49 protein-coding genes and 1 tRNA gene (2 of these 50 only partly in view) are annotated in these 57,311 nt (G+C 61.7%); 24 read left to right on the top strand and 26 right to left on the bottom strand.

The features are described 5' to 3' along the window. On the top strand, positions 1-1,803 hold the 3' portion of the coding sequence (locus tag KKQ10_RS21705) for a mechanosensitive ion channel family protein (RefSeq protein WP_215502248.1). Its footprint begins 297 nt before the window's first position; only the last 1,803 of its 2,100 coding nucleotides appear in the window; the start codon falls outside the window, past its left edge; its stop codon occupies positions 1,801-1,803. 116 nt (positions 1,804-1,919) lie between these two features. Here the strand turns inward: KKQ10_RS21705 and KKQ10_RS21700 are convergent, their stop codons facing one another. After that, the gene (locus KKQ10_RS21700; protein ID WP_215502247.1) at positions 1,920-6,221 is read right to left on the bottom strand and encodes a DEAD/DEAH box helicase; all 4,302 of its coding nucleotides are present in this window, start codon (positions 6,219-6,221) and stop codon (positions 1,920-1,922) included. Between the two features lie 326 nt (positions 6,222-6,547). Here KKQ10_RS21700 and KKQ10_RS21695 point away from each other — a divergent pair, with 326 nt between their 5' ends. Together KKQ10_RS21695 and pgnE are read left to right on the top strand one after the other, a co-directional pair. After that, positions 6,548-7,432, top strand: coding sequence for a sugar nucleotide-binding protein (locus tag KKQ10_RS21695; RefSeq protein WP_127651251.1), 885 nt, complete (start codon positions 6,548-6,550; stop codon positions 7,430-7,432). Then, a complete protein-coding gene (pgnE, locus tag KKQ10_RS21690; protein WP_215502246.1) occupies positions 7,425-8,354 on the top strand; it encodes a UDP-N-acetylglucosamine epimerase PgnE in 930 nt (309 codons plus the stop codon). Before KKQ10_RS21695 ends, pgnE begins: the two co-directional genes overlap by 8 nt. Before the next feature lie 190 nt (positions 8,355-8,544). Here pgnE and KKQ10_RS21685 read toward each other — a convergent pair whose 3' ends face one another. From KKQ10_RS21685 to KKQ10_RS21665, 5 genes are all read right to left on the bottom strand, one after another. Then, entirely contained in the window at positions 8,545-9,243 is a 699-nt protein-coding gene (locus tag KKQ10_RS21685) for an OmpW/AlkL family protein (protein WP_127651249.1), read from the bottom strand. Between the two features lie 197 nt (positions 9,244-9,440). Continuing rightward, positions 9,441-9,959: a DUF3299 domain-containing protein gene (locus tag KKQ10_RS21680; protein ID WP_215502245.1), complete on the bottom strand. Its 519-nt coding sequence runs from the start codon at positions 9,957-9,959 to the stop codon at positions 9,441-9,443. Between the two features lie 11 nt (positions 9,960-9,970). Next, complete coding sequence (locus KKQ10_RS21675; RefSeq protein WP_215502244.1) at positions 9,971-11,236, bottom strand: ABC transporter permease; 1,266 nt, start codon at positions 11,234-11,236, stop codon at positions 9,971-9,973. Between the two features lies 1 nt (position 11,237). Next, a complete protein-coding gene (locus KKQ10_RS21670; protein WP_127651247.1) occupies positions 11,238-11,948 on the bottom strand; it encodes an ABC transporter ATP-binding protein in 711 nt (236 codons plus the stop codon). Positions 11,949-12,084: 136 nt separating this feature from the next. After that, entirely contained in the window at positions 12,085-12,687 is a 603-nt protein-coding gene (locus KKQ10_RS21665; protein ID WP_215502243.1) for a DUF2796 domain-containing protein, read from the bottom strand. Positions 12,688-12,822: 135 nt separating this feature from the next. Here KKQ10_RS21665 and KKQ10_RS21660 point away from each other — a divergent pair, with 135 nt between their 5' ends. Further along, positions 12,823-13,182 (top strand): hypothetical protein, encoded by a 360-nt coding sequence (locus KKQ10_RS21660; protein WP_215502242.1) that lies wholly within the window; start codon positions 12,823-12,825, stop codon positions 13,180-13,182. A gap of 110 nt (positions 13,183-13,292) precedes the next feature. Here the strand turns inward: KKQ10_RS21660 and trxA are convergent, their stop codons facing one another. From trxA to KKQ10_RS21645, 3 genes are all read right to left on the bottom strand, one after another. Further along, entirely contained in the window at positions 13,293-14,165 is an 873-nt protein-coding gene (gene trxA, locus KKQ10_RS21655) for a thioredoxin (RefSeq protein ID WP_215502241.1), read from the bottom strand. 102 nt (positions 14,166-14,267) lie between these two features. Further along, entirely contained in the window at positions 14,268-14,924 is a 657-nt protein-coding gene (locus KKQ10_RS21650) for a class I SAM-dependent methyltransferase (protein WP_215502240.1), read from the bottom strand. Then, positions 14,921-15,385 carry a YbaY family lipoprotein gene (locus tag KKQ10_RS21645; protein ID WP_127651242.1) on the bottom strand — a complete coding sequence of 155 codons (465 nt, stop codon included), beginning with the start codon at positions 15,383-15,385 and terminating at the stop codon, positions 14,921-14,923. Before KKQ10_RS21645 ends, KKQ10_RS21650 begins: the two co-directional genes overlap by 4 nt. A 127-nt stretch (positions 15,386-15,512) precedes the next feature. Between KKQ10_RS21645 and nrdR the strand changes: the two genes are divergently transcribed. The 12 genes from nrdR (at position 15,513) to KKQ10_RS21585 (ending at position 24,486) form a co-directional block, all read left to right on the top strand. After that, complete coding sequence (gene nrdR / locus KKQ10_RS21640; RefSeq protein WP_007910946.1) at positions 15,513-15,977, top strand: transcriptional regulator NrdR; 465 nt, start codon at positions 15,513-15,515, stop codon at positions 15,975-15,977. After that, on the top strand, positions 15,974-17,107 hold the full coding sequence (ribD, locus tag KKQ10_RS21635; RefSeq protein WP_215502239.1) for a bifunctional diaminohydroxyphosphoribosylaminopyrimidine deaminase/5-amino-6-(5-phosphoribosylamino)uracil reductase RibD: 1,134 nt from the start codon (positions 15,974-15,976) through the stop codon (positions 17,105-17,107). The genes nrdR and ribD overlap by 4 nt, the downstream gene beginning before the upstream one ends. Positions 17,108-17,154: 47 nt before the next feature. Then, positions 17,155-17,820, top strand: coding sequence for a riboflavin synthase (locus tag KKQ10_RS21630; RefSeq protein ID WP_127651240.1), 666 nt, complete (start codon positions 17,155-17,157; stop codon positions 17,818-17,820). A gap of 31 nt (positions 17,821-17,851) precedes the next feature. Next, positions 17,852-18,943, top strand: a complete 1,092-nt coding sequence (gene ribBA / locus KKQ10_RS21625; RefSeq protein ID WP_007966103.1) for a bifunctional 3,4-dihydroxy-2-butanone-4-phosphate synthase/GTP cyclohydrolase II — start codon at positions 17,852-17,854, stop codon at positions 18,941-18,943. Between the two features lie 234 nt (positions 18,944-19,177). Further along, a complete protein-coding gene (gene ribH / locus KKQ10_RS21620; protein ID WP_003228649.1) occupies positions 19,178-19,654 on the top strand; it encodes a 6,7-dimethyl-8-ribityllumazine synthase in 477 nt (158 codons plus the stop codon). After that, positions 19,651-20,151 carry a transcription antitermination factor NusB gene (nusB, locus tag KKQ10_RS21615; RefSeq protein WP_102354581.1) on the top strand — a complete coding sequence of 167 codons (501 nt, stop codon included), beginning with the start codon at positions 19,651-19,653 and terminating at the stop codon, positions 20,149-20,151. The genes ribH and nusB overlap by 4 nt, the downstream gene beginning before the upstream one ends. Positions 20,152-20,177: 26 nt before the next feature. Beyond that, the gene (thiL, locus tag KKQ10_RS21610; protein WP_215502238.1) at positions 20,178-21,143 is read left to right on the top strand and encodes a thiamine-phosphate kinase; all 966 of its coding nucleotides are present in this window, start codon (positions 20,178-20,180) and stop codon (positions 21,141-21,143) included. After that, a complete protein-coding gene (locus KKQ10_RS21605) occupies positions 21,140-21,643 on the top strand; it encodes a phosphatidylglycerophosphatase A family protein (RefSeq protein ID WP_003228639.1) in 504 nt (167 codons plus the stop codon). Before thiL ends, KKQ10_RS21605 begins: the two co-directional genes overlap by 4 nt. Before the next feature lie 34 nt (positions 21,644-21,677). Then, positions 21,678-22,430, top strand: coding sequence for a substrate-binding periplasmic protein (locus KKQ10_RS21600; protein ID WP_215502237.1), 753 nt, complete (start codon positions 21,678-21,680; stop codon positions 22,428-22,430). 222 nt (positions 22,431-22,652) lie between these two features. Next, the gene (gene ribA, locus KKQ10_RS21595) at positions 22,653-23,270 is read left to right on the top strand and encodes a GTP cyclohydrolase II (protein WP_127651236.1); all 618 of its coding nucleotides are present in this window, start codon (positions 22,653-22,655) and stop codon (positions 23,268-23,270) included. Then, positions 23,267-23,686, top strand: coding sequence for an MFS transporter (locus KKQ10_RS21590; protein ID WP_127651235.1), 420 nt, complete (start codon positions 23,267-23,269; stop codon positions 23,684-23,686). The genes ribA and KKQ10_RS21590 overlap by 4 nt, the downstream gene beginning before the upstream one ends. After that, positions 23,686-24,486 (top strand): cobalamin-binding protein, encoded by an 801-nt coding sequence (locus KKQ10_RS21585; protein WP_215502236.1) that lies wholly within the window; start codon positions 23,686-23,688, stop codon positions 24,484-24,486. The genes KKQ10_RS21590 and KKQ10_RS21585 overlap by 1 nt, the downstream gene beginning before the upstream one ends. A 114-nt stretch (positions 24,487-24,600) precedes the next feature. On the opposite strand, the gene KKQ10_RS21580 is transcribed toward KKQ10_RS21585, so the two are convergent. The 5 genes from KKQ10_RS21580 to KKQ10_RS21560 form a co-directional block, all read right to left on the bottom strand. Further along, on the bottom strand, positions 24,601-26,487 hold the full coding sequence (locus tag KKQ10_RS21580; RefSeq protein WP_215502235.1) for a TonB-dependent receptor domain-containing protein: 1,887 nt from the start codon (positions 26,485-26,487) through the stop codon (positions 24,601-24,603). 142 nt (positions 26,488-26,629) lie between these two features. Further along, complete coding sequence (dxs, locus tag KKQ10_RS21575; protein WP_215502234.1) at positions 26,630-28,528, bottom strand: 1-deoxy-D-xylulose-5-phosphate synthase; 1,899 nt, start codon at positions 28,526-28,528, stop codon at positions 26,630-26,632. A 91-nt stretch (positions 28,529-28,619) separates the two neighbouring features. Next, positions 28,620-29,507 carry a (2E,6E)-farnesyl diphosphate synthase gene (ispA, locus tag KKQ10_RS21570; RefSeq protein WP_215502233.1) on the bottom strand — a complete coding sequence of 296 codons (888 nt, stop codon included), beginning with the start codon at positions 29,505-29,507 and terminating at the stop codon, positions 28,620-28,622. Beyond that, a complete protein-coding gene (locus KKQ10_RS21565) occupies positions 29,504-29,746 on the bottom strand; it encodes an exodeoxyribonuclease VII small subunit (RefSeq protein WP_003228627.1) in 243 nt (80 codons plus the stop codon). Before KKQ10_RS21565 ends, ispA begins: the two co-directional genes overlap by 4 nt. A 112-nt stretch (positions 29,747-29,858) precedes the next feature. Beyond that, the gene (locus tag KKQ10_RS21560; protein ID WP_215502232.1) at positions 29,859-31,004 is read right to left on the bottom strand and encodes a Fic family protein; all 1,146 of its coding nucleotides are present in this window, start codon (positions 31,002-31,004) and stop codon (positions 29,859-29,861) included. Between the two features lie 278 nt (positions 31,005-31,282). Here KKQ10_RS21560 and KKQ10_RS21555 point away from each other — a divergent pair, with 278 nt between their 5' ends. Then, positions 31,283-32,074, top strand: a complete 792-nt coding sequence (locus tag KKQ10_RS21555; protein WP_215502231.1) for a YfaP family protein — start codon at positions 31,283-31,285, stop codon at positions 32,072-32,074. A 188-nt stretch (positions 32,075-32,262) separates the two neighbouring features. On the opposite strand, the gene KKQ10_RS21550 is transcribed toward KKQ10_RS21555, so the two are convergent. Next, positions 32,263-32,460, bottom strand: coding sequence for a hypothetical protein (locus tag KKQ10_RS21550; protein WP_215502230.1), 198 nt, complete (start codon positions 32,458-32,460; stop codon positions 32,263-32,265). 151 nt (positions 32,461-32,611) lie between these two features. Continuing rightward, positions 32,612-32,700, bottom strand: a tRNA-OTHER gene (locus KKQ10_RS21545). Between KKQ10_RS21545 and KKQ10_RS21540 the strand changes: the two genes are divergently transcribed. Genes KKQ10_RS21540 through KKQ10_RS21520 form a run of 5 tightly spaced genes read left to right on the top strand, consistent with a single transcriptional unit; the run spans position 32,671 to position 41,468 of the window. Further along, the gene (locus KKQ10_RS21540; RefSeq protein WP_215502229.1) at positions 32,671-33,825 is read left to right on the top strand and encodes a DUF2138 family protein; all 1,155 of its coding nucleotides are present in this window, start codon (positions 32,671-32,673) and stop codon (positions 33,823-33,825) included. The two genes, KKQ10_RS21545 and KKQ10_RS21540, sit on opposite strands and share 30 nt — an antisense overlap. Beyond that, complete coding sequence (locus KKQ10_RS21535) at positions 33,810-34,460, top strand: DUF1175 domain-containing protein (protein ID WP_095122135.1); 651 nt, start codon at positions 33,810-33,812, stop codon at positions 34,458-34,460. The genes KKQ10_RS21540 and KKQ10_RS21535 overlap by 16 nt, the downstream gene beginning before the upstream one ends. Beyond that, positions 34,457-39,031, top strand: coding sequence for an alpha-2-macroglobulin family protein (locus KKQ10_RS21530; RefSeq protein WP_215502228.1), 4,575 nt, complete (start codon positions 34,457-34,459; stop codon positions 39,029-39,031). The genes KKQ10_RS21535 and KKQ10_RS21530 overlap by 4 nt, the downstream gene beginning before the upstream one ends. Position 39,032: 1 nt before the next feature. Beyond that, a complete protein-coding gene (locus KKQ10_RS21525; protein WP_215502227.1) occupies positions 39,033-40,652 on the top strand; it encodes a DUF2300 domain-containing protein in 1,620 nt (539 codons plus the stop codon). Positions 40,653-40,655: 3 nt separating this feature from the next. Further along, on the top strand, positions 40,656-41,468 hold the full coding sequence (locus tag KKQ10_RS21520; RefSeq protein WP_215502226.1) for a YfaP family protein: 813 nt from the start codon (positions 40,656-40,658) through the stop codon (positions 41,466-41,468). Positions 41,469-41,528: 60 nt separating this feature from the next. Here KKQ10_RS21520 and KKQ10_RS21515 read toward each other — a convergent pair whose 3' ends face one another. The 10 genes from KKQ10_RS21515 to exaC form a co-directional block, all read right to left on the bottom strand. Further along, a complete protein-coding gene (locus KKQ10_RS21515; RefSeq protein WP_215502225.1) occupies positions 41,529-43,085 on the bottom strand; it encodes a methyl-accepting chemotaxis protein in 1,557 nt (518 codons plus the stop codon). Between the two features lie 1,250 nt (positions 43,086-44,335). Next, positions 44,336-45,082, bottom strand: a complete 747-nt coding sequence (locus KKQ10_RS21510) for a S24 family peptidase (protein ID WP_127651222.1) — start codon at positions 45,080-45,082, stop codon at positions 44,336-44,338. A 219-nt stretch (positions 45,083-45,301) separates the two neighbouring features. After that, the gene (gene ppa, locus KKQ10_RS21505; protein WP_008052339.1) at positions 45,302-45,829 is read right to left on the bottom strand and encodes an inorganic diphosphatase; all 528 of its coding nucleotides are present in this window, start codon (positions 45,827-45,829) and stop codon (positions 45,302-45,304) included. 112 nt (positions 45,830-45,941) lie between these two features. After that, a complete protein-coding gene (locus tag KKQ10_RS21500; RefSeq protein WP_215502224.1) occupies positions 45,942-46,754 on the bottom strand; it encodes a M90 family metallopeptidase in 813 nt (270 codons plus the stop codon). A gap of 4 nt (positions 46,755-46,758) precedes the next feature. Continuing rightward, on the bottom strand, positions 46,759-47,409 hold the full coding sequence (locus KKQ10_RS21495; protein ID WP_215502223.1) for a DedA family protein: 651 nt from the start codon (positions 47,407-47,409) through the stop codon (positions 46,759-46,761). Positions 47,410-47,720: 311 nt separating this feature from the next. Then, the gene (locus KKQ10_RS21490; RefSeq protein ID WP_127651220.1) at positions 47,721-48,182 is read right to left on the bottom strand and encodes a GNAT family N-acetyltransferase; all 462 of its coding nucleotides are present in this window, start codon (positions 48,180-48,182) and stop codon (positions 47,721-47,723) included. 115 nt (positions 48,183-48,297) lie between these two features. Continuing rightward, complete coding sequence (eutC, locus tag KKQ10_RS21485) at positions 48,298-49,131, bottom strand: ethanolamine ammonia-lyase subunit EutC (protein ID WP_414892360.1); 834 nt, start codon at positions 49,129-49,131, stop codon at positions 48,298-48,300. Further along, positions 49,128-50,522: an ethanolamine ammonia-lyase subunit EutB gene (locus KKQ10_RS21480; RefSeq protein WP_096796313.1), complete on the bottom strand. Its 1,395-nt coding sequence runs from the start codon at positions 50,520-50,522 to the stop codon at positions 49,128-49,130. Before KKQ10_RS21480 ends, eutC begins: the two co-directional genes overlap by 4 nt. A gap of 177 nt (positions 50,523-50,699) precedes the next feature. Continuing rightward, the gene (gene eat, locus KKQ10_RS21475; RefSeq protein ID WP_127651217.1) at positions 50,700-52,070 is read right to left on the bottom strand and encodes an ethanolamine permease; all 1,371 of its coding nucleotides are present in this window, start codon (positions 52,068-52,070) and stop codon (positions 50,700-50,702) included. Between the two features lie 278 nt (positions 52,071-52,348). Continuing rightward, positions 52,349-53,869 (bottom strand): acetaldehyde dehydrogenase ExaC, encoded by a 1,521-nt coding sequence (exaC, locus tag KKQ10_RS21470; RefSeq protein WP_123448265.1) that lies wholly within the window; start codon positions 53,867-53,869, stop codon positions 52,349-52,351. Between the two features lie 391 nt (positions 53,870-54,260). Here exaC and KKQ10_RS21465 point away from each other — a divergent pair, with 391 nt between their 5' ends. After that, positions 54,261-56,171, top strand: a complete 1,911-nt coding sequence (locus tag KKQ10_RS21465; RefSeq protein ID WP_215502222.1) for a sigma-54-dependent Fis family transcriptional regulator — start codon at positions 54,261-54,263, stop codon at positions 56,169-56,171. 195 nt (positions 56,172-56,366) lie between these two features. After that, a protein-coding gene (gene mpl / locus KKQ10_RS21460; RefSeq protein WP_127651215.1) for a UDP-N-acetylmuramate:L-alanyl-gamma-D-glutamyl-meso-diaminopimelate ligase crosses the window boundary here: on the top strand, positions 56,367-57,311 show its 5' portion. Its footprint extends 405 nt past the window's final position; the window shows 945 of its 1,350 coding nt (coding positions 1-945); the start codon lies at positions 56,367-56,369; its stop codon lies beyond the right edge, outside the window.

Raw genomic sequence — 57,311 nt, 5'->3', positions numbered from 1 at the left:
GGGGATTTCCTGATGTTGTCGGGGGTGTGGCTTGGCGCCTTTGCGCTGCTCACGGTACTCGGTAGCCTGCTGGCCAAGCGTCTGAGTCAGGGCCGTTGGCTGCGTACCCGCCAGCGCAGCCAGGACCTGCTCGGCTACCTGTTGCCGTACACGCTGCCGGCGCTGATCTGTCTGCCGCTGACGCTGTACGTCAGCCACTTTCTGCAAGCCTCGGTGGGCCGGGCGCTGGCGCTGTGTCTGGCGTATGCCACCAGCAGCGGCATTTTCTCCACCTCGATGTTGTTGTGCGTGGTGGTGATGTTCAACGTCGGGCACAAACGGCCTGCCGCGCGGATCATCCGCGACTATTGTCCGAAACCGCTGTTCCTGATCGGTTTCCTCGCCGCCTTGAGTGACGCGTTGACCAGCCCGCAGATCGCCCGTCAGTTAGGCGGCAACATCACCAGCAGTGTCGCGGTGTTCACCGGGCTGATCGCCTCGATCATTTTCGGCCTGCTGGTGATTCGCCTGCGCCGGCCGGTGGCGCACCTGATCCGTAACCGGCCACTGGCGCAGCGCCTGAAACAACCGTCGCTGCAGGAGTCGCTGCGGATTTTTTCCGGGCTCTGGTACTGGCCGATCGTGCTGATGGTGCTGGTCTCGGCGGTCAACCTGATCGGCATCGGCGAGGACAACCAGAAGGCGCTGCGTTGCGCGTTGTTCACCACGGTGCTGCTGATTGGCACGGTGTTCCTGAGCACCATCCTCCAGCACGTGTTCAAGTCGCGAAAGGCCGAAGCGATCCAGCGCAGCAGCGCCTATAAGGAACGCTTCCTCAGCCTGTTGCACGCCTTGCTGCGGATCGTCATCGCGATTGCCTTCATCGATATTCTCGGGCGGATCTGGGGCGTTTCTCTGCTCGATTTCGCCCAGAGCAGCACGGTCGGCCGGGCGATCAGCAACGCCCTGAGCAGCATCGGCCTGATCTTTCTGGTGACGTGGCTGTTGTGGGTGGTGCTCGACACGGCGATTCAGGAAGCGCTGAAACCACCGGTCAGCAAACGCTCGTCACGTCAGCCCAGCACCCGGGTGAAAACCATCCTGCCGCTGCTGCGCAACGCGATCAAAATCATCCTCGTGGTGATCTGCGCGATCACCACCATGGCCAACCTGGGGATCAACGTCGCGCCACTGCTGGCCGGTGCCGGGGTAGTCGGTCTGGCGATCGGTTTCGGTTCGCAGCAACTGGTGCAGGACGTGATCACCGGGCTGTTCATCATCATCGAAGACACCTTGTCGATCGGCGACTGGGTGGTGCTCGATTCCGGGCACGCCGGCACGGTCGAAGGCCTGACCATTCGCACCCTGCGTCTGCGTGACGGCAAGGGTTTTGTGCACTCGGTGCCGTTCGGCCAGATCAAAGCGGTCACCAATCAGTCGCGGCAGTTTGCCTATGCGTTTTTCTCGGTGCAGTTCACTTACGACACCGATGTCGACAAGGCCATCGAACTGATCCGCGAGACTGGCGATTCGATCCGCGAAGACCCGTTTCTCAAGTACAACCTGCAAGGGCCGCTGGATGTCTTCGGGGTGGACAAGATGGACTTGAACGGCGTGGTGCTGACGGCGCAATTCCGCACCGTGTCGGGCGGGCAATATGCGGTGAACCGGGCGTTCAACCAGCGTTTGAAAAAGCTTGTGGATAACAGCCCGGTGGTGCATTTCGCGCAGACTTATCCCCAGCAGGTTTTGTTGCCCAAGCGGCAGGAAGAAACACCTGTGGAGCATTCGGCGGTGGTGTTGCCGCAGGAGTCGCGGACCTAGCGCGCGATGGTGTATCGGGAGTACCGGCCTCATCGCGAGCAGGCTCACTCCTACATTTGGAATGCGTTTCCCCTGTAGGAGTGAGCCTGCTCGCGATAGCGCCAGTCCAGACGACATCAATGCCGGATCAGCTTGCCGCGCACCTGTTCCATGGATACTTGGTCCAGCTCCAGCCAGATCTGCTGTTTGCCGGCAATCTCGGCCGCCGCCGGAAGACCATCGCGATACACCAGCCGATTGCTCGCCAGTGCCGGCACTTTCACCCCCGGCAACAACGTCCCGGCCAGATTCAGCGGATCCACCCCGCACACCGCGATCAAACTGCCGTCATGCGGCCGCCGCCGTACTTCACGCAGCAATGGAATCGCCTCCGGCAAGGCAAATTGTTCACCCGCCAGACCGCTGACAAAGCGCCCGCCGCGAATCTCGCCACGGGCCTCCAGTCGATGAAACGTGCGCAGCAATTCACGCCAGCTCGGCAGCCAATCCGCCTCGCGTTCCAGCAGGCGCCAGAACACCACGCCGTAGCGCCGCAGCAAGGTCATGGCGACGTGCTCGAGGGTTTCCGGCGAAACGCTCTGGCGGTTCTCCACCAGTGGCCCTCGACGCAACAACGCCCAGCGTCCGGCATCGTCCATACCGCCGACGAACGCGCCGCGCCCGCGACGACTGCTGCGTTGCTGGCGCTTGCTCGCCGGGGTGATCAGCGCGCGCAGGCCGGCGAAGCTGTCGGCGTTCACCAGGCCGGCACCGACCAGTTCCTGCAAGGCGATTTCCAGCTCGGTGCGCAACAGGTGTGCTTCGTGGATCAACTCATCGAAAAACAGCGCGCCATGCTGACTCAGTGCCTCGTGGACCTTCCGGGTTTTCGGCGACAGTTCACTGACCGGCGTTTGCTCGGCCAGCGCACTCCACAATCCGACCTGGCTACGTGGCAGCAGCACAATCGGTGTACTGCGCAGGGCCGTACCGCTGACTTTCTGCCGGGCACTGAGCCGCGTCCACACCAGTTTGCCGTTGCGGCACAGGTCATCCAGCCAGCTCGGTGAATAGTCCTTGAGCCGCGCCGGGAGAATGTCGCTGTCCCACGCGGAGGCCGCCGCCGGATAGCCTTCGAACTGGCCGACAATCGCTGGCAACACCGCGCTGCCCTGACCGCGCGTGGCGTTGGACAGGTGCTGCCAATCGAACAGAAAACGCATGAAATCCTGCAACGCCACCGGCTCGATTTCCCGGCGCAAACGCTTGACCGTGTAGCGATGGATGCGCGCCAGCAGATGCCGTTCGCACCATTCTTCAACCGCCACGCCCGGGGTGAAATGCCCACGCAGCACGTAGCCTTCGCGCTCCAGTTGCGCGAGGGCTTGTGCGACTTGCGCGGTGGGCAGCGCCAGCGGCTCGGCAATCGCCGGTAACGGCAGCGGGCCAAACGCGCCGAGCCGCGCGCGGATCACTTCGACCAGGGCCTCATCGAACGTCCAGGGTTCATTGAAACCGGGTAAGGCCTCCTGCTGCGGTTGCAGCGTGGCCTGTGGATAAAGGGCCAACAGGCAGGTCAGGCGTTCTCGCGCCAGCCACAGGCAACGTTGTGGATTGATCATCAGACAGCAGGCGCGGCCACCGCCAGTCAGTGTGTTCAGCCACTCGCGCCAAGGCTGGTTGGCCTGCACTTCGGCCTCGCTGACGCACGCCAGACTCATCAGCGCCTCGTGCATCTCATCGACATTGGCCGGCGTCGGCCACGCCTCTTCACGCACGGCGTCGATGGCATCGGCATCCAGTGCACCGAGGTCATCGGTGGATTGCGGATCGCTCCAGCGCCGGTTGATCACCGCTTGAGTCCGGCGCTCCTCCAGCGGTGCGTCGTCGAGAAAGGTGTACGGCCGCGCACTGAGAATTTCTGCCGCCAGCGGTGACGGCGCCGGCAGATCGCGGCTGAGCAAACGCACTTCGCCACGCTCCATGCGCCGCAGCAACTGCAGCCAGCCTTCGCTGTCCATGGCCTCGTGCAGGCAGTCGTCGAGGGTCTGTTCCACCAGCGGGTGTTCAGGGATTTCCCGTTCGCCGGCGAGGTTTTCCAGGCAGGCGATCTGGTCCGGAAACACGCTGGCGATCAGGTCTTCGCTTTTCATCCGCTGCAACTGCGGCGCGACTTTGCGCCCGCCGGTAAAACGCGGCAACGCCAGCGCCACCCCGGCATTCCAGCGCCAGCGCACGCCGAACAATGGCGCGTCCAGAATCGCTTGAATCAGGATGTGCTCGGCGCTGTTGCTGTGCAGGTAACGCCAGACGTCATCAAGTTCGAAACTGTGGCTGGTGGACAGCGACAGGACGATCGCATCTTCACTGGCGGCGGCTTGCAATTCGAAGTTGAAGGTGCGGCAGAAACGCTTGCGCAGCGCCAGGCCCCAGGCGCGGTTGATGCGGCTGCCGAACGGTGAATGGATGATCAGCTGGGTGCCACCGGACTCGTCGAAAAACCGCTCCATCAGCAGCGTGTCCTGTGAGGGCAGGGCGCCGAGGGTCAGGCGTGCGCGGGACAGATACTCCACCAGTTGTTCGGCGCTGGCGCGGTTCAGGCCGAGGGTTGCGGTCAGCCAGTCGAGCGCCGGTTGCAGATCGCCGGGGCGGCTGCTGAGCAATTCGTCGAGGGTTGCTTGCAGGCGCGCCACCGCCGAAGACAACTCATCGCTGCGCCCCGGGGCTTCGCCGAGCCAGAACGGAATGGTCGGCGGCTGGCCTTGGGCATCCTCGACCCGCACCTTGCCGGTTTCCACCCGCAGGATGCGATAGGAGGTGTTGCCGAGTTGAAACACGTCGCCAGCAATGCTTTCCACGGCGAAGTCTTCGTTGACGCTGCCAATGTTCAGGCCCTGCGGTTCCAGCAGCACGCTGTAGTCGGCGTTGTCCGGGATGGTGCCGCCGCTGGTCACGGCAGTCAGTTGCGCACCACGGCGGCCGCGCAGGGTGCGGCTGACGGCGTCGCGATGCAGGTAAGCGCTGCGGATGCCCTGGCGACCGTTGTAGCCTTCGGCGAGCATGGTCAGCAGCGCCTGATAGTGTTTTTCGTCGAGTTCGCGATAGGGCGAGGCTCTGCGGAAGGTCGTCAGCAGCGCGTCTTCCGCCCATTCCTGGCAACTGACTTCGGCGATGATCTGCTGCGCCAGTACATCCAGCGGCGCTTCAGGAATGTGCAGGGTGTCGAGTTCGCCACGGCGCACGCAGTCGAGCAGGGCGGCGCATTCGATCAGGTCGTCGCGGGTGGTGGCGAACAAGCGACCTTTGGGCGTGCCACCGACCTGGTGTCCGGAACGCCCCACTCTTTGCAGAAACCCGGCAATCGATCGCGGCGAGGCGATCTGACAGACCAGATCGACTTCGCCGATATCGATGCCCAATTCCAGCGAGGCGGTGGCGATCAGCACTTGCAGTTCGCCACGCTTGAGCCGCTGTTCGGCGTCGAGGCGAAACTCCTTGGCCAGACTGCCGTGGTGCGCGGCGACTGCGTGTTTGCCCAGGCGTTCGCTGAGGTGGCGGCTCAAGCGTTCGGCCAGACGCCGGGTGTTGACGAAAATCAGCGTGGTGCGGTGTTCGCGGGCAAACTCGGCGAGGCGATCGTAGACCAGTTCCCAGACGTCGTTGGCCATCACTGCTGACAACGGCACCGGCGGCACTTCAATGCCCAGGTCCCGCGGGCGGGCGTGGCCGATGTCGATGATCTCGCAGGGCCGATCGGTGCCGACCAGAAACCGCGCCACGGCGTCGATGGGTTTTTGCGTGGCGGACAAACCGATGCGGGTCAGCGGTTCGGCGCACAGGGCCTGCAAGCGTTCGAGGCTCAGCGCCAGGTGGCTGCCGCGCTTGCTGGCGGCGATCGCATGGATTTCGTCGACGATCACCGTGCGTGTGGTGCCGAGCATTTTGCGTCCGGACTCGGAGCCGAGCAGCACGTACAGCGATTCCGGGGTGGTCACCAGAATGTGCGGCGCGCTTTTGCGCATGGCGACGCGCTCTTTTTGCGGGGTGTCGCCGGTGCGCACGGCCGTGGTGATCTGCAATTCGGGCTGGCCCATCTGGCGCAACTGCTCGGTGATCCCCGCCAGCGGGTTCTGCAGGTTGATGCGGATGTCGTTGGACAACGCCTTGAGCGGCGAAACGTAGACCACCAGGGTCTCGTCTGGCAGGCCGTCGGGGTTTTCCAGGCCACGGTGGACGAGGTCGTCGAGCACGGCGAGGAACGCGGTAAGGGTTTTGCCGGAACCGGTGGGCGCGGCGATCAGCGTCGAGCGGCGCTGGCGGATCAACGGCCACGCGCGGGCCTGAGCGGCGGTGACCGTCGGGAAGGTGCTGCTGAACCAGGCGCTGACGGCGGGGTGGAAGCCTGCCAGGGCGGCGTCCTTGGGGATGGGCAGATTCATGCTTAAGTTATGCGGGTGGTCATCCGAAGATGCAAGTTTTCCAGACCGGCTGATAACCCTGTGGCGAGGGGGCTTGCCCCCGTCGGGGCGCGAAGCGGCCCCGCTTTTCGACCCTTTCGCCTATCAATGTTTACGACGGCTTCACAGCCGGACGGGGGCAAGCCCCTCGCCACAGGAAACCGGGTGAATCCCGGCGATCTACACTTTACGGGTGACGGTTGCGCACTAAACCCGCAAAATGCAACGATTCCGGCAATTATCGACGACGGCGCCATACCGGCCGTCGCTAAAGCCATCGTTCCAATCAGACTGGGCCTGCTGACTCTATGCGAATGCGCCTTATGTTACTGGGCGGCGGAAATGCCCTTGGGCAGGCGCTGATTCGCCTCGGTGCAGAGGAAGACATCGGTTTCCTCGCCCCCCGCCCGCCAGAAGACGGCTGGGACGCCGCGAGCCTGACGCAACTGCTCGACGACACCCGTCCGGATGCGTTGATCAACCTCGCCTACTATTTCGACTGGTTTCAGGCCGAAACCGTCAGCGAAAGCCGTCTGGCCGGCCAGGAACGCGCCATCGAGCGGCTGGCCGAGCTGTGCCAGCACCACAACATCATCCTCGTGCAGCCGTCCAGTTACCGAGTGTTCGACGGTTCGCGGGCAACCGCCTACAGCGAAAAAGACGAGCCGGTGCCGCTGGGCCTGCGCGGTCAGGCGCTGTGGCGCATCGAACAAAGTGTTCGGGCCACTTGCCCGCAGCACGTGCTGTTGCGTTTCGGCTGGCTGCTCGATGACAGCCCTGACGGCACTCTCGGGCGCTTCCTCGCCCGCGCCGAACAGCCGGACGAGTTGCTGATGGCCGATGATCGCCGGGGCAACCCGACCCCGGTGGATGATGCCGCGCGAGTGATCATTTCGGTGCTCAAGCAACTCGATTGCGCGGCGCCGCTGTGGGGCACGTACCATTACGCCGGCCACGAGGCGACCACGCCGTTGGCCCTCGGTCAGGCGATTCTGAGCGAAGCGCGCAACCTGCATCCGCTGGCGATCGAAGCACCCACCGCCCAGGCGCATGCCGCACGGCCAGACGCCGCCGAGGAGCCGCAGCACGCGGTGCTCGCCTGCAAGAAAATTCTGCACACTTTCGGGATCAAGCCCCGCGCCTGGCGCGCTGCGCTCCCGGCTTTACTGGATAGGTTTTATCGTCATGGCTGAAGGCCCTGTTTTAATCACCGGCGGCGCCGGTTTCATCGGCTCGCACCTGACGGATGCGTTGCTCGCCGCGGGTCACTCGGTGCGGATTCTCGATGATCTGTCGACCGGCAAACGCGCCAACCTGCCACTGGACAACCCGAAGGTCGAGCTGATCGTCGGTGACGTCGCCGACGCCGCGCTGGTCGCGCAGGCGATGCAAGGCTGCAGCGCGGTGGCGCATCTGGCGGCAGTGGCTTCGGTTCAGGCTTCGGTGGATGACCCGGTGAAGACTCACCAGAGCAATTTCATCGGCACCTTGAATGTCTGCGAAGCCATGCGCCAGGTCGGGGTCAAGCGCGTGCTCTACGCATCGAGCGCGGCTGTATACGGCAACAACGGCGAAGGCGAGTCCATTGACGAGGACACGCCAAAGGCCCCGCTGACCCCGTATGCCTCAGACAAGCTGGCCGGCGAACATTATTTCGATTTCTACCGTCGCCAGCATGGTCTGGAACCGGTGATCTTCCGTTTCTTCAACATCTTCGGCCCGCGCCAGGATCCATCCTCGCCGTACTCCGGGGTCATCAGCATCTTCAGCGAGCGGGCGCAGAAAGGCCTGCCGATCACCGTCTTCGGCGACGGCGAGCAGACGCGTGATTTCCTCTACGTCGAGGATCTGGTCGATGTGCTGGTGCAGGCGATCGAAAAGCCTGAAGTGGAGGTCGGCGCGATGAACGTCGGCTGGAATCAGGCGATGAACCTCAAGCAGATGCTGCAAGCGCTGCAGGAAGTGGTCGGCGAACTGCCCCCGATCAGCTACGGCCCGGCGCGCTCCGGTGACATCCGTCATTCGCGGGCGAACAACGCTCGTTTGCTCGAGCGCTTCAAGCTGCCAGAGCCGACGCCGATGCGCGTGGGGCTGGCGCGATTGCTGGGACGCTAAGTTCCTATTGCCACAAAAAAAGGCGTCCAGAGCGGACGCCTTTTTTTGTGGCCGGAAATCGCTCTGATGGCGACATACTTCCTGCAGACAAGAGACTTGTGGCGAGGGGGCAAGCCCTCTCACCACAGTTATTTACTCTCACTGCAATAGCCAGGTTCACCACCACGTGAACGTTCTTTGTCGATCTGCCTTAGAACTTGTAGCCCAGACCCACCATGTACACAAATGGATCGACATCAACATTCACTTTGGCACGGGTGCCCGGAGCCACGGCGTTGTTCTCGACGGTGGCGCGGGTGTCGATGTCGATGTAGCGCACTTGGGCGTTGAGCATGATGTTGTCGGTCAGCATGTAGTCGGCACCAACCTGCCAGGCCAGGCCCCAGGAGTTTTTCGCCTTGAAGTTGCTGAAGCCGTTGGACTGGGCTTCGCTGCCGACGTGTTCGTCGTAGATCCAGGTGTAGTTGATGCCGCCGCCGATGTACGGCTGGAATGGCGACTTCGCATCCAGCGGGTAGTACACGACGCTGAGGGTTGGCGGCAGGTGTTTCAGGGTGCCGAGTTTGCCGTTGGCGGCTGGCAGTGCGGTGCCTTTGAGTTTGACGTCATGCTCGAACGGGGAAGCTGCCAGCAACTCGATACCGATGTTGTTGGTCAGCATGTAAGCGAAGTTCAGACCCAGTTGGGTGTCGCTGCTCATGGTCGCCTTGCCGCCCAGGTTGGTGCCACTCAACGGACCCTGATCGACCTTGACGCTGGAGCTGTCGGCCTTCGGGTTGACGGTGATCGCACCGGCGCGAACGATGATGTCGCCGGCTTCGTGGGCGTGGGCGAGCGGGGCTGCGAGCGCGAATGCAAACAGCGAAGCGCTGAGCAAGGACTTGTTCATGGGAGCTCCAGAAGGACGTTAAAGATGTCTGATGTCCTATGGTACGAAGCCGACTGATACGGTCTGTTGACTCAGCTCAATGAAACAGTGATGGCCCCAAAAGATCGCAGCCTTCGGCAGCGCCTACAGTTGAAATGCGATCCCCCTGTAGGCGCTGCCGAAGGCTGCGATCTTTTGACTTTAAAAACTGCCGGGAATTATTCCGGCAGCTCATACACATAGATCTTGTCCGCCGCCATCTGATACCCGGCATCGGCCAGTTCGCTGGTGGACGCCTTGACCTGTAACGGTCCCTCGACCCAGTACGGCTGATACAGCTCGTCGAGCTTCACGCCCAGCTCGCTTTTCACATGCACGATCTGGTTCGACGGCGGTGGCGGTACGTGGATGCAGGCGCCGAAGTACGGCACCAGCAGGAAGTCCGTGGTGCGCCCCTCTTCGTTGACTTCCAGCGGCACGATGTACCCCGGCAGGCGAATGTTCTGGCCGTCGAGGCTCTGCACCACCGGCGCGTTGGGCATGTCCTGCTTGGCGGCCGGCGCGGACTCGGCCGAGAGCGTATCGCCCATCTTCGACAGGTCGTGCAACGGCGTCATGTTCGGCACTTCCGGCGCGGCGTCCGGCGGGATCATCTCCGACCAGGTCAGGTCTTTCGGCGCCGCTGCCCACACAGGCAGGGCAACCAGCAACAGCAGCGCAAGCACGGCGCGGGGCATGGTGAACATCCTCATAAACGGATCGACAGGCCATCGGCCAATGATTGGCGATACGCGCGCCAGGCCGGCACGCTGCCCATCAGCAGCGCGGCTGCCAGAATGCCACCGAGCAGCGTCCATTCATACTCGCTCGGCCATGCCAGCGGCAGATACAGCCCGTAATTGGCTTGCACATAACCCTGCGCGGCGGCGATGCCGATGTACAGCAACGCCAGCCCGGCGATCACCCCGGTCAACGCCAGGGCGAAGGCTTCCAGCACCAGCAGGCTTGCGATGTGCCACGGCCGCGCACCGACCGAGCGCAGAATTGCCATCTCCCGGCGACGCTCGTTGAGGCTGGTGAGAATCGCCGTGAGCATGCCGATCAACCCGGTCAGCACCACGAACAGAGAGACCACGAACAGCGCTTTTTCAGCGGTGCTCATCAGGCTCCACAACTCTTGCAAGGCCACGCCCGGGAGGATTGCCAGCATCGGTTCGCCACGGTATTCGTTGATTTCGCGTTGCAGGGCGAAGGTGGAAATCTTGCTGTTGAGGCCGAGCATGAACGCGGTGATCGCCTGTGGCGTCAGGTCCATGTTGCGCGCCTGATCGGCACTGATCCGCCCATTGCCCCGGGCCGGCACGCCGTTGTGCCAGTCGATGTGAATCGCTTCCATGCCGCCGAGGCTGATGTGCAGCGTGCGGTCTACCGGCGTACCGGTGCGCTTGAGAATGCCGACCACGGTGAACGGTTTGTCATCGTGTTTGACCAGACTGATCGCCGCCACGCCATGGGCCAGCACCAGTTTGTCGCCGAGCTTGTAGTGCAGCGCATCGGCCACTTCGGCGCCGAGCACCACTTCGAACGGGTCGGTGGCAAACGCCCGGCCATCGGCCAGTTCCAGATGCTGCTGGCGGCCGTACTGGTAATGCTCGAAATACGCCTCGGTGGTGCCCATCACCCGGTAGCCGCGATGCGAGTCGCCGAGGGACATCGGGATCGCCCACTTCACTTTCGGGTTGCTGGCGAAGTGTTCGAAGCTGTCCCAGCGGATGTTGTTGGTCGCGTTGCCGATGCGGAACACCGAGTACAGCAGCAGGTTCACCGAACCGGAGCGGGCGCCGACGATCAGGTCGGTGCCGCTGATGGTGCTGGCGAAACTGGCTTTGGCCTCGGTGCGTACGCGCTCGACGGCGAGCAGCAGGCACACCGACAGGGCAATGGCGAACGCGGTGAGCAGGGCGGTGAAACGGCGGTTGGCCAGGCTGGCCATGGCCAGACGAAACAGATACATCTCAGACCTCGGCAGACGTGGCGGCGCGATTGAGCTCGGCCAGGGACAGATGACGGTCGAACAGCGGCGCAAGGCTCTGGTCGTGGCTGACGAACAACAGGCTCGATCCGGCCTCGCGGCATTCGGCGAACAACAGGCGAATGAAGTTTTCCCGGGCGTCGTAATCCAGCGCCGAGGTCGGCTCGTCGGCGATCACCAGTTCCGGTTGGCCGATCAAGGCGCGGGCGGCAGCAACACGCTGTTGCTGGCCGATCGACAACGAATCTGCGCGACGGCTGAGGATGCTTTCATCCTTCAAACCCAAGTGCGCGAGGAGGGTGGCGGCGGCTTGATCAACGCTGCCGTGGCGCTGTTTCGCCCGTTCGGCACGCAGTTTGGAGAAGTGGCAGGGCAACTCGACGTTCTCGCGTACCGAGAGAAACGGCAGCAGGTTGAACTGCTGAAAGATGTAGCCGGTGTGATCGACACGAAAGCGGTCGCGGGCGCCGGCACCCAGTTCGGTCAGTTCCTGGCCGAGCAGGCGAATGCTGCCGCGTCCGGGTTTCTGCACGCCGCCGAGCAGGCCGAGCAGGGTGGTCTTGCCACTGCCGCTGGGGCCTTTGAGGAACAGGGTTTCGCCCGGCTCCAGGCGAAACGCCGGGATGTCCAGCAGCGGCGGGTGACCGGGCCAGTTAAAGCCCAGGTCGGACAGTTCGATGAGTGCTTGGGTCATGGCACCAGTTTCATGGTTGTACACAGAACCCCTGTAGGAGCTGCCGAAGGCTGCGATCTTTTGATCTTGCTTCTAAAAAGATCAGGATCAAAAGATCGCAGCCTTCGGCAGCTCCTACAGGAGATTTTTCAGACAATCAGAATTTCAGGGCAGCGGCCTTGGCCGTCACTTCGGTACCTTGCTGGCCACTGGCGCTGATCAGTTGTACCTGAATTTTCTGGGTCGCCGGGAAGGTCTTGAAAATGTTCGCGAGGTCGAGGGTCTTCAGCGCACCCGGGGTCGCGCAGCTGAATTGATAGTGCGCGTGGATTTCGCTGTGATCGTGGTGATGCGCTTCACCGCCCTTGGCATCTTCGTCGTGATCATCATCGTCATGCTCGTCAGCATCCGGCTTGTCGCCGAACAGCGGGCTTTCCAGTTCCTGGCTGGCCACTTTGCAACCGGCTGCGGCCGGCAGGTTGAACAGTGCCAGCGGGTTTTCCAGTTTCGTGCGAGCGGCCACGACCTTGGCCTTGTCGGCGTCGGTGGTGGCAGCGTGTTCGAAGCCGACCAGGTTCATCGCCGGGCTTTCCAGTTCCAGCTCCAGAGTCTGGCCGTCGAGTGCGGCGTTCAGGCGACCGACACCATGTTCATGGGCGCCGAGGCTGCCGTGCTCGTGGTCATGATCGTGTTCATCGGCGGCGTGGGCGATGGCCAGCGGCAACAGGGCAAACGGCAAAGCGAGCAGCAGACGACGCATGGCGGTCTCCGGAAAGTAAAGTGAAGAGTTTGTTATGTAATCTTATAACGAAAGTGCGCAGAGTTTGCCCGCCTGCTTGGCGTTGCACAAGTCCCGTGGGAGCATGCAGGTCAGAAAAGTGCAGGAGCAAAGCAGATGTTGCGGATACGCGGAACCGTTGGCGCGATGCCGGTGGATTTGACGGTGGAGCTGGATGACAGCGATTGGGCGAAGCTCGGCGCAGCGCTGGGGGCGCAGTCGCAGAGCGAGCAGTCGCCAGCGGCATCGCTGACGCCAACAGCGAAACCGCAGAATCAGGACGATGCAGTGTGGCAAGTCGCGCAGGACCTGTTGCGCAAGGCCGGAAAGCTCAGCGGGCCGGACCTGCTGGAGCAGCTTGAGGGTTTGACCGGCAGCGCGGCGGCGGGCAAACGGCTGCTGGTGCGCTTGCGCCACAGTTCGCAGGTGAAAGTGGTGAGCAGCGGGGATACGCCGCTCTACAGCTGGGTCGAGTGAGCCGCAAAAGATCGCAGCCTGCGGCAGCTCCTATATGAGTCGATGCGTCACCCGTTTTACGGATGAACACTGAACCTGTAGGAGCTGCCGCAGGCTGCGATCTTTTGATCTTAATAAAGCGCGGCGAACACCTTACGGCGGTAAGCGGTTACCAACGGGTGATCGTTGCCCAGCAGTTCGAACACTTGCAGCAGGGTCTTGTGCGGCAGACCTTCGCCGTAGCTGCGATTGCGGATGAACAGCTTGAGCAAGGCCTCCAGCGCCGCCTCGTATTGCTGACGCGCCAGTTGCTGGATCGCCAGTTGATACACCGCCTCGTCGTCCTGTGGATTCTGTGCAAGACGCGCCTTGAGGTCGGCAGCATCCGGCAAGTCACGGGCCAGACCGAGGAACTTGATCTGCGCCTTGGCCCCGGCCAATGCAGCCTTGTGCTCATCGCTCTTGACCGCGTCGAGTACGGTTTGCGCTTCGCCCAACTCGCCGCGCTCGGTCAGGCAGCGGGCGTAGAGAATCAGCGCCTTGGCGTTGCTGTTGTCTTCGGTGAGCATCACCACCAGAGCCGCTTCGGCATCGGCGAAACGCCCTTCATCGAACAGCGCCTGAGCCTGTTCGAACGGATCGGAGGCGGCTGGCGGCGGCATCTGCACATGCGGTTCGAGCAGGGCACGCACGGCGGATTCCGGCTGCGCACCGGCAAAACCGTCGACCGGTTGACCGTCCTTGAACAGCACTACGGTCGGCAGGCTGCGAATGCCGAAGCGGGCAACGATGTCCTGCTCGATGTCGCAGTTGACCTTGGCCAGCAGCAGTTCGCCCTGATAGCTCTCGGCAATGCCCTGCAGCATCGGCATCAGCGCCTTGCACGGTGCACACCACTCGGCCCAGAAATCCACCAGCACCGGTTTGTTGAAGGAAGCCTCGATCACCGACTGGTCGAAATCGGCAGTCGTGGCGTCGAAGATGTACGGCGTTTGCTGACTCATGGGGGATCTCTTTTAAGCGTCAATGAACGCACTATAAGGGGTGGCGCAAAAGATCGCATTCCCACTGTAGGAGCTGCCGAAGGCTGCGATCTTTTAAGCATTTCAATTACGCCGCGCGTGATACAGGCTCACATGCCGAAACTCTTCCGGCTCCGCCAGATCCGGCAAGGTCATCGCCTCGAGCATTTCGATCCGCTCGTACAATGGATGACGAAAATCCCGAACCCGCGAATCCGCCACCAGCGCTTCACGGCCACGGCTGAGGAACGCATCGAGCAGCGGCAGGTTCTCGCGGTCGTACAGCACGTCCGCCACCAGGATCAGATCGAAGCGATCGGCCTCGGCGAAGAAGTCCGTCGAATAACTCATTTGCACCTTGTTGAGCCGGGCATTGGCCTGGCACGCGGCAATCGCCAGTGGATCGAGATCACAGGCCACCACCTCCAGCGCACCAGCCTTCACCGCGGCAATCCCGGCAATGCCTGAACCCGCGCCGAAATCCAGCACCCGCTTGCCGCGCACCCATTCCGGGAATTCGGCCAGATAACGCGCCACCGCCAGACCGCTGGCCCAGCAGAAGCTCCAATACGGCGGCTCATGGAGGATGCGGCGGGTTTCGTCGGGGCTGAACTCACGGTGCATGTTGTCGCCGTCGATCAGCCACAGCTGCAAATCGGTGCCCGGCAATGCACAGGCCTTGAGCCGCGCATCACCGAGCAATTCACCTAACGCCTGTTGCAGGTCGAGCGGTGCCGTCATGGTGCTTTGACAAATTGCAGCTGGCCCAGCGCCTGTGTGGTCGGCTGGGTGATGGTTTGTGACGGCAGGTGCAGGATCAACTGGCCCGACTGCGTGGCACGTCCGCGCAACTCAACTCGCGCGCCGGCCGGAAATGCCTCGGGGTTGAAGCGCAGGCGAAACGGCAGGGTCTGGTTGTTACCGATCAGGCTGGAACTGGCGAGCAATTGCTGCGGACGCGACTTTTCGTCGATTACCAGCAGCGCCAGTTCGACTTCGGCACCGGTCGGTACACCTTGCAAAGTGCCGCTCAGTTCACGTTGATAGGCTGGCAGCGGGCCCAGGTCGGCGGCCTCCCGGGCTTTTTTCTGCGCCTGTTGCGGCGCAGGCCCTGGTGTCGGCGGTTGCGGCTTGGGCTTGTCGCTGCCGCAGGCCACCAGCAGGGCGAAAAGACTGAGCAAAACGAGCGGTCGTAGCGGCATTGGCAGCTCCAGAAAATGAAATCCATGGATCAAACGATCATGGCAGTCTGTATACCGCAAACCCTATGGCTTGTCTTGCCACCGGGATGCGCTACCATGGCCCTCCCTTTTTTTGTTGCCAGCCACCATGCACTGTCCCTTCTGCGGTGCCAACGACACCAAGGTCATTGACTCGCGTCTGGTCGCCGAGGGCGAACAGGTGCGCCGCCGGCGTGAATGCCTGGCCTGCGGCGAACGTTTCACGACGTTCGAGACGGCCGAACTGGTGTTGCCGCGCCTGATCAAAACCGACGGCAGCCGCCAACCGTTCGACGAAGAAAAACTCCGCGCCGGCATGCAACGCGCCCTGGAGAAACGTCCGGTGAGCGTCGAGCGCCTCGAATCCTCTCTGGTCCACATCAAGCACAAGCTGCGCGCCACCGGCGAGCGCGAGGTCAAATCTCTCGTGGTCGGCGAACTGGTGATGGCCGAACTGCAAAAGCTCGATGAGGTCGCCTATATCCGCTTCGCTTCGGTGTACAAGCGCTTTCAGGACCTCAACGAGTTCCGCGAAGAGATCGACCGCCTCGCCCGCGAACCGGTGAAAGAATGACTAGCGCCGCCGAGCAGGCCATCCTCGACGCGCATTTCATGGCGCGCGCGCTGGAGCTGGCGCGCAAGGGCCACTACACCACGCACCCCAATCCTCGGGTGGGCTGCGTGATCGTGCGCGACGGGCAGATTGTCGGCGAAGGCTTCCACGAGCGTGCCGGCGAACCCCACGCCGAAGTCCACGCCCTGCGCGCCGCCGGTGAACTGGCCCGGGGCGCGACGGCTTACGTCACCCTTGAGCCGTGCAGCCACCATGGCCGCACGCCGCCGTGCGCCGATGCGCTGGTGAATGCCGGGGTGGGCCGGGTGGTCGCCGCGATGCGCGATCCGAACCCGCAGGTGGCCGGGCGTGGTTTGCAGCGGCTGACCGATGCCGGCATCGCCACGCAAAGCGGCGTGCTGGAAGCCGAGGCACGCAAGCTCAATCAAGGTTTTCTGAAACGCATGGAGCACGGCTTGCCGTTCGTGCGGGTCAAGCTGGCGATGAGTCTCGACGGTCGCACAGCGATGGAAAGCGGCGAGAGCCAATGGATCACCGGCCCGGCCGCCCGTTCGGCCGTGCAGCGTCTGCGCGCGCAGGCCAGTGTGGTGCTGACCGGCGCCGACACCGTGCTGGCCGACGGTGCTCGCCTGACCGTGCGTGCCGACGAGTTGGGCCTGGATGCCGAGCAAACTGCCCTGGCCATGAGCCGTCCGCCGCTGCGGGTGCTGATCGACGGGCGCCTGCGGGTGCCGCTGGATGCGCCGTTCTTCAAGGCCGGGCCGGCGCTGGTCGCCACCTGCATGGCGGTTGAAGAGCAATATGCCAACGGCCCGGAATGCCTGATCGTGCCGGGTGATGACGGTCAGGTCGATCTGCATCAGTTGCTCATCGAACTGGCCAACCGTGGCGTCAACGAAGTGCTGGTCGAGGCTGGCCCGCGTCTGGCCGGTGCGTTTGCGCAGCTCGGTCTGGTCGACGAGTTCGTGATCTTCATCGCCGGCAAGTTCCTCGGCTCCACGGCGCGTCCGCTGCTGGACTGGCCGCTGACCTATATGAAGGACGCTGCGCAGCTGAAAATCACTGAAATCCGCGCGGTTGGCGATGACTGGCGAGTCACTGCGACGCCGGTCCTTTCGGCGAGCGTATAATTCCCGGCCATCGCCTTAGCGCTGGCTTCGTTCTCAAGGAGAACCCCATGTTTACCGGCATCATCGAATCCATCGGCAGTATCCGTGCACTGACCCCCAAGGGCGGTGATGTGCGGGTACACGTCGAAACCGGCAAGCTCGACCTGAGCGACGTCAAACTCGGCGACAGCATCGCGGTCAACGGCGTGTGCCTGACGGCGGTTGAACTGCCGGGCAACGGCTTCGCCGCCGACGTCAGCCGCGAAACCCTCGACTGCACCGCCATGAATGACCTGAAAAGCGGCAGCCCGGTCAATCTGGAAAAGGCCCTGACCCCGACCACTCGTCTCGGTGGGCATCTGGTCAGCGGTCACGTCGACGGTGTCGGCGAAGTGGTCTCGCGCAGCGACAATGCTCGCGCCGTGGAATTTCGTATCCGCGCGCCAAAGGAGCTGGCCAAGTACATCGCCCATAAAGGCTCGATCACTGTCGACGGCACCAGCCTCACCGTGAACGCGGTCGATGGCGCCGAATTCCTGCTGACGATCATTCCGCACACCCTGAGCGAAACCATCATGGCGTCCTACAAGCCGGGCCGCCGGGTGAACCTGGAAGTCGACTTGCTGGCGCGTTATCTGGAGCGCCTGCTTATGGGTGACAAGGCCGCAGAGCCTGCATCGGGTGGCACGATCACTGAAAGCTTTCTGGCCCAAAACGGCTACCTCAAATCCTGAAGCTCTAAATTCGAAAGAAGGGGGGTGCCTTGTGGCGCTCAATAGCATCGAAGAACTGGTTGAAGACATCCGCCAAGGCAAGATGGTCATCCTCATGGATGACGAAGACCGCGAGAACGAAGGCGACCTGATCATGGCCGCCGAATGCTGCAAGGCCGAGCACATCAACTTCATGGCCAAGCACGCCCGCGGCCTGATCTGCATGCCGATGAGCCGCGAGCGCTGTGAACTGTTGAAGCTGCCATTGATGGCGCCGCGCAACGGTTCCGGTTTCGGCACCAAGTTCACCGTGTCGATCGAAGCTGCCGAAGGTGTCACCACCGGGATCTCCGCCGCCGACCGTGCGCGCACCGTGCAAGCGGCTGCCGCCAAAGACGCCAAGGCTGAAGACATTGTCAGCCCGGGCCACATCTTCCCGCTGATGGCCCAGGCCGGTGGCACCCTGGCCCGCGCCGGTCACACCGAAGCCGCCTGCGACCTGGCGCGCATGGCCGGTTTTGAGCCAAGCGGTGTGATCTGCGAAGTGATGAACGACGACGGCACCATGTCCCGTCGCGCCGAGCTGGAAGCGTTCGCGGCCGAACACAACATCAAGATCGGCACCATCGCCGACCTGATTCACTACCGGATGATCCACGAACGTACCGTTCAGCGGATTGCCGAGCAGCCGCTGGATAGCGAACTGGGCCAATTCAACCTGGTGACCTATCGTGATTCGGTGGAAGGCGACGTGCACATGGCCCTCACGCTGGGCACGGTTTGCGCCGAAGAACCGACCCTGGTTCGTGTGCACAACATGGACCCGCTGCGTGACCTGCTGATGGTCAAGCAACCGGGCCGCTGGAGCCTGCGCGCCGCGATGGCCGCGGTCGCCGAGGCCGGCAGTGGTGTGGTGTTGTTGCTCGGTCACCCGCTGGACGGCGACGTGCTGCTGGCGCACATCCGCGAAACCGCTGATCAGGCGGCGGTGAAAAAACCGACCACCTACAGCATCGTCGGTGCCGGTTCGCAGATCCTGCGCGACCTCGGTGTGCGCAAAATGCGCCTGATGTCGGCACCGATGAAATTTAATGCGATATCCGGTTTCGATCTGGAAGTTGTAGAATACGTGCCCTCCGAATAATGACCCGGTGAATTCGGCATTGTTGACGTAGATCGATTGTGGCGAGGGAGCTTGCTCCCGCTTGGGTGCGCAGCGCCCACCAAAGGGGCCGCTACGCTGCCCAGCGGGGCGCAAACTCCCTCGCCACAGGTTCGTCATTGAGCAGCAATGCGGGGTTTCCGGCCATGAAATCGTGGCTAATATCACTGAGGGATGCGTACGAGACGCGTCCCGGCTCTTTAAGAGATCTGACGAATGACCCTGAAGACCATCGAAGGTACCTTCATCGCCCCTAAAGGCCGCTACGCTCTGGTAGTGGGCCGTTTCAACAGCTTCGTGGTTGAAAGCCTGGTCAGCGGTGCAGTTGATGCCCTGGTTCGCCACGGCGTGAGCGAAAGCGACATCACCATCATCCGCGCACCTGGCGCCTTCGAAATCCCGCTGGTTGCGCAGAAAGTCGCCCAGAAAGGTGAGTTCGCAGCCATCATCGCCCTCGGCGCGGTCATTCGTGGCGGCACCCCGCACTTCGAATACGTGGCAGGCGAGTGCACCAAGGGCCTGGCCCAGGTGTCCATGGAATTCGGCGTACCGGTCGCTTTCGGCGTCCTGACCGTTGATTCCATCGAGCAAGCCATCGAACGTTCCGGCACCAAGGCCGGTAACAAAGGTGCTGAAGCTGCCCTGTCCGCTCTGGAAATGGTCAGCCTGCTGGCGCAGTTGGAGGCCAAGTGATTAGCGACGAAAGCGATCGTTTCAACCCGCGCGATCCAAAACCTGCGGCCGCCGGCAAGCCATCGAAAAGCGTCAAGCGCCGCGAAGCCCGTCAGCTCGCGACTCAGGCCCTGTACCAATGGCACATGGCCAAGCAGTCGCTGAACGAGATCGAAGCGCAGTTCCGGGTCGATAACGATTTCACCGATGTCGATGGCGCCTACTTCCGCGAGATCCTGCACGGGGTTCCTCAGTTCAAAAGCGAAATCGACACCGCGCTCAAGCCTTGTCTGGACATCGAAATCGAAGAGCTGGATCCGGTTGAACTGGCGGTTCTGCGCCTGTCCACCTGGGAACTGCTCAAGCGCGTCGACGTGCCGTACCGCGTTGTGATCAACGAAGGTATCGAACTGGCGAAAGTTTTCGGTTCGACCGACGGCCACAAGTTCGTCAACGGCGTACTCGACAAGCTGGCTCCGCGCCTGCGTGAAGCTGAAGTGAAGGCGTTCAAGCGCTGATTGGCGCTTGAGCACTTTTCTCAGCCATGGGCGAATTTGAGCTGATCCGCAATTTCTTCGCCGCCGCGCCTTGTGCGCAGGGCGGCGAGGGCGTTGCACTGGGGATCGGCGACGACTGCGCCTTGCTGGCGGTTCCCCCCGGGGAACAGCTGGCGATTTCCACCGATACGCTGGTGGCCGGCGTGCATTTCGCCGATCCCTGCGATCCGTTTCTGCTCGGTCAGCGCTCGCTGGCCGTTGCGGTCAGCGACCTGGCCGCCATGGGCGCCACGCCCCTAGCCTTTACCCTTGCCCTGACGGTGCCGACGGTGACAGCCGATTGGCTGCAAGCCTATGCCCGCGGTTTGAACCGCATGGCGCAAAGCTGCGGCGTGGCGCTGGTCGGCGGCGACACCACGCGTGGGCCGTTGAGCCTGACGGTCACGGTGTTCGGTCGCGTCCCGGCCGGCCAGGCGTTGACGCGCAGCGGTGCGCAACCGGGGGATCTGCTGTGTGTCGGCGGTGAGCTGGGCAACGCCGCCGGGGCCTTGCCGCTGGTGCTCGGCCAGCGCGAAGCCGAACCGGACATCGCCCAGCCATTGCTCGATCATTACTGGTCGCCGCAGCCGCAATTGGCGCTCGGTCAGGCGTTGCGTGGCAAAGCCACTTCGGCGCTGGATATCTCCGACGGCCTGCTCGCCGACTGCGGGCATATCGCTCTGGCGTCACAGGTGCGGCTTGAGGTTGAACGCGAGCGCGTACCGTTGTCGAACGCTTTGGTGGCGTTTCTCGGTCAGCGTGGCGCGGAACGGGCGGCGTTGAGCGGCGGCGATGACTACGTGCTGGCCTTCACGTTACCGTCCGTCGAGTTGCCGGCGTTGCTCGCCGATGGCTGGCCGATCCATGTGATCGGGCGGGTAGCGCAGGGCCAGGGTGTGGTGCTGCTGGATCGCGAAGGACATGACATCACCCCGCAAATCCGGGGTTATCAACATTTTCAGGAGACACCGTGACAGATCACCCGAAACAGGTTCCGGCCGAATTCGTTCCGCCGTCGGTCTGGCGCAATCCCTGGCATTTCCTCGCGTTCGGCTTCGGTTCCGGCACCCTGCCGAAAGCGCCGGGCACGTGGGGTTCGTTAGTTGCGCTACCCTTTATCCCGTTGTGGCAGATGCTGCCCGACTGGGGTTACTGGCTGATGCTCGGGATCACCATGCTGTTCGGCTTCTGGCTGTGCGGCAAGGTCGCCGACGATCTGCGGGTCCACGACCACGAAGGCATCGTCTGGGACGAGATGGTCGGGATGTGGATCACCCTGTGGCTGGTGCCGGAAGGCTGGTACTGGTTGCTGGCCGGTTTCCTGATGTTCCGTTTCTTCGACATTCTCAAGCCATGGCCGATCCGCTGGATCGACCGGCATGTCCACGGTGGCGTCGGCATCATGCTCGACGACGTGCTGGCCGGCGTGTTCGCCTGGTTGGCGATGCAGGGGCTGGTGTGGATTTTCGCCTGATCCGGATGGTCAGGGTTAAGTGAGGAGACTAGGGATGGCTCGACGCTGGCTGGCGCTGGTGTTTATGACCGTGCTGGGCGCTGTCGCCAGTGCGCAGGAAGCTGCGCACCCGCCGTCGGTCATCCACCTGGCCAGCGAAGAATGGGCAGACTACACCGCTGCCGACGGTCATGGCCTGGGCTGGGACGTGCTGCGCAAGGTGTTCGAGCCCGCCGGGGTGAAACTCGACATTCGCAGCGAGCCATATACCCGCTCGGTCGGGCTGGCAGAGCGCGGCGAAGTCGACGCCTGCGTCGGCTCCTATCGTGACGAGGACAGTAGCCTGCTGTATCCGCGCTGGAATTTCGACACCGATCACATCTACGCCCTGGGCCTGGCGAGCAGTCCGCTACCGACCCTGGAAACGCTTGGCAGCTATCGACTGGCCTGGGTTCGCGGTTACGACTATCAGAACTATCTGCCCAATGTGCGCAACTACAATGAAGTCATCCGGCGTACCGGGATCCTGTCGATGCTCACCCACAACCGCGCCGACTATTACATCGACGCGCTGACCGAAATCGATTACGTGGCAGACAGGGCCAAGGATCCTGCGCAGTTTCGCAAGACTCATATCGCCGAGCTGCCGCTGTACCTGTGCTTCGCCGATACCCCGCAAGCACGCACGCTGATGGCGTTGTTCGACAAGCGCATGGAGCAGTTGGTGAAGAGCGGCGAGCTGAAGCCTGTTTTCGAGAAGTGGAAGCAGCCGTATCCGTTCGCTACGGGAGCGGCGAATCCCCTGTAGGAGCTGCGGCACGCTGCGATCTTTTGATCTTGATTCTGAAAAAGCAGATCAAAGATCGCAGCCTCGTTTCACTCGACAGCTCGTACAGGAATCTATGTCGACCGGGTTGTTATCTAACTTTTTGATCGTTATGCCCGACAATTCAGCCTAAGCGTCTGCAGGCACCTGCTGTTACAATGCCGGCCTGCGAATCTTCAGACTTTTTAGATCAGGAGCACACCGGTGCCTGTCGTTTTTGTCGCCGCTTCCAAGCTGCCAACGCCTTTTGCGCAATTCACCATGCACGGTTTTCTCGATGAAGCCACCGGCCGCGAGCACGTTGTGCTGAGCCTGGGTGAAATTGACGACGGTGCCCCGGTTCTCGGCCGGTTGCACTCCGAGTGCCTGACCGGTGATGCCCTGTTCAGCCAGCGCTGCGACTGCGGCTCGCAACTCGAAGCGGCGCTCAAGGCCATCGCCCGCGAAGGCCGTGGCGTGCTGCTGTACCTGCGCCAGGAAGGGCGCGGCATCGGTCTGCTGAACAAGATCCGCGCCTACGAGTTGCAGGACGGCGGCGCCGACACCGTGGAAGCCAACGAGCGTCTGGGCTTTGCCGCCGACCAGCGCGATTACGCCATGTGCCTGCCGATGCTGGAGCATCTGGGCGTGAAGTCCCTGCGCCTGATGACCAACAACCCGCGCAAGGTCAAAGCCCTGACCGACATGGGCATCGTTGTCGCCGAGCGTGTGCCGCTGCACACCGGCCACAACCCGCACAACAAACTGTACCTGGCGACCAAGGCCAGCAAGCTCGACCACATGATGGGCAACGAGCATCAGGGCGAGGCAGACCGGGCGTGACCCGCGGTCAGGTGCGACGCCGTCTGGCCGTTGCCTGGTGGAAATACCTGGCGCTGGCACTGGTGCCACTGTTCGTCCTCAATGGTCTGTTCGGCCAGGGCGAAGGCATTCTGCCGGTGCTGGCAATGCCGATGTTCATTGCCGGCGTGGCTTCGATGTTCGTCAGCCTGAAGTTTTTCGGCCGTTACAAACATGCGCTGATCGCCACGCAAAAAGCCCTCGATACCCCTGACGAACCGGCGGCCTGGATTGCCTTGGCGGCCCAGCGTCGTAACGCATTCCTCGCGGCCGCATTGCCAGCCTGGATCGGTGCATTGGCAGTGTTCGTCGGCCTCGAAGCGGTGCCCTTGATGCTGCTGGCGTTGTCCACGGCCGTGCTGTTCTACCTCTATCGCATCCCGCGTCAACTCGGCTGATGCGTCGTCTGTGGCTGGCGGTTCTGCTGCTGGCCTGCGCCGGCCCGGTGCTGGCGAGCCTGCGGGTGGTGAGTCTCGCGCCGTCCCTGTCTGAAATCGTCGTTGAGCTGGACTCGGCTGATCTACTGGTTGGCGTGCTGGATGCTGGCGAGCGTCCTGCAGCGCTCAAGGAAGTGCCATCCGTAGGGCGTTACGGTCAGTTGGACATGGAGCGCCTGCTCAGCCTCAAGCCGGATTTATTGCTGCTGTGGCCGGGTAGTGTTGGCCCGGCGCAACGCGATCAACTCAAACGCCTGAATATTCCGACTTACGTTGCCGAACCGCACAATCTCGAACAACTGTCTGCGCAGATTGAAACCATTGCCACGCGACTGGGGCGACCTGCGCGAGGGGTGAAACTGGCGGCGCAGTTGCGCAGCAAACTCGACGACCTGCGCCAGCGCTATCGCCGGGATGTGCCGCTGAAAGTGTTCTACCAGGTCTGGGACAAGCCGCTGTACACCGTCGGCGGCGGGCAGATCATCAGCGATGCGCTTGAAGTGTGCGGCGCGCGCAACGTATTCGCCGACCTGAGCTTGCCGGCGCCGCAGGTCAGTATCGAGGCGGTGTTGCAACGTAATCCCGAGGTGATTCTGGCGGGAGATCAGGCCCAGCTCGATGCTTGGAAAGCTTGGCCGCAGGTCGATGCGGTGAGGACAGGGCAGTTGCTGTTGGTCACGGATAAAGGCCTGGAGCGCCCAAGCGGACAGATGATCGAGGCGACCGCCAAGTTATGCCAACTCATTCAGCCACACCTCTGACCTCTGTAGGAGCTGCCGAAGGCTGCGATCTTTTGATCTTGATCTTCGGCGACTCCAAGTCAGCCACAAGCAAGATCAAAAGATCGCAGCCTTTGGCAGCTCCTACAGTTGAAATCAGTGGATGTCCGGGGTCCAGGTGACGCCAAATACCCATGCCCGACCTTCCTCTCGATAGCCATACTGGCTGCCGTCATAGCTGTACAGCGCGCGGCTGTATCCCTTGTCCAGCAGATTATCCAGCTTCAGATCCAGTTTGATCTCGCGGTTCAGCGCCCAACTGCTGCGCAAACCGAACAGCGCATAACCACCCAGCGGCTGCTCGTTTTTCAGGTCGTCATAACTGCTACTGACCGCCTGCCAGCTGGCGCCGAGGCTGACTTGGTCAAACTGGCGATCGAGATCCCAACTCAACGTGCGCCGCGCACGACGTGCCAAAGTGCGCCCGGTATCGCGATCACGCGGATCGATGATCGAAACCCCAAGGTTGCTCTGCCAGCCGAACAGTTCCTGTTTCAGCGCGGCTTCGAAACCGTTGATCCGCGCCGAGGCAACGTTCTCCGGACGTGAGTTGCTGCCGAAGATGATCGCGTCTTCCAGATCCGTACGGTAAATCGACGCTTCCAGGCGGCTGGTGTCGCTCAACTGGCTGCGCCATTGCAGTTCGTAACTTTTCGAGGTTTCCGGCTTCAGGTCCGGGTTGCTGAAGTCCGGGTAATACAGGTCGTTGAAGGTCGGCGCGCGAAAGCCTTCGCTGTAGCTCAGCAGCAGATCGTTGTCCGGGTTCAGCGGCAGGGTAAAGGTGCCGCTCCAGGTGTTCTGGCCGCCGAACTGCTGGTTGTCGTCGTGGCGCAGGCCCAGTTCCGTGGAGAAACTGTCGGCCTGATAACGATGCTGGATGAACGCAGCGCGGTTCCAGCGGCTGTCCTCGTTGAACGCGGTGCTGCTATTGACCCGGTCTTCGTACCAGTCGCCGCCGAGGATCAGGCTGTTGCGCGCATCCAGGGTCACGTCGTTCTGCCAGTTCACCGAATCGCGGTAAGTGTTGAACACCGTGCGCTCGTCGCTGAGCTTGTCGAGAGTTTTCTCGCGGTTCTCGCTGTGGCCAAACTCGACGCGAGTTTTCCAGACGTCGTTGACCCGGGCATCGACGTAGCTGCTGACACTGCTGACGTTGAAGTCGCTGTAAGGCTGCTGTTGCACCGACTCGAAGGTCGTCATGTCGAAGCGGCCGAACGGGTTGTCGAACTCGCTTTTGCCACGGTTATCCAGCAGATTGGCGCCGACTTCGATGTCATCGGTCAGCGCATGGCTGAGGCTCAGGCTGATGGATTGGTTGCGGTAGACATCGTGATCGCTGTCGCTGGGGTAGGACTCGTGAGTGCGGTCGAGGCCGGCGGTGTCATCGAGGCTGGCGCCGAGGTTGAAGCGGGTTTTGTCATCTCCCCCTGACAGCCCGAGGCTGCGCTCCCAGGTCTGATGGCTGCCGAAACCGACGTGCAGGCGCGGCTGCAGGCCTTGCTCAGTGCCGCGCCGGCTGAAGATCTGGATCACCCCGCCAATCGCATCGCTGCCGTAAATCACCGAGCGTGAACCGCGTAGCACTTCCACTCGCTCGATCTGGTCGATGTTCAGGTGCTGCAGGTTGCTGTCGCCGGAGGTCGAGCTGCCGATACGCTGGCCGTCGACCAGCACCAGACTCTGCGCCGACTGTGTGCCGCGAATGTAGATCCCCGGCAGACTGCCGCGCCCACCCGCCTGCGCCACTTGCACGCCGGGCACCCGTTGCAGCAGGTCGGTGACGCTGCTCGGTTGCAGGCGGTCGATGTCTTCTCGGGTGAACACGGTATTGGCGGCGCTGCTGTCGTTGCGCGCTTCGACCTGACGGTTGGCGCTGATCAGCGTGTCCGGCAGCTTCAGGGCTTCGTCGCGTTCGAAGGTATCGGCGAGGGCGCTGACGGCTGGCAGCAGCAGGAAGGGCAGGGCGAGGCGGGAGAGGTTCATGGCAATCCATGGTTTATGCAAAAACCTGTAGGAGCTACCGAAGGCTGCGATCTTTTGATTTTGCTTTTGAGAAAGGTCTGGAGCTGCCGACGATCAGGATCAAAAGATCGCAGCCTTCGGCAGCTCCTACAGGGGGGCAGTGTCAGCGGTTGAGCAACGCCAGGCGCTCGCGAATCGCCGCCTCGATTCCGGCCTCGTCCAGCCCGCACTCGGCCAACATTTGCGCGGGTTTCGCATGTTCGACGTAAACGTCCGGCAAGCCCAGGTGCAGCATCGACTTGAGGATATTCTCGCGTGCGAGAAATTCGCTGACCGCACCACCGGCGCCGCCCATGATCGCGTTCTCTTCGATGGTCACCAGCAGCTCGTGGCTGCCGGCGATCTCGCGCACCAGCTGTTCATCCAGCGGTTTGACGAAACGCATGTCGACCACGGTCGCGTCGAGCTTCTCGGCGACTTTCAGGGCTTCGGTCAATTGCACGCCGAACACCAGCAAGGCCACTTTGCTGCCCTGACGACGGACGACGCCTTTGCCGATTTCGATCGGTTCGAGGTCTTTGTCGATGGTCGCGTTCGGGCCGGTGCCGCGTGGGTAACGCACCGCCGCCGGGCCGTTGTACAGGTGGCCGGTGGTGAGCATCTTGCGCAGTTCGTTTTCATCGCTTGGGGTCATGATGACCATGCCCGGGATGCAGCGCAGGTACGACAGATCGAAGCTGCCGGCGTGGGTCGGGCCGTCTTCGCCCACCAGACCGGCACGGTCGATGGCGAACAGCACGTCGAGGTTCTGCACGGCGACGTCGTGCACCAACTGGTCGTAACCGCGCTGCAGGAACGTCGAGTAAATCGCCACAACTGGCTTGGCACCTTCGCAGGCCATGCCGGCGGCGAACGTCACGGCGTGCTGCTCGGCAATCGCCACGTCGAAATAGCGCAGCGGGAAGCGTTCGCTGAACGCGACCAGGTCCGAGCCTTCCTTCATTGCCGGGGTAATGCCCACCAGACGTGGGTCAGCCGCAGCCATGTCGCACAGCCATTCGCCGAACACCGCCGAATACTTCGGCCCGCCCGCCTTCTTCGGCGCAGCGGCCGGGGCGTCGACCGGTTCAAGCTTGGTGATCGCGTGGTAACCGATCGGGTCGACTTCCGCCGGAGCGAAGCCTTTGCCTTTCTTGGTAACGATGTGCAGGAATTGCGGGCCTTTCAGATCGCGCATGTTGCGCAGGGTGGCGATCAGGGTCGGCAGGTCGTGGCCGTCGATCGGGCCGATGTAGTTCCAGCCCAGCTCTTCGAACAAGGTGCCGGGAACCAGCATGCCCTTGGCGTATTCTTCGGTGCGACGGGCGATTTCCCAGGCGCCGGGCAGGCGCGACAGGACTTTCTTGCTGCCCTCACGCATGCTTGCGTAGGTGCGGCTGGAAAGGATCTTCGCCAGATAATTCGACAGGCCACCGACGTTGCGCGAGATCGACATGTCGTTGTCGTTGAGGATCACCAGCATGTTGGCGTTCACTTCCGGCGCGTGGTTCAGCGCCTCGAAGGCCATGCCGGCGGTCAGCGCGCCGTCACCGATCACGGCAATCGCCTTGCGATCGCTGTTTTGCAGGCGGGCGGCAATCGCCATGCCCAGCGCTGCGCTGATCGAGGTGCTGGAGTGGCCGACGCCAAAGGTGTCGTACTCGCTCTCGGAGCGACGCGGGAAGGCGGCGATGCCGTCCTTCTGGCGCAGGGTTTCCATGCGCTGGCGACGACCGGTGAGGATCTTGTGCGGGTACGCCTGATGACCCACGTCCCACACCAGCCGGTCATCCGGGGTGTCGAAGACGTAATGCAACGCGATGGTCAGCTCGATGACGCCCAGGCCGGCACCGAAATGCCCACCGGTCTGACCGACCGTGTAGAGCAATTCCAGGCGCAACTCATCGGCCAGGGTTTCCAGCTCGGCTTCGCCTAACCGGCGCAGGCCGTCCGGCGTGTTCGCGCGGTCGAGCAGGGGCGTGGTCGGGCGCTTGCGGGGAATCTCATGAAACGTCGTGGGCATCAGGCGAATCGTTATAGGTATAAAAGATGCGGCAGTTTACCTGATGCATCGCCCCCTGCCCACGCGTTGGTCTTTTTTGGCAGGTTGGCGTTCAGTTATGCCGCTCGACGATATACCGGGCCAGGTCGCGCAAAGGCTCGGCTGCCGCGTCAAACGGTCGCAGCGCGTGCAGCGCCTGATCGCGTAGCTCCAAGGCGTAGGCCTTGGCCGCGTCCAGCCCCAGCAGGGCCGGGTAGGTCGGTTTGTCGCGGGCGATGTCGGCGCCCTGGCGTTTGCCGAGGGTTTCGGTATCGCTTTCGACGTCGAGAATGTCGTCCTGGACCTGAAATGCCAGGCCAATGGCCTGTGCATAAGTCTGCAGGGCCTTGAGTTCTTCCTGCTCGGCACGGCCGCTGGCCAGGGCGCCGAGCTTGACGCTGACTTCGATCAGCGCGCCGGTCTTGTGCCGGTGCATCTGCTCCAGCGCTTGCTGATCAAGCTTCAGGCCGACCGAACCGAGGTCGATGGCCTGACCGCCGACCATGCCTGCCGGGCCTGCCGCGTGCGCCAGTGCCGTAACCTGTTGCAGACGGATGTCGGCGTCGAGGCTGCTCAGGCGCGGGTCGAGCAGGGCGCTGAACGCCAGGCTCTGCAAACCGTCACCGGCAAGGATCGCGCAGGCTTCGTCGAATTTCTTGTGGGTGGTTGGCTGGCCACGACGCAGATCGTCGTCGTCCATCGCCGGCAGATCGTCGTGCACCAGCGAATAAGCGTGGATCAATTCAACCGCGCAGGCCGCGCCATTGGCTTGCTCAGCCGTGCCGCCAAGTGCTTCGCACGCCGCGTAGGCCAGCAGCGGACGCACGCGTTTGCCACCGATCATCACGCTGTAGTGCATCGCCTCATACAGGCGCGACAGCTCTGGCAGCGGTGCCTTGAAGAGGATTTCCAGTGCCGCATTGACCCGCGCCTGACTGGTCGCCGAATACGCTGCAATCATTCTGGCTGTTCCGCGTCGAAGGGTTCCTCGGCGAGTTCGCCATCGCGCTCCAGCAGCACTTGCACCTTCTGCTCGGCCTGGGCCAGCGCCGCCTGGCAGTCACGGGTCAGGCCGATGCCCTGCTCGAAAGCGGTCAGCGAGTCTTCCAGCGACAATTCACCGTTCTCCAGACGCTCGACCAATGTTTGCAGGTCGGCGAGGGACTGTTCGAAATCCAGTGCAGCTTTTTTGCGGGCCATGGCGGCGATTTCCGGTTGACGTTAAACCGGCGCGACACTAGCAGATAGGGGGTTTATGGGCAAATGAGCGGCTCACCCCGCAAGGGTAAGAATGGCTGTGTGTTGAGTGAGATTAATGTGTAGTTCTGTCGGGATAGTTGACCTGATAGCGGGTACTACGACCACCTCCCGGCAAGCGTTGCAGGCAACCTTTCTCCAGCAACTCCGCAAGATGTCGGGTCGCCGTGGCCTTTGACACTTTCGCCGCAGCTTGATATTGCCCGGCGCTAATACCGTGCTCAAAGCCCCGCTCACCGCCGTCGAGCAGACGGTTAAGCACTTTGACCTGTTCCGCCGAGAGTTCGGACTCGCGGTGCGCCTGCCAGAAACGCGTCTTGCCCAGCACGCTTTCGATTCGAGTGATGGCTTGTTGCAAGCTGCTTAGCAACGTTTGCAGAAACCATGTGAGCCATTCAGTGATATCCAGTGTGGCTTTCTGGCTCGATTCCAGAATCCGATAGTAGCCGGACCGATCATCCAGAATGCTCGCCGACATGGCGTAGAAACGGATGGCTTGCGCTTCGCCCTGTGCCAGCGCCAGATCAGTGATGGTGCGGGTCAGACGGCCGTTACCATCGTCGAACGGATGCAAAGTGACAAACCAGAAATGGGCGATGCCCGCGCGTAGCATCGGGTCCAGTGCTGTCTGATGCTGGCTGGCCTCGAACCATTGGAGAAATTGCTCGAGCTGCTGCTCAAGACCTTGGCGAGGTGGCGCCTCGAAATGAACCGTTGGACGATCAATGCGACCCGATACCACCTGCATAGGCTCGTCACCGCGTAGTGCACCCACATGCATGCGGCGTGCAGTAAGGTCGGCCTCTTGATCGGGAAACAGCCATTGGTGCCATTCCAGAAGGCGTTCCAGCGTCAACGGTTCGGCAAATCGACGGGTGACATCCAGCATAAGCTGCGCCAGACCTTCACTGCGTTGGCTGACTTTATCGCCGTCGATCAACTCCAGGCCCAAACGTCGCGCCAAAGATGACCGCACGGAGCCGACATTCAGTTGCTCGCCTTCGATGGCCGAAGACGTCACGATATTCTGCAAAAGGGCGTCCAGTTCGGTTTGAGCCCCCAAAGAGTCACCTACTGAACCGGCCATCCCCATCAACTGACCTTGTGCCTGTACACACTCGCGCAACAACGGCGTCAGGCGTTCTGCCTGCCAGTTGACGTCGGGCCAATCGGGCTGCTGCCAGATCCAGTGAGTTGCCATTCGTTGCCTGCCTTGAGTCCGTGAGCCGAATAGAAAAGCTATTCGGCTCATTTTGTGAGCCGAATATGACGCCTATTCGGCTCACCGTCCACCGCGTTGGCTTGATTCCTACAGCAATAGCACATGTATCCGATTGTTAAAAAACTGCCGAATCGCTAATCTTCGCGCCTTCTACGACCCCATAGTCACGGGTCTTTCAGACGAAACGCAGTTTTCATCGCTGTGAAGTACCGAGGATCGGGTGCAAGGTTTCGTTCAGGCATGGCAGGAGGCATTACATGCGTTCATTTCTTTTGCTGCTGATCGGCCTGGCCTGCGCGCCTGCGCTGCTGGCGGCGCCGACCGCTGAACTGTCCGAGCCGTCGGGCGGCTGGCGTTACCACGGCCTGCTCGATCGCAGTGAAAACCCGCAAGTCGCCTATCCCACGCCGCCGATCGATCGCGGTATCCAGCGCAATCGCACGATGATCCAGGGCCAGCTCAAGGCCATCGGCAATCAGCGCGGGCCGCACACGCTGGCGGTCAACGGCAATCCATTGAATCTGTACACCGACGACGCTGGGCGTTTCGCCCGGCCGTATGCGTTCGGCGCCGGCTCCAACAGTGTCGAAGTGCGCAGCGCCGAGGGCCAGTCGCTCAAGCGCGTGCAATTTTATGAAGCAAATAATCTACGCACGCCGGCGCGAATTCGTCTTGTCTTGGGATGGGACGATCCAAAAGCCGAGCTCGATCTGCACATTGTCACGCCCGACGGTCAGCATGCGTTCTGGGCGCGGCCGGCGCTGAGCAATGGCGGCGGCCTGGACCCGGACGGCGTCGATGGCCCCGGCCCGGAAATGTTCACCATGACCGCGCCGCTGCACGGCACTTATCTGGTTTACGTCAACTATTGGGGCAACTTCGGAAACGGCGGCTATAACTTCGAGGAGACCAGCAACCAGAACGAGGTCATCACCTCGCAAATCACGCTGGTGCTCAACGAAAACACCGTCGACGAAAAACGCGAAACGTTCATCGTGCCCCTGCGGGCAATCGGTGATCTGCTGCTGGTCAAGACTTTCAACTATTAAGCATCCCGCACCACGGATGAACTTCGGGTTTTGTGAACATGAGTGATAACGCTGCTTCTCCGGCCGTCCCGACACCTGCCGGCCAACCTTCCCGGCGCTGGCCGGCGCTGCTGATCGGTCTGGTCCTGGTGGCCGGCGCGGCCGGAGGTCTCGGCTGGCTGCTGCACAAACCCAAGTTGCCGGCGGCTCTACTTGCCAGTGACAAGCTCGGCCTGAGCCGTCCGGACGCGCTGCTGGAAACCCGGTCCCTGAGCCAGTTGCCCAAGGACCTGCTGACGGTGCCGTTCCTCAAGGCCACGCTGACCGAAGATTTCGTCTTCTATTACGAAACTCACGCCGACCGCCTCGGCCTGATCGGCAGCCTGCGACGGATCATCTACGAGCATGACCTGAAGCTGCAGGACAGCCTGATCGAGCAGCTTTTCGATCAACCGGCCGACGTCGCGCTGTGGCGCGGTGCCGACGGTCGGCTCAAGGATTTCCTGCTGGTGATGGATCGCGGCGGGTTGGCGAAACTGCTCGAACCGCTGGCGAAAGTGGCGCTGGACGATTCGCAGCTCAGCGTCTTCGGCAGCCTGAAAGTCGGCAGCGACGAAGTGCCGCTGTACCAGCTCAGCTACAACGCCAGCAAGTCGCTGCTGTTTGCTTCGCGCGGCGACAAACTGGTGGTGCTGTCCAACCCGAACAAGTATTACGACCCGGCCAACGGCGAGTCCGAAGAGTCCGGGCATGTTTCGCCCCAAGCGCTGGCGGCCCTGCTCAACGGCGACAAACTGTTCCCCGAGGCCTTCGGGCTCCCGGCCAAGGCGCCGGACGTCAAACAGCGTCTGTCGGTCAATTCCAGCGTCCTCGCCATGGGTTATCAGCGCTTTATCCCGAACTTTGCCGGGCTGCGCTTCGACATGGACGACAAGGGCTGGCACAGCTTCCTCGCCATGAATGAGCTGGATAACCAACCGGACTTCGATTTCAAACCGGTGTGGCAAGCCATGCCGCTGGGCGCCAGTGCCTGCGTGACCCTGCCGGTGGCAGCCGAACCGCAGAAACCATTGTTGGTGAAACTCGGCGCTGAAGAGGCGGTGGCGCAGACCCTCACCGAACACGTGGCCGGCGCGGCGGGCTTGTGCTGGTACGCCGATTCGCGGTTGTACACACCCTTGCTGGTCGCCAGCCTGAAGGACGAGGACAGCAGCAAACTCGACGGCGACCTGGGCAAACTGTTCGGCTCGATGGTGGGTGCCTTCGAGGCCAACGTCGACGAAAAAGTCTTTCCGGTGGTTGAGAAGCAAGAAGGCCAAAACCATGTCTGGCAGCGTCAGGTCAGCTCGAACTTTGGCCCGTACGCGGCGAAGACTGCCGAAAACCCGGACGCCATCAGTGGCCGCGCTTTCATGAAAGTCAGCCTCGCGCGTCACGGTTCGACGCTGCTGTTTTCCCTCGACGACAAACTGGTCGACAAGGCCCTCGGCACCCTCGACAAACGCTTCCCGCCGATGGCTGACGTGTTGCCCAAAGACGTGCTGATGCCGATCTATTTCGGCCCGGACTCTATGGCGCAACTGATGCAGCAGGAAACCCTCGACAGCCTGCCGCAGGACATGGAACCGGTGTTCTACAACGCCGCGCAAACCTACCTGATCCCGAAACTGCGCACCCTTGGCGGCTACGGTAAATATGCCCTGACTTTGCCTGAAGGCAGCGAGCCTGATGGCCACTGGCAGTGGCTGCCGCTGGAATGGAAAGCGCTGTGACGACACTGATCCGCAGCCTCGGCTTGCTCGCGCTGTTACTGAGCGCGGGCGCCCGAGCCGTTGAAGCGCCAGCCCTGGATCCGGCGCAATCCCAGGTGTTTCGCGCCTGGTTTGTGCGCATTGCTCAAGAGCAACTGAGTCAGGGCCCGAGCCCGCGTTGGTATCAGCAAGACTGTGCCGGACTGGTACGTTTCGCCGCCAACGAAGCGCTGAAAGTCCACGACGACAAGTGGCTGCGCAGCAATGGTCTGTCCAATCGCTACCTGCCGCCGGAGCTGTCGCTGAGCGATGAGCAGCGCAAGCTCGCCCAGCAATGGCAGCAGGGCGGCGGCAAGGTCGGGCCGTACGTCAACGCGATCAAACTGATTCAGTTCAACAGCCATCTGGTCAGCCGCGACGTGTCCCAGGCACGCCCCGGCGACCTGATGTTTTTCGATCAGGGCGACGACCAGCACCTGATGATCTGGATGGGCCGCTACATCGCCTATCACACCGGCACGACCACCCCCACTGACAACGGCATGCGTTCGGCAAGCCTGCAGCAACTCATGACATGGAAGGACACCCGATGGATACCCGACGCAGCCAACCCCAACTTCATCGGCGTCTATCGACTGAACTTTCTCTCCCAATGACCGGTGCCCGCATGTTGCGTATCTGCTCCCGAGTATCTGTGCTGCTGGCGCTGTTGCTGCCATTGGCGACCGTCAACGCTGAAGATTCGGTGGAGCCGAGCGGCTACACGCCGGTCACCGGTGAAAGCTTCTTCCTGCTGGCCGACAGCAGTTTCGCGGCGGACGAGCAGGCGATGGTGCGCCTCGAAGCACCGGGCCGCGACTACCGTCGCTTTCGCATGGAACCCTATGGCGGCGCCGACATCCGCGTGTACCGCATCGACAAGCCGCTGGATTTCCTCAAGCGCCAGAAGAACTTGCACCGTGTGGTCAGCGACGGCCAGTTCAAGGGCGAAGGTCTGTCCAACACCCTCGCGTACCTGTGGGACAACTGGTACCGCAAATCCCGTCGGGTGATGCAGCGCGCGTTCTCCTACGAGTCGCGCAAGCAAGTCACCGAGGAAGTGCCGGAACTGAAGATGGGCAACGCCATCGCCGCGCCGACTCCGTACGACGCGCAGCCGCAATTTGCCTTGATCCCGGGTCTGCCGGTGGTCAGCCAGTTCCGCTATCCGCTGTGGCAGGCCAAACCGATCCAGCCGCCGGCCGGGGTCAATCTGGCCGGGTCTTCCAGCGAGTTCGTCAGCGTTGCCCCGGGCAACGTGTACATCCCGTTGGGCAACCTGAAACCGGGCCTGTACCTGGTCGAGGCGCTGATCGGCAAGTACCGCGCGACCACCATGGTCTTCGTCTCCAACACGGTGGCGGTGAGCAAGATTGCCGGTGATGAATTGCTGGTGTGGGCGGCGCGCAAACACGAAGGCAGTTCGGTGCCGAAGGTCAATGTGCTGTGGACCGACGGCCTCGGCGTGATGAGCAGCGGTGCCACCGATGCCGATGGTTTGCTGCGCCTGAAACACGTCAGCCCCGAGCGTTCGTTCGTGATCGGTGAGGACGAAGAGGGCGGGGTGTTCGTCTCCGAGAACTTCTATTACGACAGCGAAATCTACGACACCAAACTCTACGCGTTCACCGACCGGCCGCTGTATCGCCCGGGTGACTGGGTGTCGCTGAAGATCGTTGGTCGCGAGTTCAAGAATGCTCGGGATTCGGTGTTGCCCGGTGCGGCAGATGTCACGGTCAGCGTGCTCGACGCCACCGGCACCGAGCTGCAGCACCTTGACCTGAAACTCGACTCGAAGGCCGGCACTCAAGGCCGGTTCCAGTTGCCGGATAACGCCGTGGCCGGTGGTTACGAGATTCGTTTCAACTACAAGGATCAGGCCTACAGCAGTGCCTTCCGCGTCGCGGAATACATCAAGCCGCACTTCGAAATCTCGCTGAATCTGGCCAAGCAGGATTACCGCACAGGCGAGCCGGTGAAGGGCAGTCTGGTGCTGCTCTACCCGGACGGCAAACCGGTGGCCAACGCCAAACTGACCCTGAGCCTGCGCGCCCAGCAACTGTCGATGGTCGACAACGAGCTGCAATACCTCGGGCAATTCCCGGTAGAGCTGAGCAGCACCGAACTGACCACCGACAGCAAGGGCAACGCGACCCTCGACCTGCCGGCCGCCGACAAACCGAGTCGCTACATGCTCACCGTGTTTGCCAGCGATGGCGCAGCGTATCGGGTCAAGACCACCAAGGAAATCCTCATCGACCGTGGCGCCGCGAGCTTCCGCCTGAGTGCGCCGCAACGCTTCAGCGCGGTCAAGGACAAAGTCGCGTTCAGCTACGCCAACGAGGGTGGCAGCGAGCAGAGCAAAGCGGTCACCCCGAGTAGCTACAGCTGGGTGCGTCTGGAAGACCAGAGCACTGGCGAAGGCAAACTGGCGGCGACTGACAAGGGCTTCAGCATGGCCTTCGAACGTCCGGGTACTTACAACCTGACGCTGAAAGATCAGCACGGTCGCGTCCTTGGCGCTACCGGCCATTCGGTCACCGGCGACGGCGTCAAAGCGGTGCCGGGCACTGTGGAAATCGTCCTAGACAAACCCGAGTACAAGGCCGGCGATGAAGCGCTGGCGCTGATCACCTTCCCTGAGCCAGTCAGCGATGCACTGCTGTCGCTGGAGCGCGACAAGGTTGAAGCCACCGCGCTGCTGGGCAAGGGCGGCGACTGGCTGAAACTGGAAAAGCTCAGCGACACCCAATACCGTGCGCGCATTCCGGTGAAGGACAGCTTCGCGCCGAACCTGACCTTCTCGGTGCTCTACACCAAGGGTGGTCAGTACAGCTTCCAGAACGCCGGGATCAAGGTGATTGCCCCGCAAATCGACGTGGCGATCAGCACCGACAAAGCGGTGTATCAACCGGGTGATACCGTTACCGTCGACCTGACCACGCAGTTCGCCGGCAAAGCGGTGCCGGCGCACCTGACCGTCAGCGTCGTCGATGAAATGGTCTACGCACTGCAACCGGAGGTCGCGCCGACCATCGACCAGTTCTTCTATCACCCTCGGCGCAACAACGTGCGCACCAGCGCCAGCCTGTCGTTCATCAGTTATGACGTGGCACTGCCGGGCAGCCCCGGCGCGCCGGGCAAGGCCAACCGCAGCGAGCGTGGGGTGAAGGTGCTGGAGCGTCCGCGTCGTGAAGACGTCGACACCGCCGCATGGCAGCCGGAGTTGCTCACAGGCGCCGACGGCAAAACCCGTTTCACCTTTAAGATGCCGGACTCGCTGACCCGCTGGCGCATCACCGCCCGGGCCATCGCCGATGACGGTCAGGTCGGGCAGAAGAAACAGTTCGTGCGTTCGGAAAAACCGCTGTACCTGAAGTGGAGCGGGCCGAGCAAATTCCGCAAAGGCGATCAGCCGCAGCTCGGGGTGTTCGCCTTCAGCCAGGCTGAGAAACCGGTCAAGGCTGAGCTGGTCACCCATTACGCGGGCGCCGAACAACGCCTGCCGGTGACCCTGAACAACGGCATCAACTACGTCCCGCTACCAGCGTTCGCCCTGGCCTCGGGTGAGTGGACCGCCGAACTGGTGCAGGACGGTAAAACCGCTGACGCCTTGGTCGTGCGCCTGAGCGCTACCGGTGACGGCTGGCAAGTGACGCAAACCCAAAGCCTCGACGTCGCCAGCGGCGATACCCCGTTGAGCCTGCCGGCGGACGCCACCGACATTCGCCTGCGTCTGGATGACAGTCCGCAAGCGCTGTTCCGCTCTGCCCTCGATGATCTGCTGAGCTATCCGTACGGCGGCGTCGAGCAGACGGCCAGCCGTTTGCTGCCGCTGAGCATCGCTTATCCGTCGCTGGCGTCGAACCCGCAGATCCGCGATCGCTTGCGCCTGATCATGCAGAACAGCCGCCTGCGTCTGGTGCAAATGGCCGGGCCATCGGCGAGCTTCACCTGGTGGGGTTACGACGGTGAGCCGGATGCCTTCCTTACCGCTTACGCCTACTACGCCGACTGGAACGCCAGTCAGGTGCTGGACCTGACCTTGCCGCCGGAGCATTGGCAGCGAGTGCTGGAGGTCTACGCCAAGCAAGCGCCGAACACGCCGCTGCTGCAACGGGCGCTGATCCTGTCGTTCGCCAAGCAAATGCACCTGCCGGTGAACACCTTGCTCAGCGGTTTGATGGACGATCTGGCCAAGGCCGGTGAAGGCAACGCGGAAACCCTGATGGACGATGGCGCAGACAGCCTGGTGATGAGCGACCCGGAATCGGCGCTCGGTCTGGCGGCGGCGCGGGTGTTGACCGCTTCGTTGGCCACGCAGTCGAAAGTCGCGTTGCCGGAGGCGTTCAATCGTCAGGTTGGCGCGGCGCAACAGCGTCTGGCGGTCAGTTCGCAGCCGTTTGCCGAGGCGCTGAACCTGTCGCTGCAACCGTTCGATCAGGCCCGTGCGACCGCGCTGTTGCAACGTCTGCTGCCACAACAATCGACCCTCGAGCGCGCCTTGGCGCTGAGCTGGTTGCAACGCAGCATCGCGCAGGCGTCGCCGACCATCGCGCTGATGCCGGGTGAAGGCTGGAAGAAAAACTACGGCGCGACCGGCGAGATGTTCTGGACGTGGCAGGGCGCGACACCGGTGCCGAGTGTGTTGTCGGTGTCCGGTACTCAGGAGCGTCCGCTGCGGGCGGCGCTGAGCTTCCAGACCCAGCAACCGGCCGTCGATCCAATGGCCGTGACCATCACCCGGCGTCTGTCGCGACTGGTGCCGGGCGACGAAGCGTTCACCTTCAAACTGGAGCCGGTCGGCACTAAGCCGCTGTCCAGCGACAGCCTGTACCTGGACGAAGTGATCCTCACCAGCAAGGCACCGAAACCGCTGCGCTACGGCATGCTCGAAGTGCCGCTGCCACCGGGAGCCGATGTCGAGCGCACCACCTGGGGCATCAAGTTGCAGGGCAAGGACGGCACCGAACCGACCGCGCTGGAGAAGGCGCGCTTCGAACCGGGGCAACTGTCCTACGCGGTGCCGGTGGATGCACTGAGCGGCGAATTGCGTCTGCGCCATCTGGTGCGTTTCTCGCAGAAGGGCCAGTTCAACCTGCCGCCGGTACGTTTCACTCAGGTCTACGCGCCGCAGCATCAGGCCCAGGAAGCGAAAGCCGCCCTCGGTCAGGTCTCGGTCAACTGACATGAACCGGCCGCTGCTGTGGCTGCTGATGTGTGTGATGCCTGCGCTGGCGACGGCGCAGGATGAACCGTTGCGGCTGGCGTACAAGGGCGAGTTGTTGTCGTTGAATCACACACAACTGATCGCGCGCGAGCCATTACCGTCGACGCTGGATACGCCGCTGGGCAGCCTGTGGAAATTGTTCGTGTACGCGTGGCTGGTGGATACCGGTGCTCGCGAGCCGGCGTATGAATGTCGCGGGCAGTCCAAGGATGAGATTTATTGCTGCTCGGCGGGTGGCAAGATCGAGCGGGATCAGGCGTTGGTGAAATCCTGCGGGTTGTACTTTGAACCGGCGCGGTTGGGTATAAATGCTGGCGATTGGCGAACCTATTGGCAGGAGCGGCAGGCGCCGTCGTGGTTGCTGGATTTGCCAACCGTGCAACCGGCAACTCGGGTTTCCGTGGCTGACTTGCTGAAGGTGTTGTCGTTGCTGCCGGCGCAGGATCAGATGCGCCGCGTATTGCTCGACGTCGTGTTGAACGCGGCGGACGGCAATGTCGTCGGCGAGCTGGGCGGGCGCTTGCGGGTGAAGACCTGGAGCTGGCTCGCCGATCAGGATCCGCAATCGCGGCAGGGCGGTTTCGCCGGTTGGACGGTGGACGGTTCGCCGATCTGGGCCGGTGGGCGCGGCACCAGTCAGATGGTTCTGCGTCATTACGGCCAGGCACTGGCGACGGTGTTGCCGGCGGCATGGCCCGCCGAGGCGGGGCGTTGTGTCGAGGTCGGGCTGTTCTCGCGCTATCCGTTGACGCGGGTTTTGGCGGGCGAGCGGGTGGTGACGTCCGGCCCGCTGCAGGGCGACTACCGCGTCGAATTCGCCAACGGCAATGCGCTGGATATCCACAGCGCCGGCGAATTGTTTCTGCTCAACGACAAACTGGTCGCAAGACTCGATCGCGAAGAATACGTCGCCCGTGTCCTTGAGCGCGAAGCCAAGCCTGAACCCGCTGAAGCCGCCAAGGCACTGGCCGTGGCGATCCGCACGTATCTGCTGCAAAACGCCACGCGCAATGGCGATTGCCTGAGCATCGACGACAGCAGCAACCGTCAGCGTGTCGCCCCGCGCCCGGCCTCGGCGGAGTCGCGCAGCATCGCGGCGTGGACGGCGGATCTGGTGCTGGCCGGTAGCACGGTCACCTATCACTCCGATCAACCCGGCCCGGACAAACTTGCCTGGCAACAAGCCGTTGAACAAGCCAACGCCGGCCAGCGCTACGACGCGATTCTGCTGCACGCCTATCCACGCGCGAGCCTCAGTCGCTGGGACAACCCGGTGGCCTCCTGCGAAGCGCTGCCCGCTGCCCAGGACTGGCTGCAAAAGCAGCGTCGCGGCTGGCGTCCGACGCTGGAAAGCGAAACCGGCTACAACGAAGTCAGCACGTTCGCCGTGTGCAAACTGGCTTTTGGCCGCCCGTTTGTTGATCGCGAACGCCAGCGCATCTACGTGCGTGGTGTGCTGACGCTGCAGGATCGCCTCGACCTGACTCATGAATACCTGCACCTGGCCTTTGAAGCACATCCCAATGGCCAGGATGAAACCTACATCGAAGGGCTCGCCCGTCACCTCTTGCTGGAATAGACCATGACACTCCGTTATCCACAGGTCTTGCTGTTGCTCTGCGCGTTCAATGCATTGCCGATGGCAATGGCCGCCGACAGCGTCAAACTCGACACCCCGGTCGGCGGCTGGCGCACCGGCGCGGCCCAGGGCGAAGGCGAAAACTTCCGCCAGACCGTCAACTACCCGGCCTCCTCGGTGAACACCCCGGTCGGCCAGGCCAACACCGCGCGCATCAGCGGCGAAATCAAAGCCACCCCCAAGAGCAAGGAACCCGGCCGACTGATCGTCAATGGCGTCAGCATGCCGCTGAAAATCGATGACAGCGGCCGTTTCGACCGCCCGTTCTCCTTCCCCAACGGCAGCAACAGCGTCGAAGTGCGTAGCCCCGACGGCCAGCAGCGCCACCGCACCCAGTTCCTCAACGCCAGCGGCGGCGCCACCCCGGCGAAACTGCGCGTACTGCTGGCCTGGGACAGCGACGGCACCGATCTCGACCTGCACCTGATTACCCCCGACGGCGCCCACATCTGGTACGGCGACCGCACCGCCCCCAACGGCGCAGCGCTCGACGTCGACGTCACCACCGGCTACGGCCCGGAAATCTTCGCCATGCCGGCGCCGATCAAGGGCCAGTATCTGGTGTATGTGAACTACTTCGGCGGTGGGTATCGCGGGGATGACGAGGGCGGCGATGAGGCTGTGCAGCCGCTGACCACGGCGCAGGTGACGGTGATTACCGAGGAAGGTACGCCAAGCGAGAAGATGGAGACGTTTATCGTGCCGATGCGGGCGGTGGGGGAGTTGACGTTGGTGAAGTCGTTCAGCTATCCGTGAATTTACTCTCGACGGAGTGAGGTCGGGCGCCGCCAGGAGCGGGCAGCGCCTGCCTAGGGCTCATACTTTGAAACGGCCAACCAGACCTTCCAGCTCATGCCCCAGCCGCGCCAGTTCAATACTCGACGACGCGGTTTCTTCACAGGTACTTGCCGTCTGATCTGAAATGTCGCGAACGTTGATTACGCTGCGATTGATTTCCTCGGTTACGGCACTTTGCTGATCCGCCGCGGTGGCGATCTGCTGATTCATCGACTGGATAATGGATACCTTGGCGGTGATGTTTTCCAAGGCGTTGACGGCGCGATGGGTAAAGTCCACGCTGCTTTCGCTCAGCAGCAGGCTGCTGTCCATGCCTGAAGCGACGGCGTGAGTGCCGCTTTGCACACCGGCGACCAGATTTTCAATTTCTTCAGTGGAGCGCTGGGTGCGCAAGGCCAGATTACGCACCTCATCGGCAACCACTGCGAAACCGCGACCTGCCTCTCCTGCGCGAGCCGCTTCAATGGCGGCATTGAGCGCCAGCAAGTTGGTTTGCTGGGCTACGGCCTTGATCACATCCAGCACACCGCCAATTTTGTCGCTTTGTTCCTGAAGGTGGCGTACAGCCTCTGCCGAGCGGTTGAGTTCTTCCGCCAGACGTTTGATCTGAGCGATGGCATCACCGACGATCTGCTCCCCCTCGCAGGCTTGCTGATCTGCGACAGTGGCGGCAGCCGACGCCTCTTCGGCATTGCGTGCGACGTTTTGCACGGTGGCGGTCATTTCGTTCATTGCAGTGGCAACGTGATCAGTCTCGACTTTCTGATTGTTCACGCCTGTATTCGTTTGCTCGGTAATGGCCGATAGCTGTTCGGCAGCGCTTGCTACCTGGATGACACCGGCCCGAATACCGTCGATCAACTCGTGGAGGTTGAGCGTCATCCGGTGTAGACCCGATTGCAACAGGCCCAACTCATCACGCCGATCAACCTGAACCTGGTGGCTTAAATCACCTTCGGCAATGCGATTGACCGCCTCAAGTGTGCCGCGTAGCGGGGTGACGATCTGTCGATTAATCACCCATGCCGCCAGTGTGCCGAGCAGTAAAGCCAGGGCGGCTACAAGGCTCAGCAGGGTTTTGGCGGACTCGGCATCGGTCGCGCGCTTGGCGTTTTGCGAATCAATGAGTTTTTGCGTGGTGTCGAGCAACTGATCGCCCAACTGCCCCATTCGTTTGAACATGGGTGCCTGATCAATGTTGGGCCTGACCAGTTCTTGCAGCAGTTGTCCATATTCCGTCGCTGCGCTGATCTGTTGCTGAATCAGCTCGTGATCTACCGGTACGATGAATTCTCCTTTGATACTGGTCAGGTGGGCCAGCAGGCTATCCAGCGTTTGCTGCAAGGGGCGATAGGCATCCGGTTGAGGATTGCCACCTATGCGTAAACGAATGATTCGCAAGTCTTTCGTGTAATTACTGACTTGAGCAATCTTTTCGATCTTGATGCCACGCTCGGTCAGTGCGTTAACCGCATACCAGCCGGAGGCTGCGATTAACAACGTAAGTCCTAATACCAGTCCAAACCCCAGACTAAGTTTAGCGCTGACACGGATATCGCTGATCCAGCCGAACATAAGGACTCCAGGTAATGATGGGTTTAGATTGATCTTGGTGTTCTGATGTCGACCCTGAGTCGTGAATCTTTAACTTTGCGGCTGCTATTAATTGAGGGGTGAGTAATTTTTAGTCTGTTGGTCGGAAAAATAGTCAGCGTCGGTGCTACATGATGTCGGGTAACTGAAAGGTTACAGCTTAAAGCCCGCCTGAGTTGTGAGCGCTCTTCGGCGGTTGACCAAAGACATCAAAGGAAGATAAAACAACATGCCTCATTCTTTAGTCGAATAGGCAGAGTTGTCGTGATCTGGATAGCCCGGATTCGCGGACTTTCCTGCGGAATCAGCTGCTGTAACGATTAGATGTGAACCAGCTGCTTCAGGTAAAAAAACAGTTGATCCTGACAGGCTCTGTAGTGGCCTTCGAGCTTTTCCACTTCCCACATTCGAGCTAGCCACACGTCATCACAGGCTGCGTTTATTTGATTGACTGTAGTTTTCCAAGCGATGCGCGCACTGTCTATGGCGTGGAGTAATTGCAGTAGTTTCTCATCTATCGGTATCGTACCCAGCGGGTATTGGCTCAAAGACATTTTAGTTCCAAAACTAACTGGTGGTCGGATTGGCTTTTGTGGTGGTTACTATAATCGCCGGTGTCAACGGGCCAGTATTCGACTAATGGCTAAGAGGGTTTATAAATATTGAGTGTTTTTAGTTTCGGTTATTCACAGGACTTATTCTTGTTTGCGGGCAATCTGGATGGGCGGTGACTTTTTAAAAGTTGACCCGCGATGGGGATTTGCCTGATTCGTTTTAGCGCGGTCAGCCAAGTAACAAACCCATGCTGGTTGTACTTCGCGTTAATTTATCGATGCGACGGATCGGGGGGCACGCCAGCAGATTTTGACCGTCAGAAGCATCTGGCCTGGTTTTCTACGGGCATTAAAAAGCCGGCTTGTGGCCGGCTTCTCGGGGACTGGCTTGGTTTATTTTTGGTAAACCGCGTCAGCCTTCAAAACGTACACCCGGATCTGCGTCCGGCTGTGGGACTTGGTCAGATGTTGGTCTGCCGCGTCAGGCGTCATCTGAGCCGCGGGAGCGGGTCGATGCGCAAATGTGGGGCGCAGGATACTGAGTTTTGTTGGGGATTCCCAGCCTGAAGTGCGGTTTAGAGCGATCTCAGTCGAACAAATTCGAGATTTGTACCGATTATGAGGGCCTCATCGCAAGCAGGCTCACTCCTACAGGGGAGGGCGCGGCTCGGGAGGGGGTCAAAGAAACGGAACCACCGGTCGGCGTTTGCCCAGGGTCGACCACCAGAATACCCAGCCCAGAATATGTATTCGCTGCTCATCGATCTGCGCCGCGCGGAAGATTTCGTCCGGGTGTTCGGCGCTGTTGTGGCTGCGCAGGCGCAGGGCGTTGCCGGGCATGCGGTGCAGGTATTTGATGCGCAGCATGCCGTCGTGTTCGATGGCGTAGATTTCGCCGTCGACCACTTGGGTCAGGCCGCGGTCGATGCCGACGATGGAACCGTCTTCGATGCGTTCGCCCATGCTGTTGCCGATCATGTGCGCGCAGATGGCGTCGGTGTGGCGGATTTCCAGTTGGTCGAGGTGGGCGCGGGGCAGGCGGATGGTGTGCTCGGGGTCGAGGATGACGTGGGTTTTGCCGGCGCCGGTGGTGAGCGGAGTTTCCTTGAAGAACGGCAGTTCGATGTCGTTGGGATCGATGACCGTGTAGACGCCACGGATGGCCTGGGCGTCGAAGGTGTCGCCGTTGCTGGCAGGGGTTTGCAGGCGGGGTGACTCTTTGGTGCCTTCGCCGGTTTTCAGCCAGTCGCTGTTGACCGACAGCAGGCGCGAGACTTCCTCCATGCGATACGCCGGGACGCCCCGGGTGTACCAGTTATGAATGTTTTGGGCTTCCGTGCCCCAGAACTTTGCGAATCCCGTGGTGGTGATGTTCGCTGCTTCCAGGAGTGCCTTGAATCTTGGACCGCTAGTGTTCTTTCTCATAAACACGGAGTCTACGGGCGCGCTAGAGCGGTTTGAATAAACTGGGTGTTCAAAAAACGGCTGTATTTTGCGACTGGATGTAAGACGTGCTTGTGGGAAATTACACACCTTCAAACTTTTCTGTAGTCCGTCGTAAACACGCTGTTTAAGCCGCTTTTCCGGGGCGAAAAAAAACCCGGATCAACCGGGTTTTTTCAAGCGTATCGCAGGTCGTGCAGCTTAGCCCTTGTAGGCAGCAACCGACTTGGTGATCGCGTCGCGAGCGGCGTCAGCGCCAGCCCAGCCTTCGATCTTGACCCACTTGCCTTTTTCGAGATCTTTGTAGTTCGCGAAGAAGTGCTCGATCTGCTGAATCAGCAGCGGCGGCAAGTCGGTGTATTCCTTCACGTCGACGTACAGCTGGGACAGCTTGTCGTGTGGGACTGCGATGACTTTGGCATCGCCGCCGCCGTCGTCGGTCATGTTCAGGATGCCGACTGGACGCGCGCGGATCACCGAGCCTGGAGCAACCGGGTAAGGGGTCACAACCAGCACGTCGAGGGGATCACCGTCGTCAGCCAGGGTGTTCGGGATGTAACCGTAGTTGGCCGGATAGAACATTGGGGTGGCCATGAAACGGTCAACGAACAGGCAATCGCTGTCTTTGTCGATTTCGTATTTGATCGGCGCGTGGTTGGCCGGGATCTCGATCGCGACGTAGATGTCGTTCGGCAGGTCTTTGCCAGCCGGAATCTTGCTGTAGCTCATTGGGCGTTGCCCCCGTAGTTGACCAAAAACACTTGGCCGGATTGACCAAAAAGTGGCGGCGATTATAGGCACATTCCTACGCCGACGCCACGTACCAGAAGTCGTGCAGCGCTTACTCCTGCGCCTGATAGACCGGGTCTGTGGCCTGAAGTTGCCGCAGCCTGCCCAACGGATCCTGCCGGTAGAAAAGCTTCAGTTGCAAGTAGACCTGTGGATAAGCCTCGTGCAGCAGATCCGGGGCACTGAAGAAGTATTCGCTGGTGACCGCGAAGAACTCGGCCGGGTTTTCGGCGGCGTACGGGTCGATGGCGGTTTCGACGTCGGGATCGCGGTCGAGCTGGCGGTTGAGGTCGTCGTAGGCGTGTTGCATGACCGCGGCCCAGTCACTGACGCGCATGTCGGCGTGCAGCGGCGGCAGGCCGTTGGCGTCGCCGTTGAGCATGTCGAGCTTGTGTGCCAGCTCGTGGATCACCAGGTTGTAGCCTTCCCAGCCACCACTGGCCATCACCCCCGGCCAGGCGAGGATGATCGGTCCCTGTTGCCAGGCTTCGCCGCTGTGTTCGCCGTCCCATTCGTGCTCGACCCCGCTGGCATCGCGATGGCGTTGCGGGCTGAGGAAGTCGTCAGGGTAGAGGATGATTTCGTGAAAGCCCTGATACCAGTTCAAGTCGCCCAGATTGAGCAGCGGCAACTGGGCCTGCGCGGCGAGCAGCAGGCGTTGTTCCTGATGCAGTTCGACGCCGGGCAGGGCGGTCAGGTGTTTGTCATCGAGAAACAGCACACAGGCTTCACGCAGCCACTGGTCTTCGGCGGCGCTGATGCCGTCAAGGAAACTCAGATGGTGGCGCACCCGTTGCCACAGTTCGTCGGCAATCGGGTGCCTGGCCAGGATGCGCCGGCGACGCCAGGCGCTCAGTGACCACATCGGCTCAGTGGGTTTCGGCTTTGGCGCCGCCAAAACGGCTGCGCACCACGCCGATGATCATCGGCACCAGCGACAGCAGGATGATGCCGACGACCAGCAGCGACAGGTTCTTCTTGATGAATGGCACGTTGCCAAAGAAGTACCCCAACGTCACCAGACCGCCAACCCACAGGACGGTGCCGAACACGCTAAACGCGAAGAAACGCGGGTACGGCATCTTCCCGACGCCGGCGACGAACGGTGCAAACGTGCGGATGATCGGCAGGAAACGCGCCAGGGTCACGGTTTTGCCGCCGTGCTTGTCGTAGAAATCGTGAGTTTTTTGCAGGTAGTCGCGACGGAAGATTTTCGAGTTCGGATTGCTGAAGAGTTTTTCGCCCGCCGTTCGACCAATCACATAGTTGGTGCTGTCGCCGAGGATGGCCGCGAGCATCAACAGACCGGCCAACAGCACCGGATCCATGCCACCGCCCGCCGCCACGGCACCGGCAATGAACAACAGCGAATCGCCCGGCAGGAACGGCATCACCACCAGCCCGGTTTCACAGAAGATGACAGCGAACAGAATCGCGTAGATCCACGGCCCGTAGTTGGTCACCAGCAAATCGAGGTACACGTCGAGATGCAGGATAAGGTCGAGCGGGTTGAAATCCATGGGGGCACCTGTGGTGACGGCCCGACTCGGCAGGCCTGTGCGGATGATTCGAGTGTAAGCCTACAGCTGGGTGTAGTTTTTCTTACAAGCCGGAAAGCTCGGGATTATACGGTCTGAGAGGTGAAAAGCGCGTTGGTTTTGTAGCGGGGAATGTCGGGGTGTGAGTATTTGTCAGGCGGGCGTTGAGCTTGATGAGGGGAGGCAACACTCGGTCGAGTGCCAAGCAAAAGCAAAAAGATCGCAGCCTTCGGCAGCTCCTACAGGGCAACGCATTCCAATGTAGGAGCTGCCGAAGGCTGCGATCTTTGGGTTCAGAGCTCGTCGCTGATCGGCAACACGTAGTTCTTGAACTCGGTGTCTTCCCTGAAGCCGATGGATTCGTAGGTTTTCTGCGCCACTTCGTTGTTGCTGCTGGTGGAGACGCGCATGCGCACGGCCTGGGTTTCCTTGGCCATTTTCTTGGCGGTGCGGATCAGGTTGTCAGCCACCAGCTGGCGGCGGGCGTCTTCGGCGACATAGATGTCGTTGAGGATCCACACGCGTTTGAGCGACAGCGAGGAAAAGCTTGGATACAGCTGGCAGAAGCCCATCAGCTTCTTGTCGTCATCGTCGGGCAGGGCCAGATAAATCACCGATTCCTTGCGTCGCAGGCGTTTTTCGAGAAACGCGCGGGAGGAATCCGGGTAAGGCAGGGAACCGTAGAACTCGCGATATTTGACGAACAACGGGGTCAGCAAATCCAGGTGTTCGAGGGTCGCTTGAATAATCCGCATGATAGGTCTCGTCTTCAAGTGGCTGTCTTCAACTGCTCTGACGGCGATGGGAAACCCTGGCGGCCGTGCATCGATCCTGCCTGAAAGCAGCGCAGAAACGCAATGCGGAAACGGTTCAGGTTGTGGGCGGATCGAGTAGGAAGTTTCCCTTCATGTCCGCACCTGCGTCCGACTCCAGCGTCTGAACCTGTGCTTCGTCCTTCAAATTGACCCCCGACAACTGCCGCCGGCAGGCTTCGCGCATCAGATACAGCAAGCGATGCGCTGCCATGCCGTAACTCAAGCCCTCAAGCCGGACGTTGGAAATGCAATTGCGGTAGGCATCGGTCAGTCCGACCTTTGGATTGTAGGTGAAATATAAACCCAGGCTGTCGGGCGAGCTGAGGCCCGGACGCTCTCCGATCAGCATCACCACCATTTTTGCGCCAAGCAACTGGCCGATTTCGTCACCGACGGCGACCCGCCCCTGTTCCACCAGTACCACGGGGGCAAGCGACCAGCCGTCGGCGCTCATCTGCTCCTCCAGACGGGTCAGAAACGGCAAGGTATGCCGATGCACCGCCAGCGCCGACAGACCGTCCGCCACCACAATCGCCAGATCGACGCCGCCCGGATGTGCTGCTGCGTAATCCCGAAGGATTTTCGCCGAGTCTTCGCTGAGCTTGCGCCCCAGATCCGGCCGTTGCAGGTAGCTGTTGCGATCCGTCGCCGCGCTGTGCAGCAACAGGCTCTGGCGCCCGCGTTCGCTCAGTTGCGCGCTCAGCCCGGCATGATCGAACGGTAGATGCACCGCGTCCCGTGCCTGGGCGTGGGCGAACTGGAAATCCAGTTGGGCGCGGGTCGGCAGGCTGGTGCCGGTGCGGCCGAGGGCGATGCGCGCCGGCGTCAGGCGGCGCAGCTCCAGCCACGGGTTTTGCGGGTCGACAGGCGGTTTTTCCATAACATTCATCCCAGTTGCGCCAACGCCTGGCGGAAGGCCGGCGGCAGGTTGTTGCCAAAGCGAACCTTGCCGTCCGCCTGGGTGAAGATGCCCATGTTCGCCAGCCATTGCTCGAACTCCGGCGCCGGTTTCAGGCCCAGGGTCTGTCGCGCATAGAGCGCGTCGTGGAACGAGGTGGTCTGGTAATTGAGCATGATGTCGTCGGAGCCGGGGATGCCCATGATGAAGTTGATCCCGGCTACACCGAGCAACGTCAGCAGAGTGTCCATGTCATCCTGGTCGGCTTCGGCATGGTTGGTGTAACAGATGTCGCAACCCATCGGCACGCCGAGCAACTTGCCGCAGAAATGGTCTTCGAGGCCGGCGCGGATGATCTGTTTGCCGTTGTATAAATATTCCGGGCCGATGAAGCCGACCACGGTGTTCACCAGGAACGGCTTGAAATGCCGCGCCACGGCGTAGGCCCGGGTTTCGCAGGTCTGCTGGTCGACACCGTGGTGGGCGTTGGCCGACAGTGCGCTGCCCTGACCGGTCTCGAAATACATCAAATTCTGCCCGAGGGTGCCGCGTTTGAGGCTCAGCCCTGCGTCATAACCTTCCTGCAAGACATTCAGGTTGATGCCGAAACTGGCGTTGGCCGCTTCGGTGCCGGCAATCGACTGAAACACCAGATCCAGCGGCACGCCGCGGTTGATTGCCTCGATCGAGGTGGTGACGTGGGTCAGCACGCAGGCCTGGGTCGGGATGTCGTAGCGCTGAATGATCGCGTCGAGCATTTCCAGCATCGCGCAGATCGAGGCAATGCTGTCGGTGGCCGGGTTGATGCCGATCATCGCGTCGCCGTTGCCGTACAGCAGTCCGTCGAGAATGCTCGCGGCGATGCCGGATGGCTCGTCGGTGGGGTGATTCGGTTGCAGGCGGGTCGACAGGCGTCCGCGCAGGCCGAGAGTGCCGCGAAACTTCGTCACTACGCGGATCTTCTGCGCCACCAGCACCAGATCCTGCACGCGCATGATCTTCGACACGGCGGCGACCATTTCCGGGGTCAGGCCGGGGGCGAGAGCGCGCAGGCTGGTTTCGTCGGCCGCATCACTGAGCAGCCAGTCGCGAAAACCGCCGACAGTGAGGTGGCTGACCACGGCAAAGGCTTGTTTGTCATGGGTGTCGATGATCAGTCGGGTGACTTCATCGGCTTCGTAGGGAATCAGCGCTTCCTGCAAGAAATGCGTGAGCGGGATGTCGGCCAGCGCCATTTGTGCGGCCACGCGCTCGCCGTCATTGAGCGCGGCGACGCCGGCCAGGAAGTCCCCGGAGCGCGCCGGGCTGGCCTTGGCCATGACGTCCTTGAGGCTGTCGAAGCGGTAGGTCTGGGCGCCGACGGAATGGGCAAATGCGGCCATGGGGCGGTGTCCTCCAATAATTGATACATCCTCGTAGGAGCTGCCGAAGGCTGCGATCTTTTGATCTTGATCTTGAAAATGCAGGATCAAAAGATCGCAGCCTTCGGCAGCTCCTACAGGAGGCAGCGTGCACTTCTATATAGCGGGCACCGGGCGAAAGGCCCGGTGCCGGTGCAACTAGATACCTTCGAGCATAGCGTCTGCCGGGGCTTCGGCGCGTTGCTTGGCGGTCAGCTGGAAGTACAGATAGCCAGCGGCCATGAAGCCCAGGAACACACAACCGATCAGCGTGTTGAACCACGCCATCGCCACCAGGCACACCACCGCCAGGAACAGCGCAATTGCCGGCACCACCGGGTAGCCCGGGGCGCGGAAGGTGCGTTCCAGGTTCGGTTCGGTTTTGCGCAGTTTGAACAGGCTGAGCATGCTGATGATGTACATCACGATCGCGCCGAACACCGACATGGTGATCATCGCGGCGGTCAGGGTCATGCCCTGAAGATTGACCAGACCATCGCTGTAGATCGCCGCGATGCCGATCACGCCACCGGCCAGAATCGCCCGATGCGGGGTCTGGAAACGCGACAACTTGGCCAGGCTCTTCGGCAGATAACCGGCGCGGGCGAGGGCGAAGAATTGGCGCGAATAGCCGAGGATGATCCCGTGGAAACTCGCCACCAGGCCGAACAGGCCGATCCACACCAGCATGTGCATCCACGAGGAGTTGTTGCCGACCACCGCTTTCATGGCCTGCGGCAGCGGATCGTTGATGTTCGACAGTTGGCGCCAGTCGCCGACGCCGCCGGCCATCACCATCACGCCGATGGCGAGGAACACCAGGGTCAGGATGCCGCTGACGTAAGCCTTGGGAATCGTGCGTTTCGGGTCCTTGGCTTCTTCGGCCGCCATGGCCGCGCCTTCGATGGCGAGGAAGAACCAGATCGCGAACGGGATCGCCGCAAAGATTCCGGGGATCGAACCCAGGGTGAACTCGTTGGAACCCGACCAGCCATTGAGCACGAAATTGCTGAAGCTGAAGCCCGGTGCGACCACGCCCATGAACACCAGCAGCTCGGCGACCGCCAGCACGGTGACCACCAACTCAAAGGTCGCAGCAATGCTGACGCCGAGGATGTTCAGGGTCATGAACACGAAGTACGCGCCGACCGCTGCCACCTTCGGATCAAGCTCCGGGTACTGCACGTTGAGGTAGGCGCCGATCGCCATGGCGATGGCCGGTGGGGCGAAAACGAATTCGATCAGGGTGGCGATGCCGGCGATCAACCCGCCTTTCTCGCCGAACGCCCGACGGCTGTAGGCAAACGGCCCGCCCGCGTGGGGAATCGCGGTGGTCAGTTCGGTAAAACTGAAGATGAAGCAGGTGTACATGGTCGCGACCATCAGCGCCGTGACCAGAAATCCGAGGGTGCCCGCCGTGCCCCAGCCGTAACTCCAGCCGAAGTATTCGCCGGAAATCACCAGGCCGACGGCAATGCCCCAGAGGTGCAGGGTGCCGAGTGTGGGTTTGAGCTGTGTGGTGGAAGTCATAAGTCCTCTCTGTTTTTTATTGTTCGATCTGTTGGACTTTCGGGTGCAGTGGTTGGGTGGATGGATGCTGTTCACGCAGCGGCAGTTTTCGCGCAAACCTGAATGACGGGTACGCAAGGGCCGTGCCAGCGCGGCCAGGCCTTGTGTTGTGTCATTGAGGACGCCAATCGCGAGCAGGCTCACTCCTACAGGAGGGATGCGGTGCAATTGCAGGAGTGAGCCTGCTCGCGATAGCGGTCGATAGGGCAACACCGAAACATCAGTGTCGCCCCAGGGTTTTAGAAGAAGCCCAACGGATTGATGTCGTAGCTCACCAGCAGGTTTTTCGTCTGCTGATAGTGATCAAGCATCATCTTGTGGGTTTCGCGGCCGACGCCGGACTTCTTGTACCCGCCGAACGCGGCATGCGCCGGGTACAGGTGGTAGCAGTTGGTCCACACGCGACCGGCCTTGATCGCGCGACCCATGCGGTAGGCGCGGTTGATGTCGCGGGTCCACAGGCCGGCACCGAGACCGAACTCGGTGTCGTTGGCAATCGCCAGGGCTTCGGCTTCGTCCTTGAAGGTGGTGATGCTCACCACCGGGCCGAAGATTTCTTCCTGGAACACGCGCATTTTGTTGGTGCCCTTGAGCAGGGTCGGCTGGATGTAATAGCCGGTCGCCAGACTGCCCTCGAGTTTTTCCACCTTGCCGCCGGTCAGCAGTTCGGCGCCTTCACCCTTGGCGATTTCCAGGTACGACAGGATCTTGTCGAACTGCTGCTCGGACGCCTGGGCGCCGACCATGGTGTCGGTGTCCAGCGGATCGCCGCGTTTGATCTGGCTGACTTTCTTCATCACCGCTTGCATGAATTCGTCGTAGATCGACTCCTGCACCAGTGCGCGGGACGGGCAGGTGCACACTTCGCCCTGGTTGAAGAACGCCAGCACCAGACCTTCGGCCGCTTTCTCGATGAAGCTCGGTTCGGCCTGCATGATGTCTTCGAAGAAGATGTTCGGCGACTTGCCGCCCAGCTCCACGGTGGACGGAATGATGTTCTCGGCCGCGCATTTCATGATGTGCGAGCCGACCGGGGTCGAGCCGGTGAAAGCGATCTTGGCGATGCGTTTGCTGGTGGCCAGCGCTTCGCCGGCTTCTTTGCCGAAGCCCTGCACCACGTTGAGCACGCCCGGTGGCAGCAGATCACCGATCAGCTCCATCAGGACGCAGATGCCCAGCGGGGTTTGCTCGGCAGGTTTGAGCACCACGCAGTTGCCGGCAGCCAGCGCCGGGGCGAGTTTCCACGCGGCCATCAGCAGCGGGAAGTTCCACGGGATGATCTGACCGACCACGCCCAGTGGTTCATGGATGTGATAGGCCACGGTGTTGCCGTCGATTTCGGCAGCGCTGCCTTCCTGGGCGCGCAGGCAGCCGGCGAAGTAGCGGAAATGGTCGGCGGCCAGCGGGATGTCGGCGTTGAGGGTTTCGCGGATGGCTTTGCCGTTGTCCCAGGTTTCGGTGATCGCCAGCAGTTCGAGGTTTTCTTCGATGCGGTCGGCGATTTTCAGCAGGATCAGCGAGCGCGCCTGCACAGAGGTCGCGCCCCACGCGTCGGCGGCGGCGTGGGCGGCGTCCAGTGCCTTGTCGATGTCTTCGGCAGTGGAACGGGGGAATTCGGCAATCGGTTGGCCATTCACTGGCGAGGTATTGGTGAAGTACTGACCTTTGACAGGCGCGACGAACTCGCCGCCGATGTAGTTACCGTACTTGCTCTTGAACGAGACTTTGGCGCCTTCAGTACCGGGGTGAGCGTAACGCATGATGATGTTCTCCTTGGCTTTGTACTTATTAGAGAAACGCGCAAGTGCGCTTGCTATAAGCGTAGAGCAAAGGTCGGGCCACTGCCGTGCAGGTCAGGCAAATCAAGGCCTTGCGGGTTTTTTGTCGGACGGGCGGGTGATGCCTGTGATGGTTTCGGTACAGAGGGGGTGACAGTTTGTACCGCTTTTGGCACAGCCTGTGACCGGCCGGTCTTGCCAGCATTGCAATGCCGGCCGGCCTGGAGGATCCTCAGCCAACAGAAACCCTGTAGGAGCTGCCGCAGGCTGCGATCTTTTGATTTTGCTTTCTTGCAGATCAAGATCAAAAGATCGCAGCCGCGGCAGCTCCTACACGAGGTTTGCGTCGACCTTTCGGGGAGAATAATAAGAAATGCACGACAACCATTTGAGTCGCCATGCCCAACAGGTGCTCACCGTGACCCAGGGCAAGCCGCACCTGCACGGGCCCGGTGCCGATCCGTCGATTGCCCGTTCGTGGCTGCGTTGTCTTGAGGACTATCATCTCGACCCGGCGCTTGCCATGGCGCCCACCGTGCTCGAACACGGGCGCGTCCTCGAAAGCCGCGAGCGCCTGCAACAGGTGTTGCAGATTGCCGGCAATGAAATGAGCAGCCTGCATCAACAACTGTCTGGCGCCGGCCATGCGGTGCTGCTGACCGATGCGCGTGGGGTGATCCTCAACTGCGTCACCGCACCAGCCGAACGCAAGATTTTCGAACGTGCCGGCCTCTGGCTCGGCGCCGACTGGAGCGAAGCCTGCGAAGGCACCAATGGCATCGGCACCTGCCTGGTCGAGCGCCAGGCGCTGACCATTCACCAGGACGAACACTTTCGCGGCCGTCACACCGGCCTGACCTGCTCGGCGAGTCCGGTGTTCGACCCGCACGGCGAATTGCTCGCGGTGCTCGACGTGTCCTCGGCGCGCCACGATGTCTCGCGGCAGAGCCAGTTCCACACCATGGCGCTGGTCAACCTGTCGGCGAAGATGATCGAGAGCTGCTATTTCCTGCGTTGCTTCGATAACCAGTGGTTGCTGCGTTTTCACTTGCAGGCCGAATCCGTCGGCCTGTTCAGCGAAGGGCTGCTGGCGTTTGACGGAGAAGGGCGGATCAGCGCGGTCAACCAGAGTGCGCTGAACCTGCTGGGGCATATTCGCGGTGGCTTGCTGGGCAAACCGGTGGAAGCGTTTTTCGATTGCTCGCTGGACGAACTGCTCGGCCGCGCCAGCGCCAATGCCAGCGCCAGTTGGCCGTTGCGCACCCGCGACGGGCGGCATCTGTTTGCCTTGCTGCGTGGTGAATCGCGCAAACCGCTGCCGATTACGCCGGCCCCGGTTGTGGCTCGGGCGCAACCATTGGCGGGCATTTGCCTCGGTGACGCGGCGCTGCAAGCCGATTTTCGCAAGGCGTTGCGTGTGTTCGAGCGCGACGTGCCGCTGCTGATCAACGGCGAGACCGGCTCCGGTAAGGAAGCCTTCGCCAAGGCTGTGCATCACGCCAGCCAGCGCGCCAACAAAGCCTTCGTCGCCCTCAACTGCGCGGCGATTCCCGAGAGCCTGATCGAGAGCGAACTGTTCGGTTATCGCGGCGGCAGTTTCACCGGCGCGCGCAAGGACGGCATGCGCGGCAAGTTGCAGCAGGCCGATGGCGGCACCTTGTTCCTCGATGAAATCGGTGACATGCCGCTGGCGCTGCAGACCCGTTTGTTGCGGGTGCTGGAAGACCGACAAGTGGTGCCGATCGGCGGCGAGCCGGAGGCGGTCAACGTGCGGATCATCAGCGCCACGCACCGCAATCTGTTGGAGCGGGTCGAAGACGGCAGCTTCCGCGAAGATCTGTATTACCGGCTCAACGGTCTCGAAGTCGCGCTACCGGCGTTGCGCGAGCGCAGTGACAAATCGCAGTTGCTGGATTTCCTGCTGGCCGAGGAGGCGGGCGGGGAGGTGATCGTCATCGACGAACCGGCGCGCCAGGCGTTGCTGGCCTTCAACTGGCCGGGCAATGTGCGGCAGTTGCGCAATGTCCTGCGTACGCTGGCGGCGTTGTGCGATGACGGGCGGATCGGGCTGGAGGATCTGCCAGCGATGATTCGTCAGGTGCGGCCGCCAGCGGTGGAATCCATTCCCTGCGAGCAACCTCTCGAGGATGCCGAACGATTGGCGTTGCTCAATACTCTTGAACGCACGCGCTGGCACATGACTCACACCGCCGAGCAACTGGGCGTGAGCCGCAACACCCTCTACAGAAAGCTGCGCAAACACGGCATCGCCCGAACCGGATAAATCCCCCTGTAGGAGCTGCCGAAGGCTGCGATCTTTTGATCTTGTTCTTTATAGGATCAAAAGATCGCAGCCTCGTTGCACTCGTCAGCTCCTACAGGTGGGGTAGTGATCGTGGTGGTGGGTGATGGTGTCAGCTAAAGAGTGCGATTTTCCCCTCCCTACGCTAACCTGCGGCCATGTTTTACGAGGTCGACTATGCACATTCATATTCTGGGTATCTGCGGGACTTTCATGGGCTCGATGGCGGTTCTGGCCAAAGAGTTGGGCCATCACGTGACCGGTTCCGACGCCAACGTCTATCCGCCGATGAGCACGCAGCTTGAGGCCCAGGGCATTCAACTGACCCAAGGCTACGACCCGGCCCAGCTCGATCCGGCGCCGGATCTGGTGGTGATCGGCAACGCCATGTCCCGCGGCAACCCGGCGGTGGAATATGTGCTGAACAAGGGCCTGCCGTACGTCTCCGGTCCGCAGTGGCTGGCCGATCACGTGTTGCAAGGTCGCTGGGTGCTGGCGGTCGCCGGTACACACGGCAAGACCACCACCAGCAGCATGCTCGCCTGGGTGCTGGAACATGCCGGCATGAGCCCGGGGTTCCTGATCGGTGGCGTGCCGCAGAATTTCTCGGTGTCCGCGCGCCTGGGCGGTACGCCGTTCTTCGTGATTGAGGCTGACGAATACGACAGCGCGTTCTTCGACAAGCGTTCGAAGTTCGTCCACTACCGCCCGCGCACCGCGATCCTCAACAACCTTGAGTTCGATCACGCGGACATCTTCCCCGATCTGCCGGCCATCGAGCGACAGTTTCACCATTTGGTGCGCACCATTCCGAGTGAAGGTCTGGTGATTCATCCGACCACCGAGCCTGCCTTGCAGCGCGTGATCGAAATGGGCTGCTGGACCCCGGTGCAAACCACCGGTGCCGGTGGTCAGTGGCAGGTCAAGTTGCTCAAGGATGACGGTTCGGCGTTCGAGGTGATGTTCGAGGGCGTGTCCCAAGGCACCGTCGAATGGGAGTTGACCGGGCAGCACAACGTCGCCAACGCCTTGGCTGCTTTGGCGGCGGCGCGGCATGTCGGTGTGGTGCCATCGATGGGCATCGCCGGGTTGAGCGCGTTCAAGAACGTCAAACGCCGGATG

This window comes from Pseudomonas sp. MG-9 (assembly GCF_018729515.1).
GTDB classification, from domain to species: Bacteria; Pseudomonadota; Gammaproteobacteria; order Pseudomonadales; family Pseudomonadaceae; genus Aquipseudomonas; species Aquipseudomonas serboccidentalis.
Note: the sequence above shows the minus strand (reverse complement) of the source record. Positions and strands in the feature narration are given on the sequence as shown.

What these genes read in the sequence shown, in the direction of transcription:
- KKQ10_RS21700 (WP_215502247.1), bottom strand. Translation starts at nt 6,221, where the DNA reads ATGAATCTGCCCATCCCCAAGGACGCCGCCCTGGCAGGCTTCCACCCC.
- KKQ10_RS21695 (WP_127651251.1), top strand. Translation starts at nt 6,548, where the DNA reads ATGCGAATGCGCCTTATGTTACTGGGCGGCGGAAATGCCCTTGGGCAG.
- pgnE (WP_215502246.1), top strand. Translation starts at nt 7,425, where the DNA reads ATGGCTGAAGGCCCTGTTTTAATCACCGGCGGCGCCGGTTTCATCGGC.
- KKQ10_RS21685 (WP_127651249.1), bottom strand. Translation starts at nt 9,243, where the DNA reads ATGAACAAGTCCTTGCTCAGCGCTTCGCTGTTTGCATTCGCGCTCGCA.
- KKQ10_RS21680 (WP_215502245.1), bottom strand. Translation starts at nt 9,959, where the DNA reads ATGCCCCGCGCCGTGCTTGCGCTGCTGTTGCTGGTTGCCCTGCCTGTG.
- KKQ10_RS21675 (WP_215502244.1), bottom strand. Translation starts at nt 11,236, where the DNA reads ATGTATCTGTTTCGTCTGGCCATGGCCAGCCTGGCCAACCGCCGTTTC.
- KKQ10_RS21670 (WP_127651247.1), bottom strand. Translation starts at nt 11,948, where the DNA reads ATGACCCAAGCACTCATCGAACTGTCCGACCTGGGCTTTAACTGGCCC.
- KKQ10_RS21665 (WP_215502243.1), bottom strand. Translation starts at nt 12,687, where the DNA reads ATGCGTCGTCTGCTGCTCGCTTTGCCGTTTGCCCTGTTGCCGCTGGCC.
- KKQ10_RS21660 (WP_215502242.1), top strand. Translation starts at nt 12,823, where the DNA reads ATGTTGCGGATACGCGGAACCGTTGGCGCGATGCCGGTGGATTTGACG.
- trxA (WP_215502241.1), bottom strand. Translation starts at nt 14,165, where the DNA reads ATGAGTCAGCAAACGCCGTACATCTTCGACGCCACGACTGCCGATTTC.
- KKQ10_RS21650 (WP_215502240.1), bottom strand. Translation starts at nt 14,924, where the DNA reads ATGACGGCACCGCTCGACCTGCAACAGGCGTTAGGTGAATTGCTCGGT.
- KKQ10_RS21645 (WP_127651242.1), bottom strand. Translation starts at nt 15,385, where the DNA reads ATGCCGCTACGACCGCTCGTTTTGCTCAGTCTTTTCGCCCTGCTGGTG.
- nrdR (WP_007910946.1), top strand. Translation starts at nt 15,513, where the DNA reads ATGCACTGTCCCTTCTGCGGTGCCAACGACACCAAGGTCATTGACTCG.
- ribD (WP_215502239.1), top strand. Translation starts at nt 15,974, where the DNA reads ATGACTAGCGCCGCCGAGCAGGCCATCCTCGACGCGCATTTCATGGCG.
- KKQ10_RS21630 (WP_127651240.1), top strand. Translation starts at nt 17,155, where the DNA reads ATGTTTACCGGCATCATCGAATCCATCGGCAGTATCCGTGCACTGACC.
- ribH (WP_003228649.1), top strand. Translation starts at nt 19,178, where the DNA reads ATGACCCTGAAGACCATCGAAGGTACCTTCATCGCCCCTAAAGGCCGC.
- thiL (WP_215502238.1), top strand. Translation starts at nt 20,178, where the DNA reads ATGGGCGAATTTGAGCTGATCCGCAATTTCTTCGCCGCCGCGCCTTGT.
- KKQ10_RS21600 (WP_215502237.1), top strand. Translation starts at nt 21,678, where the DNA reads ATGGCTCGACGCTGGCTGGCGCTGGTGTTTATGACCGTGCTGGGCGCT.
- KKQ10_RS21585 (WP_215502236.1), top strand. Translation starts at nt 23,686, where the DNA reads ATGCGTCGTCTGTGGCTGGCGGTTCTGCTGCTGGCCTGCGCCGGCCCG.
- KKQ10_RS21580 (WP_215502235.1), bottom strand. Translation starts at nt 26,487, where the DNA reads ATGAACCTCTCCCGCCTCGCCCTGCCCTTCCTGCTGCTGCCAGCCGTC.
- dxs (WP_215502234.1), bottom strand. Translation starts at nt 28,528, where the DNA reads ATGCCCACGACGTTTCATGAGATTCCCCGCAAGCGCCCGACCACGCCC.
- ispA (WP_215502233.1), bottom strand. Translation starts at nt 29,507, where the DNA reads ATGATTGCAGCGTATTCGGCGACCAGTCAGGCGCGGGTCAATGCGGCA.
- KKQ10_RS21565 (WP_003228627.1), bottom strand. Translation starts at nt 29,746, where the DNA reads ATGGCCCGCAAAAAAGCTGCACTGGATTTCGAACAGTCCCTCGCCGAC.
- KKQ10_RS21560 (WP_215502232.1), bottom strand. Translation starts at nt 31,004, where the DNA reads ATGGCAACTCACTGGATCTGGCAGCAGCCCGATTGGCCCGACGTCAAC.
- KKQ10_RS21555 (WP_215502231.1), top strand. Translation starts at nt 31,283, where the DNA reads ATGCGTTCATTTCTTTTGCTGCTGATCGGCCTGGCCTGCGCGCCTGCG.
- KKQ10_RS21550 (WP_215502230.1), bottom strand. Translation starts at nt 32,460, where the DNA reads ATGCTCGTAGATGATCCGTCGCAGGCTGCCGATCAGGCCGAGGCGGTC.
- KKQ10_RS21535 (WP_095122135.1), top strand. Translation starts at nt 33,810, where the DNA reads ATGGAAAGCGCTGTGACGACACTGATCCGCAGCCTCGGCTTGCTCGCG.
- KKQ10_RS21530 (WP_215502228.1), top strand. Translation starts at nt 34,457, where the DNA reads ATGACCGGTGCCCGCATGTTGCGTATCTGCTCCCGAGTATCTGTGCTG.
- KKQ10_RS21525 (WP_215502227.1), top strand. Translation starts at nt 39,033, where the DNA reads ATGAACCGGCCGCTGCTGTGGCTGCTGATGTGTGTGATGCCTGCGCTG.
- KKQ10_RS21520 (WP_215502226.1), top strand. Translation starts at nt 40,656, where the DNA reads ATGACACTCCGTTATCCACAGGTCTTGCTGTTGCTCTGCGCGTTCAAT.
- KKQ10_RS21515 (WP_215502225.1), bottom strand. Translation starts at nt 43,085, where the DNA reads ATGTTCGGCTGGATCAGCGATATCCGTGTCAGCGCTAAACTTAGTCTG.
- KKQ10_RS21510 (WP_127651222.1), bottom strand. Translation starts at nt 45,082, where the DNA reads ATGAGAAAGAACACTAGCGGTCCAAGATTCAAGGCACTCCTGGAAGCA.
- ppa (WP_008052339.1), bottom strand. Translation starts at nt 45,829, where the DNA reads ATGAGCTACAGCAAGATTCCGGCTGGCAAAGACCTGCCGAACGACATC.
- KKQ10_RS21500 (WP_215502224.1), bottom strand. Translation starts at nt 46,754, where the DNA reads ATGTGGTCACTGAGCGCCTGGCGTCGCCGGCGCATCCTGGCCAGGCAC.
- KKQ10_RS21495 (WP_215502223.1), bottom strand. Translation starts at nt 47,409, where the DNA reads ATGGATTTCAACCCGCTCGACCTTATCCTGCATCTCGACGTGTACCTC.
- KKQ10_RS21490 (WP_127651220.1), bottom strand. Translation starts at nt 48,182, where the DNA reads ATGCGGATTATTCAAGCGACCCTCGAACACCTGGATTTGCTGACCCCG.
- eutC (WP_414892360.1), bottom strand. Translation starts at nt 49,131, where the DNA reads ATGAATGTTATGGAAAAACCGCCTGTCGACCCGCAAAACCCGTGGCTG.
- KKQ10_RS21480 (WP_096796313.1), bottom strand. Translation starts at nt 50,522, where the DNA reads ATGGCCGCATTTGCCCATTCCGTCGGCGCCCAGACCTACCGCTTCGAC.
- eat (WP_127651217.1), bottom strand. Translation starts at nt 52,070, where the DNA reads ATGACTTCCACCACACAGCTCAAACCCACACTCGGCACCCTGCACCTC.
- exaC (WP_123448265.1), bottom strand. Translation starts at nt 53,869, where the DNA reads ATGCGTTACGCTCACCCCGGTACTGAAGGCGCCAAAGTCTCGTTCAAG.
- KKQ10_RS21465 (WP_215502222.1), top strand. Translation starts at nt 54,261, where the DNA reads ATGCACGACAACCATTTGAGTCGCCATGCCCAACAGGTGCTCACCGTG.